Annotated in this window: 45 protein-coding genes (1 of these 45 running past the window's edge); 23 read left to right on the forward strand and 22 right to left on the reverse strand. The window is 51.3% G+C overall.

The window, feature by feature from the left end:
• Window positions 1-235: 235 nt before the first annotated feature.
• From leuS to ACN0YR_RS20705, 3 genes are all read right to left on the reverse strand, one after another.
• Window positions 236-2,944 (reverse strand): leucine--tRNA ligase, encoded by a 2,709-nt coding sequence (leuS, locus tag ACN0YR_RS20695; protein ID WP_417851121.1) that lies wholly within the window; start codon window positions 2,942-2,944, stop codon window positions 236-238.
• Window positions 2,945-3,323: 379 nt separating this feature from the next.
• Window positions 3,324-4,115 (reverse strand): cyclase family protein, encoded by a 792-nt coding sequence (locus ACN0YR_RS20700; RefSeq protein WP_417851122.1) that lies wholly within the window; start codon window positions 4,113-4,115, stop codon window positions 3,324-3,326.
• Window positions 4,116-4,434: 319 nt separating this feature from the next.
• Window positions 4,435-5,736, reverse strand: a complete 1,302-nt coding sequence (locus ACN0YR_RS20705) for an O-acetylhomoserine aminocarboxypropyltransferase/cysteine synthase family protein (RefSeq protein ID WP_417851123.1) — start codon at window positions 5,734-5,736, stop codon at window positions 4,435-4,437.
• 536 nt (window positions 5,737-6,272) lie between these two features.
• Between ACN0YR_RS20705 and ACN0YR_RS20710 the strand changes: the two genes are divergently transcribed.
• Together ACN0YR_RS20710 and ACN0YR_RS20715 are read left to right on the forward strand one after the other, a co-directional pair.
• Window positions 6,273-7,607 (forward strand): DUF1501 domain-containing protein, encoded by a 1,335-nt coding sequence (locus ACN0YR_RS20710; protein WP_417851124.1) that lies wholly within the window; start codon window positions 6,273-6,275, stop codon window positions 7,605-7,607.
• Between the two features lie 263 nt (window positions 7,608-7,870).
• Window positions 7,871-9,241, forward strand: coding sequence for a Gfo/Idh/MocA family oxidoreductase (locus ACN0YR_RS20715; protein WP_417851125.1), 1,371 nt, complete (start codon window positions 7,871-7,873; stop codon window positions 9,239-9,241).
• 85 nt (window positions 9,242-9,326) lie between these two features.
• Here ACN0YR_RS20715 and ACN0YR_RS20720 read toward each other — a convergent pair whose 3' ends face one another.
• From ACN0YR_RS20720 to xylB, 6 genes are all read right to left on the reverse strand, one after another.
• Window positions 9,327-10,250: a metallophosphoesterase family protein gene (locus tag ACN0YR_RS20720; RefSeq protein ID WP_417851126.1), complete on the reverse strand. Its 924-nt coding sequence runs from the start codon at window positions 10,248-10,250 to the stop codon at window positions 9,327-9,329.
• 226 nt (window positions 10,251-10,476) lie between these two features.
• Window positions 10,477-11,859, reverse strand: a complete 1,383-nt coding sequence (locus ACN0YR_RS20725; RefSeq protein ID WP_417851127.1) for a phytoene desaturase family protein — start codon at window positions 11,857-11,859, stop codon at window positions 10,477-10,479.
• Window positions 11,860-11,972: 113 nt separating this feature from the next.
• Window positions 11,973-13,190, reverse strand: a complete 1,218-nt coding sequence (locus ACN0YR_RS20730) for a beta-ketoacyl-[acyl-carrier-protein] synthase family protein (RefSeq protein ID WP_417851128.1) — start codon at window positions 13,188-13,190, stop codon at window positions 11,973-11,975.
• Window positions 13,191-13,393: 203 nt separating this feature from the next.
• Window positions 13,394-13,618 carry a hypothetical protein gene (locus ACN0YR_RS20735; protein ID WP_417851129.1) on the reverse strand — a complete coding sequence of 75 codons (225 nt, stop codon included), beginning with the start codon at window positions 13,616-13,618 and terminating at the stop codon, window positions 13,394-13,396.
• Window positions 13,619-13,732: 114 nt separating this feature from the next.
• Entirely contained in the window at window positions 13,733-14,230 is a 498-nt protein-coding gene (locus ACN0YR_RS20740; RefSeq protein WP_417851130.1) for an HYExAFE family protein, read from the reverse strand.
• Between the two features lie 77 nt (window positions 14,231-14,307).
• On the reverse strand, window positions 14,308-15,855 hold the full coding sequence (xylB, locus tag ACN0YR_RS20745) for a xylulokinase (RefSeq protein ID WP_417851131.1): 1,548 nt from the start codon (window positions 15,853-15,855) through the stop codon (window positions 14,308-14,310).
• A gap of 230 nt (window positions 15,856-16,085) precedes the next feature.
• On the opposite strand from xylB, the gene ACN0YR_RS20750 reads away from it, so the two are divergent.
• The 3 genes from ACN0YR_RS20750 (at window position 16,086) to ACN0YR_RS20760 (ending at window position 20,666) form a co-directional block, all read left to right on the forward strand.
• Window positions 16,086-17,219: a S1C family serine protease gene (locus ACN0YR_RS20750; protein ID WP_417851132.1), complete on the forward strand. Its 1,134-nt coding sequence runs from the start codon at window positions 16,086-16,088 to the stop codon at window positions 17,217-17,219.
• Window positions 17,220-17,476: 257 nt separating this feature from the next.
• Window positions 17,477-18,217: an RsmE family RNA methyltransferase gene (locus ACN0YR_RS20755; protein WP_417851133.1), complete on the forward strand. Its 741-nt coding sequence runs from the start codon at window positions 17,477-17,479 to the stop codon at window positions 18,215-18,217.
• A 508-nt stretch (window positions 18,218-18,725) separates the two neighbouring features.
• Window positions 18,726-20,666: a sigma 54-interacting transcriptional regulator gene (locus ACN0YR_RS20760; protein ID WP_417851134.1), complete on the forward strand. Its 1,941-nt coding sequence runs from the start codon at window positions 18,726-18,728 to the stop codon at window positions 20,664-20,666.
• Between the two features lie 304 nt (window positions 20,667-20,970).
• Here the strand turns inward: ACN0YR_RS20760 and ACN0YR_RS20765 are convergent, their stop codons facing one another.
• Window positions 20,971-22,293 (reverse strand): 3-keto-disaccharide hydrolase, encoded by a 1,323-nt coding sequence (locus tag ACN0YR_RS20765; RefSeq protein ID WP_417851135.1) that lies wholly within the window; start codon window positions 22,291-22,293, stop codon window positions 20,971-20,973.
• Between the two features lie 426 nt (window positions 22,294-22,719).
• Between ACN0YR_RS20765 and ACN0YR_RS20770 the strand changes: the two genes are divergently transcribed.
• The 10 genes from ACN0YR_RS20770 to ACN0YR_RS20815 all read left to right on the forward strand — a co-directional run bounded on the left by ACN0YR_RS20770 (window position 22,720) and on the right by ACN0YR_RS20815 (window position 30,588).
• Window positions 22,720-23,550 (forward strand): hypothetical protein, encoded by an 831-nt coding sequence (locus tag ACN0YR_RS20770; protein ID WP_417851136.1) that lies wholly within the window; start codon window positions 22,720-22,722, stop codon window positions 23,548-23,550.
• Between the two features lie 158 nt (window positions 23,551-23,708).
• Window positions 23,709-24,446: an SMC-Scp complex subunit ScpB gene (gene scpB, locus ACN0YR_RS20775; RefSeq protein ID WP_417851137.1), complete on the forward strand. Its 738-nt coding sequence runs from the start codon at window positions 23,709-23,711 to the stop codon at window positions 24,444-24,446.
• Between the two features lie 433 nt (window positions 24,447-24,879).
• Window positions 24,880-25,935 (forward strand): Ldh family oxidoreductase, encoded by a 1,056-nt coding sequence (locus tag ACN0YR_RS20780; protein ID WP_417851138.1) that lies wholly within the window; start codon window positions 24,880-24,882, stop codon window positions 25,933-25,935.
• Between the two features lie 488 nt (window positions 25,936-26,423).
• On the forward strand, window positions 26,424-26,780 hold the full coding sequence (locus ACN0YR_RS20785; protein ID WP_417851139.1) for a CsbD family protein: 357 nt from the start codon (window positions 26,424-26,426) through the stop codon (window positions 26,778-26,780).
• A 133-nt stretch (window positions 26,781-26,913) separates the two neighbouring features.
• Window positions 26,914-27,246 (forward strand): hypothetical protein, encoded by a 333-nt coding sequence (locus ACN0YR_RS20790; protein ID WP_417851140.1) that lies wholly within the window; start codon window positions 26,914-26,916, stop codon window positions 27,244-27,246.
• A gap of 268 nt (window positions 27,247-27,514) precedes the next feature.
• On the forward strand, window positions 27,515-27,964 hold the full coding sequence (locus ACN0YR_RS20795; RefSeq protein ID WP_417851141.1) for a hypothetical protein: 450 nt from the start codon (window positions 27,515-27,517) through the stop codon (window positions 27,962-27,964).
• Window positions 27,965-28,041: 77 nt separating this feature from the next.
• The gene (locus tag ACN0YR_RS20800) at window positions 28,042-28,212 is read left to right on the forward strand and encodes a hypothetical protein (protein ID WP_417851142.1); all 171 of its coding nucleotides are present in this window, start codon (window positions 28,042-28,044) and stop codon (window positions 28,210-28,212) included.
• Complete coding sequence (locus tag ACN0YR_RS20805) at window positions 28,209-28,625, forward strand: phage holin family protein (protein WP_417851143.1); 417 nt, start codon at window positions 28,209-28,211, stop codon at window positions 28,623-28,625. The genes ACN0YR_RS20800 and ACN0YR_RS20805 overlap by 4 nt, the downstream gene beginning before the upstream one ends.
• Before the next feature lie 168 nt (window positions 28,626-28,793).
• On the forward strand, window positions 28,794-28,997 hold the full coding sequence (locus ACN0YR_RS20810) for a hypothetical protein (RefSeq protein ID WP_417851144.1): 204 nt from the start codon (window positions 28,794-28,796) through the stop codon (window positions 28,995-28,997).
• 265 nt (window positions 28,998-29,262) lie between these two features.
• Window positions 29,263-30,588 carry an AI-2E family transporter gene (locus ACN0YR_RS20815; protein WP_417851145.1) on the forward strand — a complete coding sequence of 442 codons (1,326 nt, stop codon included), beginning with the start codon at window positions 29,263-29,265 and terminating at the stop codon, window positions 30,586-30,588.
• Window positions 30,589-30,659: 71 nt separating this feature from the next.
• Here ACN0YR_RS20815 and ACN0YR_RS20820 read toward each other — a convergent pair whose 3' ends face one another.
• Together ACN0YR_RS20820 and ACN0YR_RS20825 are read right to left on the reverse strand one after the other, a co-directional pair.
• On the reverse strand, window positions 30,660-31,418 hold the full coding sequence (locus tag ACN0YR_RS20820) for a hypothetical protein (protein WP_417851146.1): 759 nt from the start codon (window positions 31,416-31,418) through the stop codon (window positions 30,660-30,662).
• Between the two features lie 174 nt (window positions 31,419-31,592).
• Window positions 31,593-31,994 (reverse strand): hypothetical protein, encoded by a 402-nt coding sequence (locus tag ACN0YR_RS20825; RefSeq protein ID WP_417851147.1) that lies wholly within the window; start codon window positions 31,992-31,994, stop codon window positions 31,593-31,595.
• 1,140 nt (window positions 31,995-33,134) lie between these two features.
• Here ACN0YR_RS20825 and ACN0YR_RS20830 point away from each other — a divergent pair.
• Complete coding sequence (locus tag ACN0YR_RS20830) at window positions 33,135-33,635, forward strand: zf-TFIIB domain-containing protein (RefSeq protein ID WP_417851148.1); 501 nt, start codon at window positions 33,135-33,137, stop codon at window positions 33,633-33,635.
• A gap of 86 nt (window positions 33,636-33,721) precedes the next feature.
• Here the strand turns inward: ACN0YR_RS20830 and ACN0YR_RS20835 are convergent, their stop codons facing one another.
• The 6 genes from ACN0YR_RS20835 to ACN0YR_RS20860 form a co-directional block, all read right to left on the reverse strand.
• Window positions 33,722-34,459 carry an ABC transporter ATP-binding protein gene (locus ACN0YR_RS20835; protein ID WP_417851149.1) on the reverse strand — a complete coding sequence of 246 codons (738 nt, stop codon included), beginning with the start codon at window positions 34,457-34,459 and terminating at the stop codon, window positions 33,722-33,724.
• Window positions 34,460-34,534: 75 nt separating this feature from the next.
• Window positions 34,535-36,241 carry an ABC transporter permease gene (locus ACN0YR_RS20840; RefSeq protein WP_417851150.1) on the reverse strand — a complete coding sequence of 569 codons (1,707 nt, stop codon included), beginning with the start codon at window positions 36,239-36,241 and terminating at the stop codon, window positions 34,535-34,537.
• A gap of 163 nt (window positions 36,242-36,404) precedes the next feature.
• Window positions 36,405-37,715: a hypothetical protein gene (locus ACN0YR_RS20845; protein ID WP_417851151.1), complete on the reverse strand. Its 1,311-nt coding sequence runs from the start codon at window positions 37,713-37,715 to the stop codon at window positions 36,405-36,407.
• 241 nt (window positions 37,716-37,956) lie between these two features.
• A complete protein-coding gene (locus tag ACN0YR_RS20850) occupies window positions 37,957-39,105 on the reverse strand; it encodes a DegT/DnrJ/EryC1/StrS family aminotransferase (RefSeq protein ID WP_417851152.1) in 1,149 nt (382 codons plus the stop codon).
• Window positions 39,106-39,162: 57 nt separating this feature from the next.
• Window positions 39,163-43,149, reverse strand: a complete 3,987-nt coding sequence (locus ACN0YR_RS20855) for an FtsK/SpoIIIE domain-containing protein (protein ID WP_417851153.1) — start codon at window positions 43,147-43,149, stop codon at window positions 39,163-39,165.
• Window positions 43,150-43,587: 438 nt separating this feature from the next.
• A complete protein-coding gene (locus ACN0YR_RS20860) occupies window positions 43,588-43,977 on the reverse strand; it encodes a TraR/DksA family transcriptional regulator (RefSeq protein WP_417851154.1) in 390 nt (129 codons plus the stop codon).
• 253 nt (window positions 43,978-44,230) lie between these two features.
• Between ACN0YR_RS20860 and ACN0YR_RS20865 the strand changes: the two genes are divergently transcribed.
• From ACN0YR_RS20865 to ACN0YR_RS20875, 3 genes are all read left to right on the forward strand, one after another.
• Window positions 44,231-45,109, forward strand: coding sequence for a sigma-70 family RNA polymerase sigma factor (locus tag ACN0YR_RS20865; protein WP_417851155.1), 879 nt, complete (start codon window positions 44,231-44,233; stop codon window positions 45,107-45,109).
• Between the two features lie 251 nt (window positions 45,110-45,360).
• On the forward strand, window positions 45,361-47,205 hold the full coding sequence (locus ACN0YR_RS20870; protein ID WP_417851156.1) for a DUF1549 domain-containing protein: 1,845 nt from the start codon (window positions 45,361-45,363) through the stop codon (window positions 47,203-47,205).
• Window positions 47,206-47,268: 63 nt separating this feature from the next.
• Window positions 47,269-48,549: a DUF1501 domain-containing protein gene (locus ACN0YR_RS20875; protein WP_417851157.1), complete on the forward strand. Its 1,281-nt coding sequence runs from the start codon at window positions 47,269-47,271 to the stop codon at window positions 48,547-48,549.
• A 317-nt stretch (window positions 48,550-48,866) separates the two neighbouring features.
• Here ACN0YR_RS20875 and ACN0YR_RS20880 read toward each other — a convergent pair whose 3' ends face one another.
• Window positions 48,867-49,604, reverse strand: coding sequence for a hypothetical protein (locus ACN0YR_RS20880; protein ID WP_417851158.1), 738 nt, complete (start codon window positions 49,602-49,604; stop codon window positions 48,867-48,869).
• A gap of 408 nt (window positions 49,605-50,012) precedes the next feature.
• On the reverse strand, window positions 50,013-50,957 hold the full coding sequence (locus ACN0YR_RS20885; protein ID WP_417851159.1) for a sugar phosphate isomerase/epimerase family protein: 945 nt from the start codon (window positions 50,955-50,957) through the stop codon (window positions 50,013-50,015).
• 281 nt (window positions 50,958-51,238) lie between these two features.
• On the opposite strand from ACN0YR_RS20885, the gene ACN0YR_RS20890 reads away from it, so the two are divergent.
• The 4 genes from ACN0YR_RS20890 (at window position 51,239) to hisB (ending at window position 55,892) form a co-directional block, all read left to right on the forward strand.
• Window positions 51,239-52,447 (forward strand): 2,3-bisphosphoglycerate-independent phosphoglycerate mutase, encoded by a 1,209-nt coding sequence (locus ACN0YR_RS20890; RefSeq protein ID WP_417851180.1) that lies wholly within the window; start codon window positions 51,239-51,241, stop codon window positions 52,445-52,447.
• Between the two features lie 428 nt (window positions 52,448-52,875).
• Window positions 52,876-53,562 carry a hypothetical protein gene (locus tag ACN0YR_RS20895; protein ID WP_417851160.1) on the forward strand — a complete coding sequence of 229 codons (687 nt, stop codon included), beginning with the start codon at window positions 52,876-52,878 and terminating at the stop codon, window positions 53,560-53,562.
• Window positions 53,563-54,058: 496 nt separating this feature from the next.
• A complete protein-coding gene (locus ACN0YR_RS20900; protein WP_417851161.1) occupies window positions 54,059-55,042 on the forward strand; it encodes a Gfo/Idh/MocA family protein in 984 nt (327 codons plus the stop codon).
• Between the two features lie 256 nt (window positions 55,043-55,298).
• Complete coding sequence (gene hisB, locus ACN0YR_RS20905; RefSeq protein WP_417851162.1) at window positions 55,299-55,892, forward strand: imidazoleglycerol-phosphate dehydratase HisB; 594 nt, start codon at window positions 55,299-55,301, stop codon at window positions 55,890-55,892.
• 243 nt (window positions 55,893-56,135) lie between these two features.
• Here hisB and ACN0YR_RS20910 read toward each other — a convergent pair whose 3' ends face one another.
• On the reverse strand, window positions 56,136-56,444 hold the full coding sequence (locus ACN0YR_RS20910; RefSeq protein ID WP_417851163.1) for a hypothetical protein: 309 nt from the start codon (window positions 56,442-56,444) through the stop codon (window positions 56,136-56,138).
• Between the two features lie 371 nt (window positions 56,445-56,815).
• On the reverse strand, window positions 56,816-57,671 hold the 3' portion of the coding sequence (locus tag ACN0YR_RS20915) for a type I phosphomannose isomerase catalytic subunit (protein WP_417851164.1). The gene runs 107 nt beyond the window's last position; only the last 856 of its 963 coding nucleotides appear in the window; its start codon lies off the right edge, out of view; it ends in the stop codon at window positions 56,816-56,818.

Below are 57,671 nucleotides of genomic sequence, written 5' to 3' on the forward strand. Positions count from 1 at the left end.
GTTCAGTCCCCAAGAATGTTTGAATTACATTCACTCCTGCGGCTACACTGCAAACCAAACCTGAAGATGCTCTAGAGTCGCACAGAAGTGATTGCAGATGCCTTTCCAGCAACGAGTTTTAGCGTTCACAGCAACATGGCTGCGACGTTTTTTCGACTGGATCAACTCTGCAAATCACATCAGGATTCTTCAGTCTGCTGACTTACGATTCCTCAATTCTGCTGAGAATCGCTGACTACCCCTTCACGACAAAGTTGACCATGCGCTTTGGAACGCAGATGACTTTGACGATGGTTTTGCCTTCTAATTGTGGCTTGATGGCGTCGTTGTTTTCTGCGAGTGATTGCATCGTCGCTTGATCGGCATCAACCGGGATTTTGATCTTCGCTCGCATCTTGCCGTTCACCTGCACAGGGATTTCGATCTCAGCTTCGACGATTTTTGAGTCGTCGTAGCTTGGCCAGGGGGCGTAAGTGAGTGACTCGTTGTGTCCGAGCACTTGCCACAACTCCTCTGCGACGTGCGGAGCAAATGGAGCAAGTAGCAAGACGAATGATTCCATCGCCGACTTCGACCGTACCTGTTGTCCGGTGAAGAAGTTCGTGAACTCCATCATCTTACTAATGGCGGTGTTGAAGCTGAACTTCTCGATGTCATCAGTCACACCCTTGATCGTCTTGTGAAGAACGCGCTCCTGTTCCTCGTTCATTGATGCATCTTGCACAGCTGAGCAGAGAGCGATCTCTTCAGCCTGGTCATCAACGATCAATCGCCACGCCCGGCCCAAAAATCGATGGACTCCTTCGACGCCTTTTGTGCTCCACGGCTTCACTTGATCAAGTGGTCCCATGAACATTTCGTAGAGACGTAACGAGTCCGCTCCGTATTCCCGAACAACATCATCCGGGTTGACGACATTGCCGCGAGACTTGGACATCTTTTCGTTGTTCTCGCCAAGAATCATCCCCTGGTTGATCAACTTCTGAAACGGTTCTTCCGTTGAAACGTGACCACAGTCGAAGAGGACTTTGTGCCAGAAACGAGAGTAGAGCAGGTGCAAGACCGCGTGCTCGGCTCCGCCGATGTAGAGGTCGACGGGAAGCCAGTACTTCTCCATTTCAGGGTCGATGAACTTGTCGCTGTTTTTGTTGTCTGCGAATCGCAAGTAGTACCAGCAACTCCCCGCCCATTGCGGCATACTGTTGGTTTCTCGCTTTAAGCGTGTTCCATCTTCGGCGGTTTGATATAGCCATTCATCGGGAGCCCAGCTGAGCGGCGGATCGGGAGTCCCCTTCGGTTTGAAGTCTTCCATGTTCGGAAGTGTGACCGGAAGTTCATCCTCTGCAACGGGGCGAACATGACCGGTTGGTTTTCCTTCATCATCGAGTTCATGCCAGATCGGGAACGGTTCGCCCCAGTACCGTTGGCGTGAAAAGAGCCAGTCACGCAATCGGTAATTGGTGGCAGCTTTTCCAAGTCCGGATTCGTTGAGTTCGGCAGCGATCTGCTTCTTGAACTCAGCGGTCGGCGTTCCAGTATATTTTCCGGAGTTGATGGCTGTTCCGTTGCCGGTGAAGCCGATGTTGTCGACATCGTCACTTCCAGAATCAACAACTTCGATCACGTTGATGCTGAACGTTTGTGCGAATTCAAGATCCCGTTCATCATGTGCTGGAACCGCCATGATGGCACCGGTTCCGTAGCTGATGAGAACGTAATCTGCGATCCAGATCGGGATACGTTCTTCGTTGACCGGGTTGACCGCGTACGCCCCGGTGAAAACGCCCGACTTTCCTTTTGCCAGGTCGGTCCGGTCGAGGTCACTTTTGAGAGCCGCCTTGCGTCGGTATTCTTCGACTTCAGCTTTCTGTTCGTCTGTCGTAATGGAATCGACGATATCATGTTCGGGAGCGACGACCATGTAAGTCGCGCCGAACAAGGTGTCGGGACGAGTCGTGTAGACACGGAGTACGTTTGGTTCTGGCGAAGCAGGCAAGCCATTCGCCGCACGATCAGCTTTCCATTCTGCAAATTGCGTCGCGTTGTTCTCTGCGTCAACAAAGAAGTCGACTTCAGCACCGATGCTCTTGCCGATCCAGTTCCGCTGCAGGATTTTCACAGATTCGGGCCAGTCGACATCATCAAGTTCGGTCAAAAGCCGTTCTGCGTAGGATGTGATGCGCAACATCCATTGCCGGAGCGAACGGCGTTCCACCGGGAAGCCACCACGGTCGCTGAGCCCTTCCGCTGTCACTTCTTCGTTAGCGAGAACAGTCCCGAGTTCCGGACACCAGTTCACGGGCGCGTCGCTTTGATACGCAAGTCGATGTGCGTCTTGATAACGGCGTGTTGCGATGGCAACGTCCCCCGGCGGATCACCAGGAGCCAGGTGGGTTTCGACGACATTTTCCGGAATGGGGAGTTCGGAAATCGGACGCCCTTTGCCGATTCGTTTCTTTCCGTTGGCGTCGGTCCATTCGTAATCGGCGTCGTACCAGGTGTCATAAAGTTGAAGGAAGATCCATTGTGTCCAGCGGTAGTAATCTTCATCGGTCGTCGAGATTTCTCGAGTCCAGTCGTAACTGAAACCGAGCATTTTGAGCTGACGCCGGAAGTTATCGATGTTTTGGTACGTTGTGACGCGAGGGTGCGTGCCGGTGTTAATCGCATGTTGCTCCGCAGGCAATCCGAAGGCATCCCAACCCATCGGGTGCAGCACATGTTTCCCGCGCATCCGGTGATAACGTGCAATAATATCGGTCGCTGTGTACCCCTCGGGATGCCCGACATGGAGCCCTGACCCAGACGGATACGGAAACATATCAAGGATGTAAGATTTTCCGGTGGAGTCTTCGCGCGGCTCGTTGGACGTGGTAAACGTCTGGTTTGCATCCCAGAACTGCTGCCACTTCGGCTCGATCTGTTTCGGTTCGTATCGGGGCATTTTTTGGTCGAGGGACTAAGGTTGAGGTGTGAGTGTAATTTGACGAGGGAATTTCAATGCGTGTCAGCCGGTGAAGGACACTTTCATGATTTCATCGACTGCCCGTCACGAGGCTGAACGTAAAGATCAATATTGGATTTGCACTGAAACCAGTCCGAAAACCTCTGGAATCGTCGCTTTTCTCAATGTTTCAGTGAGCAAAATCAAGTTTCAGGATCAGTTCTGGAACTCGTGGATTCTTTGAGCGATGGGTTATTTTAGAGACTCAGAGATCAGAGGTCGACACATCGAATCGGGACAATGTTCGTGTTGAGATCTTGAGGGAATCAGCGATTCCAACCACGTAACTGTTCGGGAAAACTGAAATCTTTACGAACCGTTATTCATTCAGAATCGCCCAGATCCGGGCTGGGCCACCGGTTCCGCTCTGGATTTTGATGGGAGCTACGATGACGCTGAAGCCTTTGGGTGGCAGCTTGTCCAGGTGAGCGACGTTCTCTAATCCGAATTTTCCCGCCTTGTTCACGATATGATGAACTTCAAAGTCTTTGGAAATGCCGCGGTCGATGCTGAGGTTATCGACGCCGATTCCAATAGCTTTTCGCTTTTGAATTAAAAAGTCCGCTGCCGGTCCGGAGAAGGATGGAAAGTGGAGTTGAGAGCGCGCATCGCGATTTTGATAGCGAATCGGATTTCCCCAGAAGCGTCCCCAGCCGGTGTTCAAAAAGATGATCGAACCATCGGGGATGCGGCCATGTTCGGCTTCCCATTCTTTGATCTCATCGACAGTCAGCATTGCGTCGGCGTCGACTTCGGCCTTCATGGAGAGGTCAATCACAACTCCGGGGCCAGCGAGTTGTTTCAGAGTTAATTGATCGACACTTGGTTGGTTGGGCTCGAAGTGATTGGGGGCGTCGATGTGTGTGCCAAGATGCTCCGGCATACTGAACGCTTTGGAGAGCACACCATCCTTCTCCAGAGTGGCGATTGTGTGGAGTTCGAACGGTTTATACTTCTCTCCCGGCCAGTAAGCATTGTCGGCGTTCAAAGGGTACGTGAGGTCAACAATCTGACTCGTCGGTTTGATGACAATTTCTTCGCCAACACTCTCCGAGCAAATAGGGAAGAGAGAGGTGATCGCAATCAGAACAAGTGAGCGAAGAAGGTTCATGCTTGAGCATCTTTCGAATTGGTTTACAGGATCTGCCTCGTGGCGAACAGCATTTTTACAAGAGAAATGCGTTCTTTACGGGCACACGATAGAGCAAGCTGCTCTAGAATCCTCGGAACATGTTCAATGGTTTTTGTGCTCGGGAAGTAGACGTTTCATCAGTAAATATCGCAGCTCGACACGAGGCAGTGCACGCCTGCTCTCTCAGGGAATCATCGAAGACAATTTCCCGAAATCGTTGACGCGATCTGCCTCATGGTGAGTCAGCGATGTCGTTGTGAATGCGATTTTTTTCGCACACAGGCTCATTCAGAAACTGTTAAATGCTATCCAGTGCCTGCTTGAGGTCGGCGATGATGTCTTCCTTGTCTTCGGTTCCGATCGACAGGCGGACCAAGTCGGGACTCGCTCCCGCACTCATCTGCTCCTCAGGACTGAGCTGTTGGTGCGTTGTGCTCGCTGGATGAATGATCAGTGACTTGCTGTCGCCAACATTTGCCAGGTGTGAGAAGAGTTCGAGTTTGTTGATCAGCTTCACGCCATTGGCGATTTGCTCATCGGCATTCGCTCCGGTAATTCCAAATCCGAAGATCGCACCGCAACCATCGGGCATGTATTTTTTCATCGCTGCATGTGATGGATGCGATTCCAGTCCGGCATATTTGACCCACGAAACCTTCGGGTGTGAATCGAGGAACTCCGCGACAGCTTGTGCGTTCTCGCAATGCTTCGGCATTCGCAAGTGCAGTGTTTCTAAGCCTTGCAGGAATGAGAATGCGTTGAACGGGCTCATCGCTGGACCGAGGTCGCGAAGGAGTTGTGTTCGTAATTTGAGGATGTACGAAAGGTTCATCGGGCCGAAAGTCTCGTGGAATTTCAACCCATGATAGGAAGGATCAGGCTCGGTCAGTTCAGGAAACTTCCCGTTGTCCCAAGGGAAATCGCCCTTCTCGACCACGATTCCACCAATCGAAGTTCCGTGACCGCCGATGTACTTTGTACAGGAAGCCACAACAACATCGGCTCCATGTTCAAATGGACGAAACAGAACAGGTGAGGCGAGTGTGTTGTCGACAATCATCGGAATCCCGGCTTCGTGAGCGATTTCTGCAATCGCTTCGAAATCAGGAATATCGCAGCCAGGGTTTCCGATCGATTCGAGATACAAACAACGAGTGTTTTCATCGATCGCGTTCTTGAAGTTCTCCGGCTCCCTGGAGTCGACGAAGGTCGATTTGATCCCGAACTTGGGGAACGTGTAGTTGAACAGGTTGTAGGTTCCCCCATACAGGCTCGATGACGAGACAATGTTTTGCCCCGCCTGAGCGATGTTCATAATAGCCAGCGACTCTGCAGCCTGTCCGCTGGCAAGCGCCAATGCCCCGGAACCTCCTTCGAGCATCGCCAGACGTTTCTCCAGAACATCGCAGGTCGGATTCATGATCCGGGAATAAATGTTTCCAAATTCCTGCAAGCCAAACAGGCGTCCCGCATGGTCGGCATCGTTAAAGACAAATGATGTCGTCTGGTAGATGGGAACAGCCCGAGAATTTGTTGCTGGATCTGGTTCTTGTCCACCATGGACGCAAGTGGTTCCTCGTTTCATTGAAGCTTCTCCCATAATAAATCGACCTATGTAGTAATGGTTGGAATGTTCTGCTCGGTGGCAAGTAAAGAGTAAGATCCTGTTACGGATGTGCTCATTTCGGTGACGAAAAGTGGACGCTGGGCAGTCCCGCCCGGTGAGCAAGCGAGCTCTTGCTGAGCACGCAATCCGTTTCAAAATGCTGACAAAATACAGATGCCAGCTTGCTGCCGCTGTATGCTAACCGCACAAGTGCACAATCTCAAACTGTGTGGGCCGTTTCATCAACTGTAGATGGTCTCTTAGAAAAGTGGCTTGAGCGACCCTCAATTCAAGGGCGCATCATTTTCTGGTCTTCCCCCCTGCCTCGCACTGATCTGCGTAACGTCGTCTCCGTGATCTTCACAGGCTCAAAAACGACGAAGATGCTCTGTTTTGCAGAAAATGGAAAATAGATTTCGCACCAATTGCTGGGAATTCGTATCCTTGTGGAGTGGTCTCTCATGTGACACCTCAGTTTTTGAGGTGTTGCGTATCGGTCGAATTTCCTTGCTCGAATAGCTGGCAGACTCATGCTGACTCAACAACGCCGCGATTTCTTAAGGCTCATGGCAGCCGGATTTTCAGCCACTTCCCTGTCGGGATGGTTTCCGTTGTTGGCGAATCAACAGGAAGCGAAATCGCCCAAGTCCTGTATTTTGCTCTGGATGCCGGGTGGGCCAAGTCAGTTGGACACCTTCGATCCGAAGCCAGACCATGAGAATGGTGGCGAATTCAAAGCGATTCAGACCTCTGTTCCTGGAATCCAGATTGGTGAGCACTTGCCGCAAGTCGCTCAAATGGCTGAGCATCTGGCGATAATCCGTTCGATGAAAACTAAAGAGGGGGACCACGGTCGGGCCTCTTACCATTTGCGAACAGGTTATCTTCCAGCCGGGACGATTCAATATCCCACACTCGGGGCTCTGTTAGGGAATGAGTTCAAGCACAACCGTGCTGGTATCCCCAACTATGTCAGCATTCTCTCCAACAATTTCCTCAACCCGGCAGCTTTCGGTTCTGGATTCTTAGGCCCTCAGCGATCTCCGCTACTTGTTGGCGGGAACAATCCCGGTCCCGGTGGAGACGATGCTCCCGAATATGGAGCGCCACTGGAAGTCAGTAACGTTCGGCTGCGTGAGACAGTCACGGAATCACAAGCGAAGTCGCGAATGGAACTCCTGAAGTTTGTGGAGAACCAATTCGTCAAAGACCGCCCCGGCTTACCAACGGAAAGCCATCTCACAGCGTACGACCAAGCTGTGCAGATGATGAACTCCAGTGCGATGTCTGCCTTTGACCTCAGTGAAGAAGCTCCTGAAATCCGCGATGCTTATGGGAAGAATCGCTTTGGGCAAGGATGCCTGCTGGCCCGCCGACTCGTAGAACGTGGCGTCCCTTTTGTTGAAGTTGCACTGGGTGGACCGAACGGAGAAAACCAAATCGGCTGGGACACGCACCAGGACAATTTCTCTGCTGTTCAGGCTTTGTGCGAAACACTCGACCCCGCCTGGGCGATGCTCATGAAAGATCTTCAGGATCGTGGACTGTTGGAGTCGACGACGATCGTGTGGATGGGCGAATTCGGACGGACTCCGACCATCAACCCGCAAACCGGTCGTGACCATTTCCCGAACGCCTGGAGTACGGTTCTCGCCGGTGGTGGAATTCAGGGAGGACAAGTTTATGGTGCAACGAATGACGCAGGTATGGAAGTCGCAGAAAACCCGGTCGCTGTCAATCAATTGATCGCCACAGTGATGGGGGCAATGGGAATCGATCACACCAACCAAAATATGTCTGCCATCGGCCGCCCCATCCGCCTTGCCGAACCCGAAGTCGAACCGATTGCGGAACTCTTGGCATAGCTACGACTCTCTTCGTGACTGGCTGTCTCAACTTGCCTCTGCGTCTGTCGAACAGGTTTTACCAGTAAAATTACCAGTGAAGTCGCTTTTTCGCACAACTTGCTGTGAACCGGGGAGTTTGCTCTGCGGCTGGTCTGGCATTGCAGAAAACCTTCTCCGCTCGCTGTCGAATCGGTGATTGATTAAACTTATGTTAGAACAATCCCGAGATATGTTTTGACTATCAGCCTTCAGGCATTAACAGATTATACGAGGATATTGACATGTCAGGTTTTCAACAAACGTCACGTCGCCAGTTCCTTCAGGGAGTGGCAGCGACAGGAGTCGCCAGCTTGCTGCTTCCCGGATCTCAACGAGCATTCGGTTACCAAGCTGCGAATGACCGACCTGTGTTTGCGACGATCGGCCTGAGGAATCAAGGTTGGACGATCACCAATAAATCGTTCCAGTTTGCGGACTTCGCTGCCCTGGCAGATGTCGACTCAAATGTTTTAGGTGTGAATGTTGAGCGGGTCGAAAAGAAACAAGGCAAGAAGCCAGACGCTTACAAGGACTATCGAAAAGTTCTCGATCGCAAAGATATCGACGCTGTGATGATTGCGACGCCGGATCACTGGCATACCAAAATTGCTGTCGAAGCGATGTACGCAGGGAAGGATGTTTACTGCGAGAAACCGCTGACACTGACGATCGACGAAGGAAAGTTGATCGAAAAAGTCGTCAAAGAGACGGGGCAGGTTTTTCAAGTCGGAACAATGCAGCGAACCGAATCGAGTCAGCGGTTCTTGCAGGCGATTGCTCTAATTCGGGCGGGACGAATCGGGACTGTGAAAAAAGTGACGTGTGGAATTAACGGCATGGTGGCATCTCCGGTCATTCCGAAAACCAGTGTCCCCGAGGGACTCGATTGGGATTTCTGGCTGGGACCTGCTCCGAAAGTCGATTACCGGGCACTCCCCAAACTTCGCGAAGGTTACGGTGGCGGCGTTCCGCTTTACAGTAACTGTCATTACTCATTCCGAAACTGGCACGAATACTCCGGCGGAAAGCTGACTGACTGGGGCGCTCATCATGTTGATATCGCAAGCTGGGCCCTCGGCGCCAGCGACACCGGTCCCAGCAAAGTGACACCCCTCGAGTACTCATTGCCTGTCGAGTACAAAGATGGTCATCCCGTTGTAGATGATCAATACAACGCAGCGACCAGTTTCAAAATTCGGGTCGACATGCCCAATGACGTCGAAATGATCATCACCAGCGAGGGGGATAACGGGATTCTCTTCGAAGGGACAGAAGGCCGCTTCTTTGTGAATCGCGGCAAAATCGTCGGGAAACCTGTTGAAGACCTCAAAGAGAATCCACTTCCTGAAGGAGCGATTGAAGAGGTTTACGGTGGCAAAATCAGCAAGAACCACACCGCGAACTTCATCGAAGGGATGAACGCTCGCAAGCAGCCAATCTCCGATGTCTGGTCACACAACCGCATGCTGGAGATTTGTCACTTGTCGAACATCGCCATGCGTTTAGGCCGGGAACTCAAATGGGATGCCACCAAACGACAGATCATTGGCGACGATCAAGCGAACTCCTTCCTGTCGCGAGAAGATCGCAAAGGGTTCGAAATTAACATGTAGTCTTTCGCAGCCAAATCGCTGGGCCGCTCTTGAGAGGCCCAGCGATCCTTGTGCTGAAAAGAGAACCGCTCGGGTGAACCGCCGATTACGTCAACGCGAATTCAAATTGTTCGTTGTTTTGACGGTGAGCGGGGTCCATGGTGTGAAGCTGCAACTTCATGGACTTCTCGTCCAGGTGAGCTGAAACCCAGCCATTCGCCACCCCTTCCGAGAAGACATACGAAACGGCTGGCAAGTTCACGAGTTGCAGATTGCCGACCTTTTGTCTGTTCCATTGATGGCTGTGACCGTAAAAGAGAGCGCGGACGTTCGGACGAGCTTGTAAGATTTCGATGAGGGCATCGGTGTCCCACAGTCCGGTCCAGCGTCCACCTTTTGCAGGTTTTGTAAACTGGGGATTGTGGTGTCCCATCACGATTGCGGGCTTGTCGGGGCGGGCGTCAAGCTGTTTCGTCAACCATTGCAGTTGCTCAAACCCGACTTCACCGGCAACGTGTCCGGGTCGAATCAAGGTGTCGATGAGAAACCAGTTCGCGAACTGGCCTTCCAAAACACCAACGTGCTTTACGGGAACCGGATTTTCTGCCGGGCGGCTCTTTGCCATGTGTTCGTAGAGTGTCTCACGGTCGTCATGATTTCCCATTGTGAGATGAAGGTGAACGCCCATGTCATCCAGCGGTTTCACGCAATCGGCGAAGTTTTGATACTCAGCCGGGAGCCCTTTCGATAAGGCGCAATCACCATTGATCATGAGGTTGGCAGGACGCTTGGGGAGTTGACCAATCTGCGCGACGACAGCTTTCAGGTTGTCTGTCATGTTGATCCCGCGAGCTGTCCCGTCCGGACTTTCTGAGATGTGGGTGTCTGAAAGGAGAGCAAAGAAACGATCGTCGATGTTCGTCGCCTTCTCGTCAGCGCGAAGAGTTGTCGACATCACCACAGCAGCACTCGCTGCAGAAACGTTTTTCAGGAAGAGGCGTCGTGACTGCGACCCCAGATGAATCGGCATGTTGAGCTCCTGGATAAGGCGATAGCATTTTTCGAATTGGCATTCGCGTTCTGCCTCGTGGCGAACAGCAATTCCACTGGTAAAATGCGTTCTTCACGGGCATATGGTAGAGCAAACTGCTCTAATAAAAGGTGCTCTCATCTTAAGCCATCAAGTGATTTCTGTCACTGAATACAAAATTTGATGCAGGTTTTGTTGGACAGATTTCTTCAATCGGGACAGCGAGTCAGCGGAGCAGATGGTTGTTTGCCATTGTGATTCCCGAGAGCATTGAGCCGATGATGCCGAGGAATCCCTGGTCGGTTCCGCACAGGTACAAGTGCTCGATGGGGGTGGTGCCGTCAAGGACTTTGACCGGAGCGCCGTAGACCGCTCCTTTGAGATGACCGGTGAATTTCTTGATTGTGCGGGGGGTGAAGACGTCAACATCGACGATGTGGTCTTTGAATTCGGGGATGTGCTGCTGGGCCGATTCGACCATCTTGGCGGTCCAGAATTCTTTTGCTTTGTAGTACTCTTCGTCGGGCAGGTTCATCCAGTAGTCCGGGTTCGCCAGTGCGGTGATCCGGATGAAGCCATCTTCGAGTTGTTCGTCGTTGGCGTACCGAAAATTGTTTGGCGAACAGATAATTCCGCTGCGGACGTCACACGGATCTTGTGGAGGTTCGTAGTGAAATTTCTCTTCGTTGTTGTAAAAGACGATCGTCTCTTCGTGTCCCAGTTCTTTGGGTTGCTTGTCGAGAACAAAAATAGCTTCGTTGAAAGAGACCTCGCCATGTTGAATGTCTGCGGTAGGAATTTCGTTTCCACAGAGTTCATACGTTTCTGCCACGCCGGCAGAGGAGAGGACGTTCTCAGCTTCAATGTGTGTTCCATCATCGGTGATGACGCCGACAGCTTTACCGTTTTCGATGACGATTTCCCGAACACCCTGTCGGAGTTTCAATTCACCGCCGAGTGATTTGAAGTGCCGAGTCAGCGTTTTCAGGATTTGCCGGACTCCATCATATGGGCGACCGAAACCTTCTCGGAAAATACTTTTGAACATGATTACGAATTGGTTGAAATCCATATCATGCGGCAAGGCAGACCCGTAAAACATCAGTGGACAGAACAGCATGTCGATGAGCAGCGGATCACTGAGGGTTTCACTTAAGACCTTGCGAGCGGAAATCGGTTTCTGGTCGAGATCGAGTTCGTTGAACTCTTCGATCCGCTGCACGAGTTGGCGAAATCCATCGGCCTGCGAAGGAAACTCATCACAGACAGCGTCGAGGAACTGTTCGTAATTGTTGTCGAAGGCAATTCGATGGCCAGGAAAAACGACTGATGAGCCGTTTTGCGGTGAGAGGTCAAAATCGTCCCAGCGAAGACGCAACTGCTTGAGTAACTTCGCAAGTGGACCTTTACGCGTACCGGGGTCAGCGTAATTAGTGACAGCATGCAGACCGACATCATAATTACGACCCCGCAAACGGTAGAACGAGTTGAGTCCTCCGATTGTTGTGTGGCGTTCGAGAATGCAGACCGATTTTTCGTAGTAGGCCAAGCGAATCCCGGCTGCCAACCCGGACATTCCGGCTCCGATAATAAGAGTGTCGTATTTCACGTTTTTGCTTTCAATTTTCGCCGGCCACTTCAACTGTCAGGGCAAGTCTCAGGCTAACACTATCGTGTTTCTCGTGGGATGAAACGCGTTGAAAATGCTCAAAGCCGTGCTCCTCAATTTGTGACTCGTTTTAGCAGTCCGACTGCCAGATGTCCGCCGAATCCGAGTGATGTTTTGAGAAGATATTCGATTGGCTGACGAACTGCATGCCTGCCGGTGACTCGATTCGGGCATTCCGGATCGTGGTGATGGTGGTTTGCCGTGGGTGGGATGATCTGGTCCTTGATGGCACAAACGCTGGTCGCTGCTTCGACCGCCCCGGCAGCTCCCATGAGATGACCGATGGCCCCTTTGATTCCGAATCCAGTCGGTCTGTCTCCGAAGACCAGTTGGATTGCTCGTGCTTCGGTGAGATCGTTCATGCGGGTTGCTGTCCCGTGGTAGCAAATGGTCGAGACCTGCCGGGGATGGACCTGGTTCTGGTCGAGGAGTTTTTGGATCAGTTGCGCCAGGGTCTCACCGGTGGAGTCCACAGCTGTCAATCCTGTCGGATCACAACCAATCAGGCCGTCAACCCATTCCGCCAGCGGTGCGGCTCCCCGCTCATTCGCCTGATTCCAGTCTTCGAGTACCAGCGCGGCGGCTCCTTCGCCAACCACAAAGCCACCTCGGTGCTGGTCAAACGGTCGGCACGCCTGCGCGGGGGCGTCCTCCGGTTTCGCCAGCACTCCCAGCCGCCTGTATGAGGCGAGAAGCCCGGCATGTAATGAACAGTCGGTACTGCCAGTGATTACGGTCGATGCATCACCGTGTCGAATCAGTTCAGCGGCTCGAATGAGACTGACCATGCCAGTTGCACAAGCGGCGACCGGACAACTCGCTGGACCTTCCAGTTGAAACTCGTTCGCGACAGCAGTTGAGGGGCTGCTGGGGAAGAGAGCACTGATCTCCGGTTCTGTCTGGCCGGTCCTGTCCTCATGCAGTTTCGCGAAGAGATCATCGGTCGCTCGCAAGTCTGTCTTGCTTGTTCCGAAAACGCATCCGGCTGAGCGTTGAAACTCAGGAGAAAGCTGAGCCTGTGCAATCGCTTGCCTGGCAGCCATGAGGGCAAATATCGTACTTCGGGAATCGTGCAGTCCGGGATTCTTGAGTTCGACACGAGCCCCATAACCTCGAACCCGCGCTGGAATTTGGTTAGACCCGATTTCTTCCTCTGTGAGAAATCGTGCTGCGGAATCCCCCCGCTGAAGTGCCTCCCAAGTTGACTCGGTTTCTGTTCCGAGTGGAGTGACCAGTCCGATCCCGGTGACGGCGATACGAACCCGATTCACGTCAGCCTTTCGATGGGAGCGAGTCTTGTTTTCAGGAGCTTGAGACATGTAAGTGGGTGAAAACTTTCAGGGAAGGAATTCACCACAGATGTATGAAGGTGAGAATTCACGAGAATTTTTGAGAACTGATCCGCAAATTTGAAATTGACCTTTGCATTCTGCCTCGTGACGAGCAGGACGCGAACACTAATTCGAAAAATGCTCTAGCTGCGATTACTGCTGCGACCCACTGCGAAGAGTGCGAGTCCAAACATCGCGACCGTAATGGCAATTTCGACCCATAATGGACGTACGATGAATCCGCCGCCCGGGGAAGATTGCACCGGAGCGACAACAGGTGCGGGAGCTTGTGCAAAGAGCGACTGGCTCGCAATCATCACGAAGAAGATTGTGGACAGAGCCAGCATGATTTTTGTGTCTCGAGACATGGTTGTTTGACAGGTTGTTCTGGAATAGTTTTCAGCCTCAGCGAAACGGCGAATCAATACGGGATTCTCGTTGAACGGGCCTCTCTCAGGGGCTCTTCAAATTGCACCGAAGGTTTATAAGACCGAAAGTATTGGATGCCGCAGCTTTCGGTAATCGTGGGCTCCCAAGTTGACCGTTTGCCAGCTGGAGGAGCGGGTTTTCATGGCAGCAGCGTAGTCCTGGGTCCAGACTCCGTAAAATGCATATCGTCGCTGCCGGAACTCCCATGTGATGTCATGATACTCCATTTCCCGGGGCGTGAACACTTCGTAAGCAAAGACGAGCATGCTGCGAAAGTTCTCACCAAAGACCTGCTCCCACTCGAGCAGGCTGTGGATGTCGTCCTGCATGGTCCAGTTTTCCCAGAAGCCTGATTTTTGAGGAAATCGGCGTCCTTTCACATCAACGAGCAGGTTCGTGGAGGATTGTGAGTAAACGACAAAATCCATGGACTTCAGTGATGAGTCCTGATAGAGCGCCCGTTTTGACTCGTCGACAGCGACGTACGGTCTGCGCATGAGACGCAAAAAGTTCTCAAACGCAACATCATAATGATTCGACCGTTTTGCCATTTATTTAGAATCAGTCCGAAAACCTCTGGGATCGCTGTTTTTCGCAACGTTTGAGGGAGCAAATTCAAGCTTCAAGATCAGTTCTGGGATGTCCCCTGCACAAACTCTGCAATCGTCTGGTAGTCCGATTTCAGGGACTGGTACAGTTTTTGATAAATTGGATAGGCTCGATTGTAGGTCGCTTTGGCGGTCTCGCAAGGTTTTGTTTGCGTGACGACGCGAATTGTGGCCTGACAGGCTTCAACAACATCGTTGTAGGCTCCGGTCCCAGCGGTTGCCAGAAGTGCAGCTCCGTAAGCCGGGCCTTCTTCAGCGTTGATGGTGACAACCTCTTGTCCATAGATATCAGCCTGGAGCTGCTTCCAGAATTGGCTCCGCGATCCGCCTCCTGATACCCGGATTTCTTCAACGGGAATCTGCATTTCGCGAATCAACTCAAGGCAGTCCCGCATGGCGAACGTCGCCCCTTCCATGACCGAACGTCCAAGGTGTGATTTTCCGTGGCGCAGGCTCATACCGACCCAGGCTCCGCGTGCATTGGGATCGGCATGTGGTGTTCGTTCACCCGTGAGGTAAGGGAGGAAGAAGAGCCCTTCTGAGCCAGCGGGAGCTTGAGCAGCTTGAGTGGTGAGGAGTTCATAAGGGTCAACGCCCATGTCGCGAGCGACTGCAACTTCTGGCTGTCCGAACTGATTACGATACCATTGGAAACTGCCGCCAGCTGAAAGGACGCAGCCCATCACGTGCCATTTGTCTCGGACCGCGTGGCAGAACGTGTGAATCCGGCCAGCGGCGTCGATTTGGACTTCATCACTATGTGCGAAGACAACACCGCTGGTCCCCATCGTTGCGGAGACAGCACCTCGGCTGACGATTCCGTTCCCGATGGCACTGGCTGCTTGATCTCCTCCACCTCCAACGACCGGGACACCTGCGGGAAGCCCAAGCTTCGTGGCGGCTGTCGACGTTAACGTTCCGCTGACTTCTTCGGACTCATAAACTTTCGGGAGGAGTGCAGAATCGATCTCAAGCTTTGACAGGAGTTCGCTGGACCATTGTCTCGCTTTAACATCAAGGAGAAGCGTTCCGGAAGCGTCGCTCACCTCAGAGGCAAACTCACCGGTGAGGCGGTAGCGGATGTAATCTTTCGGCAGCAGGATCTGTTGAACCTGCTCATAGTGCTGCGGTTCGTGATTGCGTAACCACAAAATTTTGGGAGCTGTGAATCCCGTCAGAGCCGGATTCGCAACCAGCTTGATCAGAGATTCTCGCCCGCCAGCACGTTCTTCAATTTCAGCACATTCGCGAGCGGTCCGCTGGTCGTTCCATAACAGGGCTCGCCGGATCACTTTTCCTTCTTTGTCGAGAAAGACGGAACCATGCATCTGCCCGCTCAGCCCGATCCCTTTGACCTCCTCGGGGGCGATGTTCCCTCGTTTCAGCACGAGTTGTACTGATTCCACTGAGCCCTTCCACCAGTCTTCCGGATCTTGCTCGGACCATCCCGGTTGTGGGCTGTAAAGTGGGTATTCGACAGTCGCTGAGGCGAGAATCTCTCCATCCTCACGGACAGCGAGAGTTTTTGTCCCACTGGTGCCGATGTCAATTCCGAGGTAAACGCTCATGTTTTTTTGCCGGGATGCAGGAAAGGCGCGTATAATTCAACAAATTCTCCACACTGAGCCGTACGCTCACGTAGTTCACTCTCAGAGTGGAGGAATGAAGTTTAGCGATGAACAACCTGTTCAGCCAAGCAATTCAGCTGATCTCTTGACGATGCTCTCTTGACTGGGCTCTCAGCAAAGATCATTCTGGTTTTTGATTGATACGTCTTCACTCTTTAGTGTGGTGACTCATGAAACAACTGATTCCGTCCCGCCGCGCCTCGCTCGCTGGTCTTTCTTTCTTGCTCATGCTGCTCTTGAGTGTCGTTCCTTCGGCCTTGGCAGAAGGTCAGGCGGAGCAGTTGCGTCGACCGTTTTGGCTGCAAGGACAGCAAATGCGGAAAGCGTTCGCTCAAGCGGTGAAGGATCAGCGTCAACGTGTTGTGACACTCTACTCTGAAGATGAGGAAGTCGCGCTCGGGGCAATTGTTGAATCTGACGGTTGGATCGTGACGAAGGCGAGTCAAATTCAAAAAGCAACGCTGTGCGAACTCTCGGACGGACGTCGAATCCCGTTTGAATACGTCGGCTTTGACATCAATCTTGATCTCGCATTATTGAAGATTGATGCCAAAGATCTGGAGCCGGTGGACTGGCAAACGGAAGAACCCAAAGTCGGAGAATGGTTGATCACCACCGATTCCCGTGAACTCCCTGTGGGAGGAGGCGTCATGAGTGTCTCTCGACGGGAAATCCCTAAGTCCGAAGCACGTGGGGTGTTGGGGATTCAGTTGGAGATGGTGGAAGAGGCGATTGTCGAACAGGTCTTTCCGAACAGTGGAGCAGAGAACGCTGGGCTGATCCCCGGAGATTTAATCGAAGAAGTTGGTGAAACCGTGATTAGCGGGCGGCGACATTTGGTCGAAACGATTGCAACATTTCGCCCTGGTGACACGATTCTGTTGCGGATTATTCGAGAAGACAAACCGCTCTCGATCTCAGCAACATTGACTCATCCCTTTGGAGGCTTTCTCTCCAGAATTGCATTTCAGGAACAGATGGGAGGACCGCTCAGTTTTCGCCGTGACGACTTCGAAGCTGTCTATCAACACGATACCGTGCTTCGACCCGAAGAGTGTGGCGGCCCGGTTGTGACCCTCGCAGGCAAGACTGTCGGAATCAACATCGCCCGTGCGGGACGAACATCTACGTATGTTCTTCCAGCTGATCTGATAGTGAATCGAATTGCAGACCTGAAAACAGGCAAGTTTCCTCCCCCGCTCGCCAAGCAGCCTGACAGTGCAGAAACCAGTAGCGATGAACCTGCAAGCGATGACTCGACCGGAAACGTTGATTCAGGAAACGATAATTCTGATGAAGAATAAGCGAAGTCAAAGTGCCAGGTTGAGTCACTACGGAGAGGCTGAATACAAATTCTTCACGAGAAACCTGAATCTGCTTTCATGCCAAGCAGGTTCATATCTGAATCCCATCTCGAAATTTTGTCTCCTTTGAGCTCTTTCCGAAACTGTTTTATTCTAGGGCAAATCCAAAATTCGTCTTAACAGTGCTGTCTCGTGGCGTCAGCGTATGGACTTGTGAAAACGTACTTCGCGGACAAGAGAAACATTGGAAATGTTTTATGGCTGACCGCTTTTACTTTGATGGCGACTGGGGACACGCGACAGCCAAGGGTGTCGTCAACTTGACAGGCTCAGAAGCACACCATCTTTCCAAAGTGCTCCGCAAGAAAGTCGATGATCTGGTCGAACTTTTCGACGGTCGAGGCCAGCGGGCGGAAGCGAAGTTGATTCGGGTTGGGAAACGTGATGCCGATCTTGAGCTATTGAATGCCCCACAACCCTGCGTAAAAAAGTTGCCTCGGGTGACTTTGGCAGTCGCTCCACCGAAAGGAGATCGCTTTCGCTGGCTGATCGAGAAAGCGACTGAAATTGGTGTCGCTCAATTCATTCCCCTGCGAACGGAACATTCGGTTGTTCTTCCGGGAGGGACGAAACTGGAGAAGTTGCATCAGACAATGATCGCTGCCTGTAAACAATCGGGGCGAGACGAATTCATGGAGATCGCAGCGCCGATTGACTTGCAGCAATTGCCTGAGTCTCTCTCTGGAAATGATCAGCTGCTTTATGGAGACGTTCCCCGGGAAGACGTCGTAACATCATTAAGTTTCAAAAGTTGTAATGAAAATGGAGTCGTCGTTGTCATTGGTCCAGAGGGAGGTTTGACGGAGGCGGAAATCGATCAACTTCGTGAATGGGGCGGGCAGCCTCTCTCGGTTTCTCCGCACGTTTTGCGTATTGAGACAGCTGCCATCGCGGTTGCGAGCCTGCTCGTCTCAAACTTTTCGCTGCGATCTGACTGAATCAGATCTGTTCAGGGCGTCTCCAATGCTTCTCTTGTCCGCGAAGTACATTTTCACAAGTCCATACGCTGATGTCATACGCTGATGCCGCGAGACAGATCGCGAACACCAATTCGAAAGACGCGCTGGAAATCCTGACAACACTCTGGAATCAGGTTGGGTGACAGGGACTCCGGGAGCTTGTCCATTTTTTGTTCGAGCTAGAGCAGTTTGCTCTACCGTTTGCCCGTGAAGAACGCATTTCTCTAGTAAAAATGCTGTTCGCCACGAGGCAGAACCTGCAAACCAATCCGAAAGATGCTCTAAATAATGTCGTCGCCTTGACTACGCGTCTCTGTCGCGAAATAATGCCCAGCCATAAATTGGCGCAGTCAATTTAATGCGGTCTTCATTTCGGCGAAGAGATCCGGTCTCGTGATCGTACATGATCGATGCATGAAGACGGCTCATCGCAGTCACACAGAGTCGAGTACGCTGCTCTTTGAGCAGGGAAGCGGGAGCAGTTTCAATGGAGGATACTCAATGGATGTCGTGGGTCGAGGCCCCTTGGTTGCAACGAACAGCGACCTACTCTTCCCTGATTCGCTTTTGTGAGCGACTCGTTCAAGTCGATCTCCTTCCTGAAATCGTCACCGAGATTGCAGCGGAGTTCGGTGTCCCTCGCTGTTCGTTGGTCGTCCGAAACCGGAATTGGGAAACAATCGTCTCTCGTGGAGAGCCTTTGGCGTCGTTACCCGGAGCTTTGCTCGCCGAAGTGGTCGACAAAGATGCTGCTGTTTGGACAAGGTCTGCGGACGACAGCCCTGTGATGCTCTTGCCGACCGCTTCATCGGCTCAGCATGTCCTCGTTCTTTCGGGACCGCGCCTCGATGCTTCTCAACTGACTGAAGGTTTGGGAGTGGGGCGAGTGGTCGGTCAGCGACTGAACCAGCTCAATCGAGTCGCCAAAGCGGAGCGTCATGTCGACCGAATGAGAACGATGATCGGCTTGGCGCACTCCTTCGCTGGGGAGAAGGATACGCAAACTCTTCTGGAACGGATCGCTGAAGAGGCGTGCCGGCTCTTAAAAACAGACCGTGCAAGTATCTTCATCTGGGACAAGGAACAAAAACTTCTCATCGCCTGTCCGGCGTTGGGTGTCGAAGGAGGGAAGCTCTTTCTGCCTGACAACAAAGGGATTGTCGGCGATACCATTCATGGTGCGAAACCGATCGTTGTTGATGATGCCTACACCGATACACGCTTCGATCAGACTGTCGATAAAAAAAGTGGCTACACCACACGAAATCTGCTTTGTGTTCCACTCTTTGATGCGGATGGCGAATGCATCGGAGCCTTCGAGCTCATCAATAAGCTGGATGGGGATTTCAACGATGATGACCTGAATTCGCTGCAGGATTTTGGTGTGCAAACTTCGATTGCCATCAAGAATACCCTGGAGTTGGAAAACCTGGTTCGCAGCAATCAGAACCTCTCTGAGAGGGTCTCGACTGGCGTTGCGATCATCGGTGAGAGTGAGTCGATCAACGCTCTCCGTGGAACAATTGAACGGCTCGCTGCGACCGATTTGCCAGTTTTGGTACTTGGTGAAAGTGGAACAGGAAAAGAAGTTGCTGCTCAGGCTCTGCATCATCAGGGACCGCGCGCGTCGCGACCTTTCGTAGCTGTCAACTGTGCAGCTTTGACAGAAACGCTTCTCGAAAGTGAGCTGTTCGGTCATGAAAAGGGGGCCTTTACCGATGCTCAGGCGACTCATATTGGAAAGTTTGAACTCGCTGAGGGGGGGACGCTCTTTCTTGACGAAATCGGAGACATGAGTGTTGGCGGGCAAGCGAAGTTGCTGCGAGTTCTGGAGCAGAAAGTAATCACTCGCGTTGGGGGGACGCAGTCGATTCCTGTCAATGTTCGTGTTTTGGCGGCCACAAATGCGAATCTGGTGGAAAGTGTTCGTGAGAAACGATTTCGACAGGATTTGTACTATCGCCTAAGTGTTGTGACGATCGAACTCCCCGCACTGCGTGATCGTCCAGAAGATATCGTTCCGCTGGCGAGTTTCTTTCTCAAACGATTCTGTGCAGACGCGAATCGTAAACCGCTGCCGATCTCTTCCGATGCTGAGAAGCGACTGCAGATGCACGGCTGGCCAGGAAATGTGCGCGAGCTTCGGAACCTGATGGAGCGTGTCGCTTTCTTATCCAATGGTGACCGCGTCGAGGTTGAAGACCTTGCGTTTATTCTCAGCCCACAACGTGATGCGTTTGACGATCTTTCGGATGGGATCGGGCTTGCTGAGGCGACAAACAAATTCCAGCGTGAGTACATTAAGCGAGCCGTTAAACGGATGCAGGGGAACATGAGCGACGCTGCGGAATTCCTCGACCTGCATCGCTCGAACCTGTACCGGAAAATGCGTCAGCTCGGAATGGAAGTTGATGACGTCAAACCGTAAGACTTCTCTTGGGTGTTTGGCAGCTTGAGTTCTGGACGACACAAGCAACTCTAGAGCAGTTTGCTCTACCGTGTGCCCGTGAAGAACGCATTTCTCTAGGTAATGTTGTTCGCCACGAGGCAGAACCTGCAAACCAATTCGAAAGATGCTCTATTCCACAAATTTCGGACTGGTTTCACGAAAAAAGCGTTGAAGAAACCTTGTGGTTCCTCCAACGCTTATCGTTCAGGCAGGTTAGAGAGATCTTTTCAAAAATGCTCTCGTGGAGTCCGCTCTTCACGAACACGAGAAACTCGAATCTGTTCTACTTGAGTTCTTTGATCATAACTTCGCGGAACTGGACGGCGTCGTTGTGCCCAGCGAATCCGAAGTAACCTTCTTTCAGGTTTTTGCCTGGATGTGTATCGACCTTTGGGTCTTTATTTTTGTGCATGTAGTCCGTGATTTTACTCAGGTCGGTCTTCAGGATGATGTTTCCGTTCAACTCGACTGTGATTTCTGGGCCAACAACTGTCACTTCCTGATAGTTCCATTCACCAGGCTCGTACAGGTAGCCACGAAACGCAGCTGCCATTCCGTATGCAGATCCGTGGTATTGTCGTGGATCGAGCTTGGCGTACTTGGGGTGTTCTGAGTCGAGAACCTGAAGCTCTGTCATGCCATCGAAGGCTGGGTTCCCTTTGCCCGGGTAGCGAATGGCGAGTCCATTGTTGCCTCCGGGTGGAACTTTGAACTGGACGCTCGCTACGAAGTCGGCGTACTTCTTGTCGGTATGCAGTGTTCCGCCTTTGCCTTCCTTACAGCGAATGCTGCCTTCGACAACTTCATAGTTCTCGGTTGGGCCGCTCCAGCCTTTCAGGTCTTTTCCGTTGAAGATGCTCTCGAAACCTTCTCCACGTTCTTCTGCGAGAATCTTCACAGCTTCCTTGGGAGTGAACTCTTTGATGGCAATGTTTTGCCACTGAATTTCACCACCGTGTGTTTGCAATTGAATCTGTCCGCTCGCTCGCAATGGAACTTTGCGTTCTTTATCCCAGTAGTTTTCCATGATGGCGTTGTCGACAACTTTTTCGCCGTTGAGCCAAACTGTTGTGCGGGCACCGATTTGACGAATTTTGAACTGGTTCCATTCTCCGAATGGTTTGTCCATCACTTTTGTGGGGAATTTTCCAGGTGCTCCGGCGCTGTTGTTCCACAGAGCTCCTGAGCCTTTGTCAGATCCGTGTTTAAATGCGGGCTCATGTGTATGGTCCCAAATCTGAACTTGCGGAGTATTTTTCAGATAGATTCCACTGTCTGCGGTCGGGACAGTTTTGTAATCGATGAGTAATTCGTAGTCCCGGAAGGAATCGTCGGTTGTCAGGTAAGCTCCATGGCCATCGTTGACGATGGCTCCATCTGCCACTTTCCAGTGTTCGGAAATTGACTGATTCCACTCTTTCATCTTGGCAGCTCTGTCTTCTTCAGACATGGCAGCCAGTTGATCTGGATTGAAGTGTGGCATTCCGTGCCAACCTGTGAGGTCTTTCCCATTGAAAAGAGAACGGTAGCCTTCCGGAGCTTCGTTCTCTGCCGCTGCAAATGAGCAAAGGCAGGTCAGTGTGAGTAAACAGGCAGTAACGCGCAAGGTTCTTCCCCTTCAGGTCTTGATAGTTGTCGCAATCCGATCGATCACAACGAAACAGGTATTGGTGTCTGTGACGGAACGGTCTCTGTCATCGTACTCTGGTCGAAGTGAACAGACTTTGTCGACTTCGAAATAGTTCAGCACGGCATCGGAAAATCATGATGAGAATCGAGCCACTAAAAAGCGTATCGAACTGTTTCACGGTTTGCGAACCAAATTGAGGCAGATTGCTATTGTCCTAATTCCAGAAACTGGCATATTCTGCCGATTCAACATATTGAGGTGGCGTTTTGCGAACGATCGCAATCGAGAGGAGTCAAACCCGTTGCTCCTTCCACTTCATAATCCGTGACGAAAATCAACGAATTCTCGGTGATGGAAGTCACAGCCCCGAAACGGGAGTGTCCTGCCGGATGACAGGGATGGATGGCAGAACACGTGCACCGCATGGAGGTTACGCACATGGGCAAATTAGGTAGCTCGCTTTTAACATTTCTGTTTTCCGTACCGGTGACAGCCGTCGGATTCATGGCGATTTTCGGAGTCCCGCAAATGACTCCGTTAAGTGCATCGCCAAGCGATGATATTGTGATTCGCGATCCATACGATCAAAATCCGTGGGAAAATCAACAATCTGCCGGGCAGCAAACGCCTCAAGGTCAACTTCAGGATGCGCCTCCCCATCATTCTATGCCAGCACATGGAAATGCATCTGCTCCGTCTTGGGGACAACAGAATGGGATGCAACAACAGCAACATATCCAGACCCCAGATTCCGCTCCTCAGAGAGCGCTTCCCCCAGCACATTCACTGGGAAATCGCATAGTCGATAACGCAGCTCCCCCGGCCTCGATGGGGATTCCTCAACAGTTTCCAGCTCAACCAGCCACCGCCGGGAATCTCCGTACATCGAACACCCAGGCAGGTTCGGTTACGCATAACCCGTTCAACGAAATGAACTCGAGCCGTCCAAGTAACACGACTGAGACTTCAGTCCAATTGCTGACATGGCATCAGGCCTCTGCTCGTTTAGCGGAACTCGGAATTCAAAAGTATCACCTTGAACGAGGTGGGCAAGAAGGCAACTTTTTGTTTGTGTGCCTGTATCGCCCCGCCGATTCTCCACAGGTGACTCACCGCTTTGAAGCAGAAGGAAACGATCCGCTCGTCGCCACGAATCAGGTGATCAGCCAGATCGACAACTGGATTCGAAAGAATTACCAAGCCAATAATTCCATTTCCGGTGCACGTTTTTAAAAGCGGTGATTTCGTGAAATGACCACGATGATTCACCCGATAGATATCGAAAGTCTCTAACAGCCCTGTTTCACCATCATGTTGAAACCGTTGTGATTCACTCGGTTTAAACACTGATTTAAAAACTGAGTCAGGTTTTGTTAGCGTGAATGATTCCAATGTTGACGAAGCAAACAACGCAATTTGGCAATCCCTCAGGAACGTGCCAAGTTGCGTTGTCGCGTTTGGGGCAAGCTGAATCTGGCTGGAAATGGTGCTTCCGAATTCGACGTGCCGCTGAACTGATCGAGAATACTTCTCAAGAAACAGCCACCACACGTTCCCCGAAAATGGCTCGCCTGGAAGCTGCGCTTTTCGTCGCAGAGCGGGCTCTCTCGCTCCGCAAGTTGATGCAAGTGGCAACCTTGGCAGATGTGAAAGAAGCAGCCTCACTGATCGAGCAGCTCAATGCCAACTACGATGCCGATGGCTCAGCCTTTCGCATTGAGCGCGTCGCGGTGGGGTATAAAATGTTTACGCTTCCGAGGCTCTCAAAATGGTTGGACCGTATCCACGACCGCCAGTCATACATGAAACTCTCAGCCCCGGCGATGGAAACTCTTTCGATTATTGCTTATCGACAACCATGTACCCGTGCAGATGTCGAATCGATTCGAGGTGTTCAGGCTTCCGAAATGATCAAACAGCTGATGGAAAAAAGTCTCGTCCGGATCGTTGGTGAAGACGACTCCTTGGGCCGACCCTATCTGTACGGAACAACAAAGCTGTTCCTGGAAACCTTCGGCTTAACCAATTTGAATCAACTTCCAATGGCAGACCAGTTGAGCAAACAACCGGACCCAGAGCAGGACGCCGAACTCACAGAAGGCGAAGAGCCGGACCAACTGGCAGCCTGACAACGGGCATTCCGCATACTATCCGAGCCTGAACATCATCATGAAGATTGAATAGGGATGAGGCGGATGGCTGCAGTTCAGTACTTCAGTTTCCCCCTATCTCTTTAGCCACCGGTGAGTCACCGCGATGAAATGGCCGCCAAAGATGTAGCGATATTACTGCAGGCCAAACCTGAACATGCTCTGTGAGATCGCTTTTCTCTAAGCACTCGTCCCACTTTCAGAAGTTTCTGCTTAGCAAAACGCCTCTGCCGACCAGACAATCTCCGTTGCCAAAGTGAGAAATAAACCCTTGGCACGCATCGGCGATTTCTTCTCATCTTGGTTGCGGTCAACTATACTAAATGACGAGTGATGAATCGGGGCATCACAATGCGCTTTGATTCAGCCTGTTCCACATTCGTAGTCAATTCAGTTAAGAAAAACGTCCTCTATGCCTGTTCTTAATCAAAGCCAGTTATTCGAGCTCGCAAATCGGATTCTTTGTGGTGCAGGGATTCCACCAGAAGACGCGAAAATTGTGGCTCAGGAACTTTCCGATGCCAATATTGTTGGTCACGACAGCCACGGTGTGATGCGTTTGATGCAATACATCGACTTTGTGCGCGATGGGCATGTGAAACCGAACGGAGAGTTCGAAATCGTTAAACAGGGTGGAGCGTTTGCGATTATCGATGGGCACTTCAACTTCGGACAGGTGACAGCTCGCAAAGGTCTGGCGCTGGGAATTGAAATCGCCCGGACCGCTGGGACAGCGACTGTGATGATGCGGAATTGCAATCATATTGGTCGGTTAGGAGCGTATACTCACGATGCTGCCGAGGAAGGCTTCGCCGCGATGATGTCCGTGAATGCTCCCGGACCTGGAGGTGTCGCCCCCTTTGGAGGGATGGAACGCCGCCTCGGGACGAACCCGATCAGCATGGCTGCACCATCGCTCAATGGACATTTGGTTCTGGACATGACGACCAGTGCGACAGCCGAAGGAAAGTTGCGCGTCGCAAAACAATCTGGACAATCGGTTCCAGAAGGAATGATCATCGACGGACATGGAAATCCTTCAACCGATCCGAATGCATACTACGACAAACCTTTTGGTTCGATCCTGCCATTGGGTGGACCGCTCCTCGGGCACAAAGGTTCGGGATTGTCGGTCATGGTCGATGTCTTCTGCGGGATGCTCTCTGGAAGCGGCGTCTGCCGAACGGATCTTCCTCGTGGTGCGAATGGTGTTTGGATGTACTTGATCGATGTGGAACAGTTCCTGTCGCAAGATGAGTACGATCAATGGATGAGCAAATATGTCAGCCACATTAAAGATTGCCCCAGACTCCCCGGCGTGGATGAAATTTTACTTCCCGGAGAAATCGAAGAGCGTCGCAAAGTCGAACGTCAGGCGAATGGAGTCAATATCCCGGATGAAACGTGGCGTCAATTGAAAGAACTTGCAGCAAGCTTGAACGTGTCGCTCGCGGCATTTCCTGACTGAGCAACCTGCTGACTTCGACGATCCGGAAACAGGCTGCGATCTACGTTGTTGGCGAAAAGTCGTTTGTGTTGTTCCAGTGAGATTCTTGCGCCTGCAGATCTCTGAGATCTCACTGTTTGTTCTGATGACTGCTCGGACCGATCGGATGATCGGGCCGGCAGTCTAATCGTGTCGGTCTCTTTCTCGCTGCAAGCTTGCAGCTGACTGAACGTTTTTGCAGGTCTCTCTTTTTCACCCGGCGGGTCTCGATCGTCAGGGCCTTGGACATTTCGAAAATCCACCGCCTCGTTGAGCTTTCTTTCTGATTCCGTTGGTGGAAGGTTGCAAAGCAGCTTGATTGCGAGCCGCTCAACTTTCGGGAAGAATTACCTCGAAACCCGCGTTTCTTTAGGGTTTTGGGTGCTTTTTGGGGATTGGCACGCAGTTCGCTCTAGCCATGACTACGGCTAACGATGAATCAATCAACATCAAAGATAAGGGGAATCACAATGGTGACTCGCGAAGAACTGACAGGGAAATGGGAACAGGTCCAGGGACAGTTGATCGAAAAATGGGGCGAGTTGTCTGGAGATACGCTCGACCAATTCCGTGGAAACACCGAACAGCTGGTGGGGCTGATTCATGAAAAGACCGGCGCCGCCAAGGAAGAAATTCAGAAGTACGTGGACAGCACGATTCAGAACATCTATGGCGCTTATGAAGGTGTGAGCGAGCAGATGGAAGTGCAGCTCGACCATGCCAAAGAATTGGTGAGACGCAAGCCCATGGAATCGCTGGGAGTGGCCCTCGGAGCTGGAGTCGTCACCGGACTTCTTGTTGGTTTGATTCTCTATCCTCGCCGGTAGTGTTTCACCAAGGTTCTCAGGTCTGCCCAGAACAGGCATTGTAATGGCCTCTCGTATTGAGAGCTAAATTCAAGTTTTGGGACAGGTCTGAATCACTCTTCACGTGACAATTTCTAAGGCTGGAGAAATCAAGATGAATGGCTTTGACAAACAAACGAATCCCACAGGCGTTCCGTTTCGCGGGACAGGGAAGGCAACCGATTTTCACGATGTTCGAGACTACCATGAAGAGCCGAACGTGGGCGGTTACGTTACAGATTTTTCCAAAGAGCATCCGCTGACTGCAGTCTTGTCGGTTTTTGGATTTGGTCTGATCGTGGGAGCCGGTGTCGCGGCAGCGATGATCACTTCGAAAGAAAAACAGGTCTCAACTCACCATTCGTTTGGTGACATCAGCAGCATGCTTGGTGATTCGATGGCGAAAGTTGTCCCTGAAAAAATGCGAGGAGCATTTTACAGAAGCTAGCATTTTCAATGCTTGTCGTGCCCGTGAAGTTCACTTTTATGACTTCACAGGCTGCTCGCCACGAGGCATGTCACGAATACGATGCCGGAAAATGATTCTGGCTGCTGCTGGGCATGAGTGAACCACCAAGACCCTGCTGATGTCTCGCTCGGCCCAGTTCATCGATTCAGCTCATCTGTTCGGAACAGATCTTGTTCGTCAAACGATGCGATGGTTGCTATTCAAATTTTGTTAGAGCTCAAAAACAATTCTGTGTTTGACTGGAGTGATGATGCCTAGGAATGAAATTCAATGTGCGGAGGATGCTTGCCGAATTCGTGATCGAATGGGCCGCATTCGAAATCAAATGGACCGCGAGGTTAAGGGACTGAAAAAAGGAGCAGGGAATCTGCTCAGCATCCATCACCAGATGAGATCACATCCCTGGGTTGGCGTCGGAGCTGCAGCGCTGATTGGATTTTTTATCGTTCCTGCGCGGAAGAAGCGACAAGAGATTCAGCTCGATGAGCAAACAGTTCAAAACCTCATTGAACGGGGTGACATAAAGGTTCACGCACAACGAAAACAAAAGAAGTCCTGGGTTCGTTCGGCAACCACGTTGGCAACGAATGCTGCTCTTCGGGCAGCCCTGGCCTACGCTGGGCAACAATTTGGAAAAGTCTCCGGCACAATGGCTGCGGACGATAAAGCGTCTGTGAACGAAGTTGAAGTTAATTGATTGAACGTTGCAAAGAGCACCCGATGATCGAACGCAAGATGAGATGAAACATGATTGGGAACGGAAGAACAAATTCGTTGACTTCACCTGAGATGCGAGAAGCTTCAGGCGAGAAAGGCTCGAAGACATCCTTAAAGCAAGAGGTGAATCGATGGAAAACGTGGGTACAAGACAATCCAGTGATCGCCCTGAGCGGAGCGATCGTGTGTGGAATGGCTCTCGGATGGGTCGTCAAGAGAAAAGCGTGAAGTCAGAGGAGGGACATGCCCCTCGGGAGCACGTGAGCAAAAATCTGAGAGGCTTGGTTGGCGATGCTATCAAGCTCGTCGATCTTCAATTGCAACTGTTTACGGTTGATGTTCAGGACTTTTGGAGTCAGGCCAAGATCGGACTTGCCCTCGTCGTTTTCGCGAGTCTCACGCTGGTGTGTGGTCTGATCGTTTTGTTTTTCGGGCTCAGTGCCTTCCTGGAAAGTCAGCTCAACTGGTCTGAGCATGCAGCCTTTTTCACTGTTGGAATTGCGGGGATCGCGGTTGCTGGAGGATTGCTGTATTGGGCAGCGAGACGGATTACTTACTCAGCAGAAAAACTGACCCGTTCAAAAGAAGAACTTTCAAACAACCTGAACTGGTTTCGAGACGCATTCTCAGATGACGATTAAGGTCTTCGTTTTATGAACGCAGCAATCCGAATCAGCGAAGATTCACGACCAATTCACTGATACTTAAAGTCGCAAGCGAGGCTGGTTTTCAAAACTTTTAGCACTCATCTCTGCGTATGAGACAGTGCAAATGTTTTACACAACATATTTCAAACAGGGATCAAACCAATGAATCAATCTGAATCTCAAACTGCCCCACTCGAACAGTACATGCCACCAAGATCAGCCGGCAAAGTATCCTCACAGCAACTCAACCCTGTTGAGGATGTGCAAAAGTATGTGGTTGAATTTGCGAAGCAACAGCCTCAGACAGCCGCTCTGTGGTGCTTCGGGATTGGTTTTCTTGTGGGTTGGAAGCTGAAGCCCTGGTAAGGGTTGGGCTCAAATTTTTCCAATGAAGCCCTGGCAGGACTTTTGGAGTCGTCGAGGTTGATTCGACCTTCGATGAGACATTCAATGTTTGTCAGGGCTGAATTATGAACTTCGTTTTGGTGTTCGACCGTGGATCATGGTAAGTAGCCAGCGAAGTCACAAAGGTGATCGTCACGGACGCGATGGACACGAAAGCGTGCGAATGGCATCCTCTCCGTTTTCCGTGAGCATGATTATTGATCCTGTTCTCACTTGAATGAATTCCATGAACACCTCAATTAAGGTTGTTGACCCCACTGGCAAGCCTCTCGCGGGGGAGCCAGAGAGCGGATCGGATAATTCGGATTCGCGGTCCTCTCCAGCTGAAAAGCTCTCCTCGCACGTCGATGCAACTGCGAGCGAAATTGCGAGTGACCAGCATGAGGAGCCAGCGACACTGAGTTCGTCGAGTCAAACTGCCAAAGATGATTCAAAGGAGAGCGAAGAAGATCAGTCCCAGAAAATGTTACGGAGGTTTGTCCGCTTCGAACAACGGGAATCTGTGGCACTGATGATTCTGGCCGGACTGGCAGTGCTTTATACACTCTTTCTGACGCGAGCCATTGCTCTTCCGATTACATTTGCATTGCTCATCGCATTTACGTTGCGTCCCATTGTCCGGGTGCTGAAGCGAAGGCATATTCCCAACACTGTTGGGGCGCTGATTATTGTTTTTGTCTTAGTGCTGTTCAGCCTGGTCGCGATCTTTCGGGTACTTGAACCTGCTCAGCAATGGTCTGCGGATGCGCCTCAAAACATTAAGCTACTCAAAGAGAAGCTTCAGCCGTTGCGAGAAAAGTTCGGCGGGATCTCCAAATCTTCTGAAGTCATTCAAGACGCGACAAATGGCGGGGCCGTCGAGCCGATCTCCGTTCAAATCAAGCAGTCGTCGCTTTCGAGTAATCTGGCGATCATGAGTACAACAGGAAACATCATCGGCAGTATGGTGTTGGTCCTCACGTTGTCGTTCTTTTTTCTCGCCTACGGGGATGACCTGACTAACAGCGCGCTCCATCTTATGTCGACATATTCAGAGAAAAAAAGGGCGGTTGAGCTGATTCACGGTGTCGAGCGGGGCATCGCTTCTTATCTGCTCACGGTCACTGTCATAAACTTTCTGTTGGGTGTTGCAGTGGCTGGTTCGATGTATCTTTGTGGTGTCCCTAATCCGATGCTGTGGGGGTTTATGGCATTCAGTTTTAATTATATTCCGATTCTGGGAGCTCTCGCCGGTGGAGCGATCCTGCTTGCGGTCAGCTTCCTGGCCTTCGATTCCCTGCTCTATGCGTGTGTTCCACCAATGGTCTTTCTTACATTGACCACCATCGAGGGGAACTTTATCACCCCATCGATTTTGGGACGGAGAATGAACTTAAACCCGATCCTTGTCTTTATTGCTCTGATTTTTTGGGGCTGGGCCTGGGGACTTGGCGGAGCCATTCTAGCAGTCCCGTTACTCGCAATTACGAAAATCGCCTGTGAAGGTTTCGAAAGGACACTCCCGATCGCGATCATGATTGGAGATACTCGCGAACGTGGTGATCCTTCGTAATCGATTTCAGAACGAGTCGCGTTTCGACAGCAGCCAAGAGCGCGAAGACTTGAAAAGTCTGGCATGTCGGGTCACGCAGCTGAGCGGCTTGGTTGAGCGGAGACCAGCACGATTGTGAGTTCGATTGTGCGTTCGTCTAAGCTGCGAAGCCCGCGACGAGCACTCACGCGGACACCGTACGTTTGAAGCAAACTGAATTCGACCTGAACGTCTGCGTCTGAGCTTTCGCACCAACCTTCCGGGAGAGACTGGAAAGCGGGAGAGACCGGAAGGTGACAATGGCGGATACGTTCCCCCGATAGAAAGTGCACGGAGAGGGTTCCCTCAAGCCGTTCGGTGCCGTCGAATAGACGAAACCGCCGCCAGGACTGGAGGATTTCCTCCGCTTCCATTTCGCTTTCCTCGTCGCTCTCTTGAATGTCCACAGACGCCTCAGAAACCGTAGGAGAAGCCAGCGCAGGCTCTGCTGACTCCTGCGGCTCAGAGTTCTTCGCAAGGGCCGCTGTCACAGGAATCGCGCATAACACGATTCCAAACATGGCTGCACTGATGCCCATGCTGAGCGGAGTTTCAAAGGAAATCAAACTGGCCGTGAACAGGCAGGCCAGAATGCTCCCCAGGATCAGTGATGCGATTGCCCCGGAATTTAGCTTTCGACAACAAGTGATTCCATACACCGCTAGAACCAGAAACGGAACCGTTCCCAGGAAACTGACCGGCACTGACGAGTCGACAATTTTGAGGAAGACATCTACTAAGACGCACGCGATGAGTAGGCCCAACAGCCAGCCAGGCCAGGCAGTGAGCACTTTTTTTTCTTGAATTCGCAAGGGAGTCCCTTCCCAGAAGTATTTATGTATCCCCGGAATATGTCGAAAATCCGAGAATAGGACAATGTCTGTTCTGGAAAGCACTAAAAACGAACACAGCCGGTCACTTTTGCGTGACCGGCTGTGTTCGTTTTGTGTAAGTCAAACTCTTGAGTTTGAGTTCATTCGCTCTGTTTACTTGACTCGTGCAGGTGCAGGTGTTGGGGAATGATGTTTTTCAATGATGACTGATCCGGTCCGATTTTGCTTGCTGACTTCCTGAGTTGGAGGATCACAGCTGATTGAGCATTGATTCCAATCACATTCATCCTGTGTGTCAACAAAAATGGACCCGGTCGTGATCGACTTGAAGCCACAGTATCCTCCGAACCTTTTACGGGCACTGAATCCGGAGTAGCAATAACTTTGATTTAAGGACCCAAACGCGTCTCCAACATCATTCAATTCTTGAGTCACAGCATGTTGCACTTCGCTGAGGCCAACAATCATCCCCAGGACCAGCAAGGTGCCTATGAGAATGAGTTCTGCGGAGACAATAAAACCGGTTTCATCGTTGAAAAGTGTCAGTAAAAGCATGGCATGTTTCCCTATATTATCTTTGAAGTGAGACAGTCAATTCAGCACGAATCGCCAGGCTCTGTGGTTGAGACCATCCTGAAGCGGATTCGTCAGCTTGTTGGCAAGTCGGTCAGACGCTCGACCTGTCAAAGCGCTTCCAGTGCTTTTTGTGCCCGTCAAAAACGCAGTCGCGACTTCACAGGCTGTTCGTCACGAGGCAGAGAGCGAAAGCAACTTTTTGGAACGTCTCTCTTGCCTTATTTGATACGGTATTCGCGTTCTGTCTCGTGGAGTTCCGTCTTTCTTTGATGAACGATCAGCTTCACGGACTTGAAAAGCACGAATGTACTCTGGGTGTTTCAGAGATGAGAGATTCAGTCAGTCAGGTTGCGTGTCCGACTGACTGAATCAACTCATCACAGGGAACTGAAGAGAGCGGGCGACCTGGGATCAGCAGGTCAGGGAACAGTGCTCTCTCAGTTGCGTTGTATTTGATGCGACCTTGGCGACCGCGATTATTGCTACTGCTTGTGTAATCAGGGCAATACGCACAGGCCGTGCCAGCTGTAGAATTCATATAATCGTTGCGACCGAACCTTTGCTGTAAGAGGCATTGTGTAATGGACTTACGTATTCAAGAGCCTGTTGGGAGCGATCATTTGCACAACGGGGATGATTGAATACCGCCTGAGAGTTGAACGAAATGTCTTTGTCGATGTTCAAAAAATTGAACGTCCCTGAAGCGTCAAAGTTCCCTGATCTAGAGCATCTTTCGAATTGGTTTGCAGGTTCTGCCTCGTGGCGAACAGCATTTTTACTGGAGAAATACGTTCTTCACGGGCACACGGTAGAGCAAACTGCTCTAGGGCATCTTTCGAATTGGTTTGCAGGATCTGCCTCGTTGAGTACCACGTTTCTTGAGAGGACCGTTTCATTACGTGCACAAACAAGCATGAATCTGCTCTCGGGGAGGCTGAAGAAGAAAAGAGTCACTTCCTGGTGACTCAACGCGACCTATAGTTTTTCGAGAGAGTGTTCACGTCAGAGCAGATGGCTCGACCGTCTCCCGGAAACGATGCGTTTCGTTCTATGAATGGCGTCTTTCCATCGGACAGAACGCCTACATCATTTTCGAAAATGCACGAGAAAGCGAATGCGATGAAGTGTCAGAGTTGTGGTGGTCCCCTGAACGAAACAGCTGGCCGTGGAAGGTTGGTCTGCACATATTGTGGAACTCTGAACGTTCCGAAAGCGGGCAGACTCTCTGCGGATCGCATCACCCTGCTCGAAGAGTTCAGCGACCATCGATGTCCCGGTTGCGAGCAGCAACTCTCCAGAGCGATGGCTGATGAGGCATTCGTTGAGAGCTGTTCGAGTTGTCAGGGGATTCTTTTCGAGAGAGACGTTTTTATGTCTGTCGCCTGGGATCGGCGAGGCCAGTTTCAGGGAGCCGAAGAGACACCGATTCCGATCGATCCAGCAGAACTTAAAGAACGTCGTAACTGCCCGAAGTGCCAGCAGTTGATGGAAACGCACCCCTATTACGGCCCGGGCAATGCAGTCATCGATTCGTGCCACCGCTGCCAACTCGTCTGGCTCGATACTGGCGAGCTCACCGCTATTGAACGTGCCCCCGGCCAGCGTCAGCTTCGGAGCTGATTGATTCGCTTCCAGCCTGCCGGACTTTTCTTGGCATCCGAAATCAAATAGGAAAACGCCCCTGCGAAAGTGGAAAGCGGGGCTCGTTATGCCGCTTCGTTGAGAGCCTGGATTCGGCCTTCGCTTAGGCGGACGATGCGTTGTGCCTGCTGTGCGATGTTGTCGTCGTGAGTCACCATGACAATAGTCAGCTTCCGCTCATCATTGAGTTTGTGAAGCAGTGTCATGATTTCCCCACCCGTGTGAGTGTCGAGGTTGCCGGTTGGTTCATCTGCCAGCAGGATACTGGGATCACCGATCAGAGCACGAGCGATGGCGGCTCGCTGCATTTCTCCCCCGGAAAGCTCAGAGGGTTTGTGGCTGAGTCGATGGTCGAGTCCCACCTGTTTGGTGATTTCGAACGCCTTCTCTTTGAATTCGTTTTTCCGCTTCCAGTACTCCCAGGCAGAGTGGCGAATCATCAGCGGTGAGAGAACATTTTCAAGCAGCGTCAATTCTGGCAACAGGTGATAGAACTGAAATACGAAGCCGAAAACGTGGTTGCGAAGTTGATCACGAGTTGTCGCGGGGAGATTGTCGATGCGGTTTCCGTCCAGCCAGACTTCCCCGACGTCCGGTTCATCGAGCAGGCCGAGCAGGTGCATGAGAGTGCTCTTTCCCGATCCGGACTGCCCGACGATGGACAGGAACTCGCCACGTCCGACATTTGCGTCCACACCTCGTAAGACAGGAACTTTGTGCTCACCTTTCAGGTAAGCTTTGTCGAGAGCTTTCGCACGCAAGTGAAGTGGTGGGGTCATGGGAAGTGTCGGCGGTTGAGACATTAGGAACTCGTCTTGAGGGCCTCGCTGTCAAGGATCCTTTTGACAGCAAATGCGACAGTGCTATTTGTATCGAAACTATTCGTATCGAAGTGCCTGAACAGGATGTAAACGGGCAGCACGCCGAGCGGGGAGGACACTTGCCAGCACAGCGATCACGATTGCCCCGATCGCCACCCAGACAACAGTGGCAGGGTGCACGACGGTGGGAATTTCACGGAAGTAGTAGATGGCTTCGTCGAAGACTTTTCGGCCGGTGATCATCGAGAGGAGTTTCTCGATTTCATTGATATACCGCACGAACAGCAGTCCAAGAATCACACCCACTCCACTTCCGACGACTCCCAATGAAAGACCGTACGAAAGGAAAATCATCATGACACCTCTCGAACTGGCTCCGAGTGCCTTCAGGATGCCGATGTCACGTGTTTTCTCAACGACGATCATGTAGAAGATCGCCAGAATTCCAAAGCCGGCAACGGTGATGATCAAGAATAACAGGACATTCAGAATCGCAGATTCCATCGCGACTGCTTCGAGCAACGGTCCCTGTTTTTCTTCCCAGGTCCGCACCTGAAAGGTTCCCGGTTCGAGTCCGGAACGGAGACGACGAACAACTTCGCTGGCGTCGTTGTAGTCCTTCAATTTGATTTGCAGCGACGTGACCGCGCCATTCTTCCAGTCAAGATTTTCTTCCGGTTTCGTCGGATCGGGTGAGAACAACATCCCGCGAGCCATTTGCAATTGTTCGAGATTGCAATAGACGAGGTTCGAGTCGTACTCACTCATTCCACTTTTGAAGACGTCACAGACTGTCGCTTTGAAGTTGGCAGGTTCTGGCTTACCGGTTTTGATTGTGGTCAAGTTGACGTCCTGGCCCGGTTTGACCATATACATCACGTGCGTGATCCCGGTCGCTTTATCCTTGTAAGGAAAACTGACCAGACCAGCCCCAATGTAAATGCGTCCGAACAAGGGAGCAGTTGGGTCGATTTTCTCTTTGGTGGCATTAGAGAGAAACGGATCGTCATGATTGAAAACCGGTGGAGCGTCCTGACTTGGAGTCAGAGTTTTGATTTCCTGGTCCGTTCCTGAAACCTGGACGAACGGATCTTCCCAGTTTTCCAGACTCGGTGGTTCGCTCGCGACTGCAAGTTCTACGCCCTGTTCTTGAGGAGCGGGCGCTTGCTGCGGCGTATTCCCGACGAGAGGGACGCCAGAGGTGACTCGCTCGCTGTACTGGTGATCGAACTGTTCTTTGAACTGTTCCCATTCCACCCATTCTTTGCGAGTTTCCTGAGCCTCTTTGGTCAGGTCCCAATTGAGTGGTTCATCGAGCGAACGCTGAGCTCTTCGAACGATTTCATCCCCCTCGGTGATGTCCTGCCGACTTAGCATATAGCCAGCAAATGGACTGACACGGTTTTTTCCTGCGGGGTCAATTCCGACAAGCGTCACCGGTCGATAAACAGTTTGGCCAGCCCAATCGAAACTGACCATTCCGTAGATTTCTACGGTCGGAGTCATCGCTTCGATGTAACTGCCGGCCAGTCTTTCGACCTCAGCCATGAGATGTCTGGGATCGTCGGTCCCATCCGTGCTGGTGGTTTCGATCATCACGTCGGAAAGAATGGCGTGAATCCGATCCTTCATCTGGCTACTAAAGCCAGACATGACACTATTGACGACAATCATTGTGGCGACACCCAATGTCACACTAATGATGCTCGCCAGAGCAATATAGCGGGTCCGCAGGTATCGATTCGCTAATAAAAACTTGTACATTCGCACTCCTTTGCGATCGGCGACTGGCCGATTTCGCCGGAGTGTAGCGCAGATCACGACTTGAGTCGAGGCGAGATTTTAGAGCTTGTTCAGTCAGTCTCTGTTTTTTGTAAGTTTCTTTTATGAAAGTGCTTACGCAATCTGTCTCGTACCCGGGGCACCGTCAGAATCCGATTACGGCATAGATCAAAATCGCAAAACTGCTCGAAATTGCGATCCCGCTCCAGGCTGCCAGCAGGGGGAGACCGAACTTCTGGAGGTCAGCCTTTTCTGTTTGCTCGGTTGGCGGCTCTGCTTTTTGTAAAAATCGCAGCAGTCCGGTGATCGAGATCAGTAGCGACAATGCAAACAGCACCAGCCTGGATGCGCCCGTGGGGCTTTCTGTCGAAAGCGGCAGGCTTGCTTGCCAGAGAAGAAAGTTTCCGATTCCGCCTGATGTGATCGCGAGCATCGACACGCCGATCAAACCGTAAGCCAAATGGTTTTCCATCAACTTCCCTGAACGGATCAGCTCTTCGCGGAGAGACAATAGGATGAGCGCTGCGAATTGTGTGAGTGATGAGAGCAGGAGAATGATCATTCCAAGCTCTGGAGTAGTCACCAATAAAAATAACGTGACATGCTGCGACCAGACGACAAGTCGAGCCAACCTCAGCGACGAACTCGAATTCGCCATCAGTAAGAACGATGTGTAAACCAACCCCAGCAATGCCGGAATCTCTAAGACTTCGCAGACTCCAAGCCAGCTTCCTGGATCAGGTTGGATCAAAATTTTATAAGCCAGCAGAAGTGCGACTTTCGAGACGATGATGAGTCCCACCCGAAGTTGCAGCGAGCCATCTTCGAACAGTTGCACAATTTGAGTGTGAAACGGTACGAGTCCCGATAAAAAGCCGATGCCGAGCAAAATCGAAAGGGCTGGCAAAAGCTGGTACTGCTTCCAGAGAAAATCGGCAGCTGGGTGCTGATCGGTCGATCTTTGAATCAGACTCGTCAGATCCGAGAGAATCGTGGTACTGGCTCCCGGAAGACCGTGAGGGGCTGAGCGAACAAACGCAGCACAGGCGACCAGCCATGCCAGTCCGGCAAAGAGCCAGAACCACCCGATGGTTTGCTGTCGCAGGACGGGTCCGCCCTGCTTCGCCGCCAAGGGGATCAGTGAGAGTGAGACAAACGCAGCCCCAGCCATGAGCGTGAGCACATCGTTCGAGACGATCAGCACTGTCGCTCCCAGCATCAGAAACGAGAGTGAAGAAGCTGCCGGATGCGAACTTTGGTTCTGCCAGCAGCAGGTGATTGTCGCCAGCGGTAAGATCACAAGGAACGGCCAGCTGACGAAATCGAATCGAAATGAAATGGAATTCAGAATCCCGCTGGCAGATTCGGGAGTGGATGTGGGGATTCGCCATTCAATGAATGCTTCGGCACTCCCATCTTGCGACCATAGCAGAACGCCGAGGATGAGCCACGTCATTGAGTGGAAGAGAGAGCAGATCGTGAGGAAGGGCCTTCCTGTCCCCTCTCTCGAGCGAGAGCGAAGTTGCACAAGCGTAAGTGTGCTCAACACGTGTAGTAACACGCAGTTGGCCAACATTTCAGAAGAAAATTGAAACACGCTGACAGCTTGTCTGAGGCATGAACGCAAAGCATCTTCGGTTGGAACCGAAAACGAAACGCGGATCATAGAATGAGAACCTGTGCTCTTCTATGTCAAATCAAAGGCGAATTGGGTGTGCTTTGATTTTCTCAAGAGCCTGTGCGAGTTGCTGTGCGGCGATGGCTCCCTGCAGGAGAAATGGGTGATGCAGGATCACGAGCGACTCATGAGCTGCATCTGCATGTTCGAGAATGCCGACTTGTCGGAATCGTCGACGCGAGTGAATGCGGTGGAGTGCCGCAAATCCCGGATCGAATGGGATTCCCTCAGCTCGCATCGCCCGGCAAAACGTTTCTCTCGACAGACCGGCAAAGGAATCGACGTCGTACCAGAAGCCGAGTTTGTAGTAATCAGCTGTGGTCTTCGGTCCTGATAAGAAAGGACGAAGACCCTGTGAATGGTCCGACAAGTTGCGAATTGCAGTCACCGCTTCCAAGCGTCGTTGGTGTCGGTCTTTGAGTTGGTCAAGTTGTGGTTCGAGAATCGCAGCTTGCATTTCTGACAGCGGATAAGCTTCATTCCCGCGTTGAGTATAGAGTCGAATTCGCTGAGCGATGTCATCTCGACAAGTCAGTACGGCTCCGCCTCTTCCCGCTGAGAGAAGTTTGGAACCGCCAAAGCTGAGGACAGCGACATCTCCGAAACTGCTAACGCTTTGCTTATCAATGCTTGCCTGGCTTGATGTCTGGCAGCAGTCTTCAATGATGCTCAATCCATGCGTCTGGGCAACTTCGCGGAGTTTCGGCATGTCGACCATTCCCCCGTGTAAATGGGAAGTCAGGATCGCTTTTGTTCGAGGAGAAATAGCCTGTTCGATCTCTGCGACATCAAGTTGCCCGTCATCTTTAGAAATATCGACCAGAACCGGTGTCGCTCCGAGCAGGGTCACATTAATGAAGTTCGCTTTGAAGTCGTAAGCAGCGAGGATGACTTCACCACCATTGCTGATTTTCAGTCCACGCAATGCCAGTTCAACGGCTGCGGTTCCGCTGGATGTGAGTAAAACATGCTCTGCCTGATACTCAGTTTTCAGCAGCTCGACTAGCTGAGTTGTATGCTCTGCATGATACTTTCCCCAAGCTCCGGAAGCTTGTAAGTCTGCGAAGGCCTGTTGAATGGCAGCGTCTGAGATGGGCCAGGCGGGTGGACCATTCGGAATCACAGGCTCGCCGCCTGAGAAAGCAGGGATATTAGATAGAGTAGACACGCAGAGGTTGTAAGCTGATCTTGCCTTCGACTTCAAGTGCGAGTCGAGAGCTTGTTGTTACAGAATGCTGAACTCATCCAGATCGGTAGCGAATCCACCAATGGAGCCGTGCTTCATTGTTTGGGTGAATTGATCCACCCATTCTTGCGGTGGAACTCCGTAAGGTCGGAATTTTTCTGACAACCCGGTCTCTTCGCGATGCAGGAAAGCCCGATGCGTTCCCAGCCGGGATGCGATTGGTGATTCGATCAAGTTACTGGAGTCGGCCTGATTCATTTGCATGGCGACACGAAGTTCGAACTCTTTCATTGTGTGCCGACTGAAGCAGCGCTCGACATTGTTGTACGAATCGCACCAGATCACGAAATGAATCCCGAAGATCGGTCCCTCTGTGAGCAGGTTCGAGAAAAGTTTTCCCGGGTCCGCCGGTTTCTCCTCCGCGGAACTTCCGAATCCTCCCAGTCCGTAGTCGTCTTCAACTTTGCGCAGGTCACGAAACTTGGCGATGTTGTGAATGAGTACGAAAACTGGCGGGTGTTGGTCGTCTGGATTTTCCGTTCTGCGTTCCAGTTCTGCCGTCAGAGATTCCAATGACTCTGCTGCCTCTCGAGGAGTGACATACTGAGTGGCAGTGGGCAGGCTGTTCAAGATTGTTTTCCACCGCTTCGCTTCCTCCGTTTCGGGGGGATTTCCATCAAAGAGGTGGAGCGTTGGGAATGCTGGTTCGGCACAACTGGAGGCTGCGAACGTCATTGCCGCAGAGGTTAAAATTCCGGTGGCTGTGAGGGAATCCTGTCCGACGACGAGAAGATGGCTTCCGCTTTGGCGGTGGAATTGAATCGCAGTGGGTGGTTGAATTTCAACGGCATCGCCCAACCAGATCGTGGGGGCGGGCAGAGGTTTTTCTCTTGTCGAGAAGGACTCTCCCAGCTTCTGGAGTTCTTGGTTGATGCGCAGATCGGACGGAATGTTTCCTTCAAAGACGATTGGTGGATCGCTTTCGATTCCGAGGCGTTCAGCTTTCTTGTTCAAGGTCTCCAGGTATTCGCGTCGCTCCTGGTCACCCAGCCAGCCAATTTGAAAAGGATGGTTCCCTTGCATCATTCCGTTGGCATCGTTGTAGATCGCTTCTCCCGGACGCGTGAGGAGTCGGGCCGCAGTGTTTTCTTCGCTGAGAATCAAATGAGCATCGGCTTCGCTGCACTGCAAAGCGACGCGCACCGCGACTTGCCCCAACGTTGTCCGCGCCAAAGAGTATGCCCCTCCGAGGGTTTGTGATCCGAGAATCACATGCACGCCAAATGCACGCCCTTGCCGAACCAAACGGTCCAACAATTTCGCTGCGGTGTCGCTGAGTTTGTCGTCTTCAATGAAGAATTCCTGGAATTCATCGACAATGAGCAAGATGCGAGGGAGAGGAGTGTTCGGGTTCGCATCCCGAAACCCAGCCACATCCTGTACGCCATGCCGGCGAAACAGTTCACCACGTTCTTCGAGGACTTGATCGAGTCGTTGTAACGCACTCACACCGAATTCGCGGTCACTTTCAATCGCGATCACTTTTGCGTGCGGCAAATGGTTTGTTGCATAATCTTTGAATTCGACTCCTTTCTTGAAGTCGATTAGAAAGAAATTCACTTCATCGGGACCGTAGTGCAGCGCCAGGTTGGTAATCATGATGTGCAAAAAGGTCGACTTTCCGGAACCGGTTTTTCCGGCGACCAACATATGTTGAGAAGTTCCTTTACCCAGACGCATCGATTGCAACTTCGTTGCTCCCGCCCGGCCTAACGGGATTTCGAGTTCGTGTCGCGAATCCCGACTCCAGATTTCACTCGGTTGAGGAGCGATCCGGTCAAAGGAGACTTCCACTCGCCGTGCGTCCTTGGATGCCTCGCCCACCATCTTGACGATGGACGTAAACTGAGCCGGTTCAGGAGGAGGATCGATAGAAATCGGCCAGGGAGCCAAAGCAGGTTCCGTGGCATGAAAATTCTTATCCTTCCACTCGTAGCCTGTCATGTGGGGTTCAAGGTCGGTCAGTTCAAAATTGTTCGGCAGCGGCTTCGTAGGGTCCATGTTCATCAAGGTGTAAACCCCGCACCGTGGTCCGCTGTTGACGATGCTGACCAGTCGTCGTGCAGCGATTTCGCTGAATTTCGCAGGGAAATCACTGATGACAAGAATGTGATACGGCTCTGCCACTTCTCCGGCAGACTCGTTGTATTCTTCGATCGTTTGAAATTCGTTTCGCAGGTAGGTTTGAAACACGTTCTCCATGTGCTCTGTTAAATCCGCCAGACGAGCTTCAATTTGCCCGGTCTCCGTCCAGATTCGGTTGGTCACCATCAACTCATCGTAGTCTGCAAGGTGCATGAAGCCGCCAAAACTTTCGCCCAGTCCAATGGGGTCGATCAGCGTGAAGCGGAGTTTGCCAGGAGGGATCAGTAAGAGCATCCGCAGCATCATCGTTTGCAGTGCATCGATGGCTTGGGTTCGGGCCGTGTGATTCGGAGACTTGAACAAGGTGGAGGTGGTTCCGGGAAATTCAACTTGTCCGGGAAGTGAAAACGTTGTTGTTCGAGGAGCGAGTCTCATCTCTTCGGGAATGGCGTCCGGCCAGTTGTGAAGATCGATGTTCACGCGACCATGTCGGATTCCGCGCGGCATTGCTTTGCGCGGATACCAGTTCTCCTCCGTGATATCGTTCCAGTTCTGGTTCGTTTCCTGATCTGCCTGATTGATCGTGTTGATGGTTTCAAGAAATTGATTGCATGATGTTTCCCAGAAACTTTTCAACGAGATCCAGAGTTCTGTGTTCTGGCGACTCTGCTCGCTCTGGATTTGATTTAACCGGGATTCGAGATTCTCAATCATCTCGCCCCAGCGTGTTTTGGCTTCGTCTAACCCTCTTTGATGTCCCGAGTCAATTTGCTGAAGCTGTTGATCTCGCTGAGCGATTGTTTGAGCACGTTCTTCATTATATTTGGCTTCTTCCTGTTTCAGATTCTCCTGACGTTCGGTTTCGATTCCTCGGACGATCTCAGCGTGAGTCGCTTCGTAGCGATTCAGTGCGAGATCACGCTCACGTTCAATGCGTCGTTGCTTAGCATCTCGTATCTTTTCCTGTTTTTTGAGGTCTTCCTGAACGAGGGTCATCCATTGTGCGTGCGACCATTGTGCGTCGTTGTGAAGTTGTTCAAGCTGTCGAAACAGGTCCGATTGACGCATTGCGCCCAGCGAATACAGGATTGTCGTCATCAGCAAGCCAGCAACCATGCCCCCGCCGGAGGCAATGCCGACCCAACTCGGCTGGAACCTGACTCCCTGAACGCCGACGAGTAAGGGGGCGACAAACATGTAGATCGGGACCGTGGCAATCAAAGTGAAGACTGCGAAGACGATCAAGCCGCGAAACCCGGAGAACAGACGTGGGATGATTAAGGAGCGGAGTGTTTGGAAGACGGATTCGGAAGCTTCGATCGTTTTTTTGAATTGCTCAAGAGCTCCGGCTGCTTTCTTGTAGGCTCTCCCGTGTGGCGGTGTGTCATCGATCGTCCAGTTTCTTTCTTCAGCCAGACTCTTCAACTGCGTCTCAAAAGCGAGCAGGAAACTCTCCTGCTCCTCCTGTGTTTTCAGTTGAATCGACTCGAACTTTTGGTACTCACGCAGCGGGCTGTCTTCTGCAGAGTCGTCCAGCACCGACGAGACAACCCATTCACTATCTTCGCGTTTTTGTTCAAGTTGCAAAGAGGCCTGGTCTGCTTGTGCGTTTAAGCTGCGCACGAGCATCTCGTAGGCGTTCTGATGTTGTTCGAGTTCCTTTTCGAAGTGACCGCTGACATCGTTGCGAACAGAGAGATATTCCTCTTCTAGCTGTTCGATTTCTTGAGCGTACCGCTCTTTGGCAGTCTCCAGCTGAGTTCGAAGGGCGACTTGCTCTGGATTGGGACCAGCTTTCAATTCGGACAATCGCTCTTCCTGTCGCCGACGTTCAGCGACGTCAACTGCAAAGCGTGTGAGCAATGATCCGTAGTCAGACATTCGGTCCTCAACCAGTTTTATGTTCTTCTTCCGATTAGAAATGATCGGGGATTGAGAAGGTGAGGGCAACTCTGATTGGTTTCGATGGGGATGGTCTGGCCATTGATGCTCCCTGTTCGACGTTTCGGCGATCGGTTTGCCGTTGCTGAGTAAAGAAATTGGCTGCATCTCAATACCTTCTATTTTAGGCGTAGAGCATTTTCAATGCATGTCGTCCGTGTGAAACTCACTTTCATGGCTTCAGACAGCTTGCCACGAGGCAGAACCTGTGCACCAATTCGAAAGATGCTCTAAGGACGTCCAGTCAAGACAATCCCTGAGAGGTAGAAACGTTCAGCCAGCTGGTTTCTCAACGCGCATAAAAAAACGACCGAATGAAAATCTCATTCGGTCGTTCTTTTTACAGCCTGTTCGGAGAGTATCAGTCCGGAGAGCAAATCAGTAACTGAATTGTCTCTCAAGTTTTTCCGCACAAGAAACGCAGTAACGTGCGTGAGGAATCGCCTTGAGCCGCGTTTTGGGAATCCATCGTTTGGATGGCGGCTTGCCAGCATCTTCACACCCTTCACAGATCCCGTAGGTTCCGTCTTCGATGCGTTTCAGTGCGACTTTAATTTCTTGAAGCACTTCCTGGTCACTTTCCATGACTCGGAGCGAAAAGTCTTGTTCGTATGTTTCGGTTCCAATGTCAGCCATGTGCGTCGGTGTCCGAGAAGTTGAGCTCGTTCCGAGAGCTCCCGAGGACAGCGTTTTAACATCACCACGGAGCCGAGATTCTAGAACATTCAAAAGCCCTTTGAACTGTTCCAGATCTTTCTTCTTAAGCATCAGCATCATCCTAATAGTTAGGGTTGTGATCTCATCAGATGTTGTTGAATTATTCCGATCCCCACGTCCAATTTCAACTTGGAGGAGCGATTTCAATCAAATCTTGAGTGAAATCTTCGTTTCCCATGAAAAAATAAATTTTAATAAATGAACGAATTGAACGATATTAAGATTGTTTTATTTCTTTAATATTCTACAGTGAACGATATGAACGTTATCAGTTTGTGTTAGTCGTCAGTGCAGGAAAATTACAATGAGAGCTATCCTCCCTCAAAGTGCCGCTCAAGAGAGCCTGCAGACTCTCAAGTCTATGGAAATCCCCTATATTCCATCCGCAGATCCGGGGGCTCAAGACTTCACAGATGCGTTAAATTCACCACCTGAAGTGGTGTACAAAAAGACTGAAGGGGCCGGAAACTCAGCTACTCAGCCTCAATTCGCGGGGCAGTTGTTGACGGTTGAGGGAGAACAATGGCTGTTCCGGAGGATGAATGCCCTCAAGCAAAGAGCCATCGAGCAACAGAACAGCCTCACTGAGGAAGCATGTTCCGTGGCCGAATTTCAGCAGACGCTGCACCAGATTGATCAGGCACGAAACGCCATTGTTGAAGCTAATCTCCGTCTTGTTGCTTCTCTCGCAGGCAAGTTTTCACATTCAGGATCTGAGTTTGATGAATTGGTCAGCGAAGGGAATTTAATTCTTCTCAATGCGGTCGACAAATTCGACGTTGGTCGTGGCTTCCGGTTCAGTACATACGCCACGCATGCAATTCAGCGTCACTTCTTTCGATTCTTGCAAAGGAAGCAGAAACGCAAGAAACGAGAAACCTCAGTCAATTCGGGCGTTCTTTCCGAAACAACCCCCGAGATCCAAAAGGATAAGCCGTTGGACTGTCATCAGGTCGCTGAAACTTTGCTCTCGCGTTTCGAAGAGTGCCTCGACGAGCGAGAAGTCGCAATCCTGCGTGATCGATTCGGACTGAATGACGAAGAGTCGCCAGCGACCTTGAAGGTCGTTTCTGAACGAGTCGGGCTCAGCAAAGAGCGAGTACGTCAACTGCAGATGCGTGCGATCGAGAAATTGCAGGATCTTGCCATTCAGCTGAAATTACGCTTGGAACCGACCTTCTAGAGCATCGTACGAATTGGTTTGCAGGATCTGCCTCGTGAAGAACGCGTATCATCAGCAATTTGTCGTTTGCTATGAGGTTTATGAGGTTAATGTTCAGGCCAGATGTTGCTGTGCTGAATGGGCTCGACGTGGAAGAAAAGGAGAATCCGCGAACTTCACCGAAACAAATCTGGTCGCTCCGGGGTTTGATGAGAAAGGTGTGAAACTTTTCATTGAGTTTCGACGCTTTGTTCATTTGCCGGAGATCTGTGATGCAAAACTCGATAACGACAAGCCTCTTTGCTGTTCTGGTCGTTCTGATTCAGTCCTCGCAAGTCTCCCAGGCACAAACTGCGACGGTTCAAGCGTCCTCGCAAGAGACGGCCGCTGAGGTTGATCGTCTGCTGACTGAGCTTTTGCAGGCGGAGGGAGCAAAGATTGCCCCTGTTGCGAATGATGAAGATTTCTTGCGGCGAGTGACTCTCGATCTTGCAGGTGTTGTTCCATCTCCTAAAGATGTGACCCTTTTCGGACTGAACGCTCAAGAATCGAAACGTTCTCAGATGATCGATTCTCTCCTTGCGTCCGACGACTTTGGAACTCTCTGGGGAAGCTATTGGAGGGATGTTGTTTTCTCTCGGGCCACAGAGCAGCGTGCTCGTCTTGTTCAGGGGAAATTTGAAGCTTGGCTCGTCGAACAATTTAATGAAAATCGTCCCTGGGATGAGATCACACGTGCCCTCATCACTGCCACCGGAGTCGTTCAGGAGACCGGCGAAACGGGATTGATTTTCGCACATACCGGTCAGCCTGAAGAGTTGGCTGCCGAAATCTCGCGTATTTTCATGGGCATTCAGATGAGTTGTGCCAACTGCCATGACCATCCGACGGACTCATGGAAGCGAGTAGATTTTCATCAACTGGCAGCTTTCCTCCCCAGAATCACTGTCCGTCGTGAAGAACCGAACGTCCCGACAAGTTTTGCCGTCCGTTCTCTCGATTCAAATTCGCGTCGAGGTCGTCGTCAGTTTGATGCTGATCGGTTGCTCGAAATGTTTGATCGCAATCGCGATGGAGCGTTGGTGAAAAATGAAGTGCGTGGACCACTTGCGGAACGTTTCGACCAACTTCTGCAAAATCTGGATGCTGACAAAAACAAAAAGCTCTCGAAGACGGAACTCTCATCGATAGGGCAAATGGCGAACAACAATCCGGGTGCGGGGGCCATGGAATATTACATGCCCAATTTGAACGATCCTGCTTCGAAAGGAACGTTGACGCAACCAGTCTTTTTCGTTCCCGAAGTGCGCGGTCCGGAGCTTCGCGAAGATGCCGACGACCTCACACGGCGTCACGCGTTAGTTGACTATATTACATCCCCTTCCAATCCCTGGTTTGCGAAAGCATTCGTGAATCGCATTTGGGCGGAGATGCTCGGCGAAGGATTCTATATGCCGATTGACGACATGGGGCCAGAACGAGTTGCCATGTTTGAAGAGGTTCTCGACGTTCTCGCAGCTGGTTTTGTTGAAAATGACTACAACGTGAAGTGGGTCTTCAGAACCATTGCGAACACGCAAGCATATCAGCGAAGTCTTCAACTTCAGGATGAAGCGGATTATGTCCCTCCGTTTGCTTCAGCTTCTCCGACTCGATTGCGTGCCGACCAGATCTACCAATCGCTCGGTCAGGTTCTTGGAACTCCGGGAGGACTTCAGGAATCCGCCGGACGATTTCGCCAGGCTGGCATGGCTCGTCGCGGTGGACTTGATCGGCGAAAACAGCTCTTCGATCAAACCTTCGGAGTTGATCCTTCGACTCCCAAGGAAGACATCTTGGGGAACGTGCCTCAGGGATTATTCATGATGAACAGCCCGCTTCTCGAACAAATGATTCGCGGAACCGGTGACACCAAGCTAGCCAGAATCCTGCAGGATCAGCCTGATAATCAAGATGCTTTAAGTGAACTCTACCTGTTGGTCCTTTCGCGAGAACCGACAGAGAAAGAATTGAAAATCAATACGGATTACGTCTCCGGTGTTGGGGATCGAACCGAAGCTTTTGAAGACATCATGTGGAGCTTGTTGAACTCCACGGAATTTCTCTCGAAGCGATAACTCGCTCTTCAGGACACCAGCGTGCCTGTCCATCCCAACGTGTCTTTAACCACATGAGCCATCATGGCGACTTCACTCCACGAATCGATTGCTCTGACAAGGAACCGGCTTAGCCGTCGACGTTTCCTGCATCATGTTTCCGCTGCCGGGGTTGCAACTGGAATGCTTGGGTTTCGAGATATGATCTCGTTGCAAGCTGAAGAACTTCGTCGACAAGGCAAGTCGATGATTCTGCTCTGGATGGCGGGTGGTCCCAGTCAGATGGAGACCTTTGATCCCAAACCGAAACACGCCAACGGCGGGGAGACTCGTGTCATCAGCACGTCGATTCCCGGAGTGCAAATTTCCGAGCACTGGCCGAGTATGGCGAAGATGATGAAGGAGGTCTCTCTGATTCGTTCGATGACGAACAAGGAAGGCAATCATCAGCGTGCCACTTATCAGATGCACACCGGTTACATTCCTTCGGGAAGTGTGAAACATCCAGGCATTGGAAGCTGCATCGCTCAACAACTCGCTGACCCGGAAACCGATTTGCCGAGCGTCGTTTCGATTGGACAGACGCAAGGTGCAGGATTTTTGGGGGTCGACTATGAACCGTTTAACGTCAACAGTCCGGGTGAAATGCCACTGAATCTGGCGACTTCGAAATCGGATCAACGGTTTTCGCGTCGACTGGGTCTGCTTGGGAAACTCGATGGAGAATTCGCTGCTCGTGGTGCTCAGGCAGAAGTAAGAAGCCATCAGCAACTTTACAACAAAGCCTCAAAACTTGTTCTCAGCCCGCGCACAGAAACATTCGATCTCAGTAAAGAGTCTGAAGAATTGACACGAGCATACGGAGACTCCGATTTCGGTCGCAGTTGCCTGCTCGCTCGCAGACTGGTCGAGTCAGGAGTGACGTTTGTCGAGATTCGCTCAAACGGCTGGGACACTCACCAGGATAACTTCACGGCTGTCGCGAACAAAGCCAATGAGGTTGACCCAGCGGCAGCGACTCTTCTTCAAGATTTGAAAGACCGTGGAATGCTGGACGACACACTCGTCGTCTGGACTGGCGAGTTTGGGCGCTCACCAAGAGTGAACGCCCGTGGTGGGCGAGACCACTTCCCGGTTGCGTTCAATTCCTGGATGGCGGGCAGCGGGGTGAAACGTGGGCAAGTGATTGGAAGCACATCAAAAGATGGAACCAGCATCGAGGATCGACCTGTTCCAGTTGCTGACTTCCTACAATCTGTTTGCCACAGCTTGAACGTTGATGCCAATCACGAAAATATCAGTCCACTCGGGCGACCAATGAAAGTCGTCGATGGTGGAGAAGTCGTCGACGAATTGTTCACTTGACTGCTAGCTTGAATCCCATTTTTCGGGAACCGTTCTAAATAATACCCAAACATTTCCTCCGCGCGACTGCACCTCGTTGGTGCAGTGGTGGCCTCGATGACTTCGGTCGTCGAGGCTTTTTTCATTCGATTCGGCTAGAGCATCTTTCGAATTGGTTTGCAGGATCTGCCTCGTGGCGAACAGCATTATTACGAGAGAAATGCGTTCTTCACGGGCACACGGTAGAGCAAACTGCTCTAGAAGACCTGAGTCGTTCTTCGCACGGATTTGAAACAATGCCGTAGAAAGTCCGGAGCTCGTCGAAGCACAACAATGCTCTAATCTGGTTCTACAACATTTGGGAGTGAACGGACTCGCAGCGATTTGACTCGGATTGGTTTTGGGCCGTAGTCGGTATCGTAGACGCCCAGGACGACCATGCCCGGTTTGTAGTTGTCCAATGGAGTCTTAAAAACTTCGATACGTCCGACCACTAACTTTAGTTCGTTCTCTGCTACGGTCAGCTTGAAAGGTTGCTCTCCCTTCCACTTGAAGTGATCGAATTCCACGGTTTGGTCTTCCAGAGATTTCGCTCCTCGCATCTCTGAAACAAACCAAGGGCTGCCACTTGTTTTAAAGTTGATGTTACTGATCGAGTAGCCATGTCCTTGATCCCAACCAACAAGAAAAAACCAACCGCCGAATTCAGCGTGTTCAATGATTCCTTCCAGCTCAAACTGATCAGCCCAGCAGAGTTGCAAGGCTGCGTTTTTTCCCTTTGATTTTTGAATGTAGCCATTCGTCAATCCCCATTCGCCGTCAATTGCGAAATGACCGAGGACGAACTGATGCCCCGGCCTCGGGCCGGTGAAACTGAGTTCGCTGAGTGTTTTCACTTTTGACTTTGCAGGCAGCGGTTGATTGCCGCGCAGTCGACGGTTCTGCAAATGCAGCACCGTCCACTTGGGCTCAGCTGTCACCCCTTCAAAACTCTCGGATTCCGCAGAAGCAGAAGGTGCGAAAGTCCCGAACAGGCTGACCAACAAAAACAGAACGAAAACCGAACTTCGCATCATTAAAGTCCTTTCAGAGGAGGTGGGTCTTCCTCTGTATTAAGCTCTCTGGGCTGCAGTCTCTCCATTCACATCTTCTGTGAGCAGTTGCTTTCGAAAGACCACGCTGAGCAATTTACAATTCCAGGCTTTGCATCCTGTGCAAATTTTCGAGGGCCGCAATTGAGCCACGTACTTCGAGCCGGGCATGCTGAGAGCTGAGCCTGAAAGCTGATTTTGCACTCTCAATCACCAGGGAAACGCCCGTTCCAATAGTTTCCGGACTGACCGGTTGTCGATCTCTAGAAGCAGTTTGTTTTACTTGCTCTACCGTGTGCGCGTGAAGAACGCGTTCCATCAATAGATTTGCTGTTCGCCACGAAGAAGATCGTAATGACGAATTCTGGATCGGCTCTAGAGTTTCAAGCTGTATCAGGCAATCAATTCTCGTAGTTCATCGAGGTACTTAGGAATCTCGACTTTGGGGTCGTCCTTTTCTTCGTATTCGAGAACGACGTATCCGCGATAGTTCGCCTGCTTGAGGATACTGATGATCCGTTTGAAGTCGGCCGGTTTCTTCCCTTTGTTGTTCGGATTGATGGCGACTTTCACTTGTGCATTCACTGCGTACGCTGCGATTTTTTCGAGGTCTCCATAAGGGTCCGCGGTGTGGAAGTTTCCACTGTCGAAGTTCACTCCAAAGAACGGAGAGTCATCGACGTTGCTGACGATCGACAGGAGTTGTTCCGGTGTCGATGTGATTCCTCCGTGGTTTTCTAATGCCAGGACGACACCTTTCTTGGCAGCATAGGCAACCGACTCGTTGATCCCGGCGGTGCAGCGTTCCAAGGCTGCCTCTTCAGTGTCTCCCTTGGGAATTTTTCCGGCGAAGATGCGAATGACGGGCGCTCCCATCGTTGCTGAGTAGTCAATCCAGTGACGAGTCATTTCGAGTTGAGCGTCACGTGCTGGCCCTTCTGGCAAACAGAAGTCATTTCCGATGGCAGTGCCAGAAATGTCGAGACCCAGCCGGAATGTCTGTGCCTTGATCGCCATGAGGTATTCTTGAGTGACCTTCTCCGGGAAGTAGTAACTGGTGAGTTCTGTTCCATCGAGGTTCATTTCGGCACAAAAATCGATGAAGTCGGTGAGCTCCATCGATGATTCGGAATCTCGCGGCGTTGGCCAGTTTCGTGGGAGGTAGCGATTGAAGGAATAGGCTGCCAATGACAGCTTCATATAGGGCTTGCCTGTTCGCTGGATTGGTTGAGCGGCCAAGCTGGTGCCTGCCATTCCGAGCATCGCAACTGAAGCGGACGACGCGGCGAGGAATTCCCGGCGAGAAAACTGCGGAGAGCGGGGTTTGAGGTGTGACATGGCGGGAGATATTTCTTTCACAGGTCTTACTGTCGAAAATGGTATTGGGAACGTCGAAAACTCTTTCAGAACTGACCCTGAAACCTGATTTCGCTCTCTCAATCGCTGAGGAAAGCACCTATTCCAAAAGTTTCATGCCCAGTTGTAGGATATCTCACTCGAATCAGCAATTACCAGTCTGTGTACGGGTTACTGTCCGATTGCCATTCGAGATGCTAAATTTCGAGACTTGAACCGATCCCCGAATTCAATCACTGATAGCGAACAACGCGAGAGAGATGATGCCAGACGTTCACGCACTGACCCGTGCTCTTCAAAAGAAAAATGATTCCAAAATTGTGCTCCTGGTTGCCGATGGGCTAGGTGGGGCTCCGCTTTCTCCAGGTGGGAAAACCGAGTTAGAAACAGCACAGACACCGAACCTGGACAAGGTGTGCCAGAACGGAACTTCTGGACTCAGCCATCCGATTATGCCCGGAATTACGGTCGGCAGCGGACCCGGACACCTTGGGTTGTTCGGTTACGACCCTTGGGAATACCAAATCGGGCGCGGTGTTCTGGAAGCTTTGGGGATCGATTTTGATCTCGGTCCGAAGGATGTCGCGATTCGCGGGAATTTCTGTACTCTCGACGAAGCAGGCAATATTAGCGACCGTCGTGCGGGTCGAATCCCGAATGAAGTGGGCGCACCACTCTGCGAGAAACTCGACAAAATTGAGATTCCCGGCGTCGAAGTTTTCGTGCGACACGTCAAAGAGTACCGGCTTGTCATTGTGTTTCGTGGTGACGGACTTGGTGGAGATGTTTATGACACCGATCCACAAGCGACCGGTGTGCCACCTCTTGATCCTCAGCCTAAGAAAGAAGGTTCCGAGCGGACGATCGAAGTTGCCAAGGAGTTCCTGCGACAGGCTCGCGAGATCCTCAAAGATGATGCGCCTGCCAACTTCCTGACGCTTCGCGGCATCGCCAACATGCCACCGATTCCGACCTTTGAAGAAGCCTACGGGACAAAAGCAGCTGCGATTGCGGTCTACCCGATGTATCGCGGCTTGGCTCGTCTGGTGAGCATGGACGTTCTCGATGCGGGTCAAACTCTCGAAGATCAGTGCGGTCGTCTCGAACAGGCTTGGGATGACTACGACTTCTTCTTCATGCACTACAAATACACCGATTCCACTGGTGAAGATGGGAACTTCGATGCCAAAGTGAAGCGGATCGAAGAACTTGACGCTGCTATTCCGCGTATCACCGGTCTGGACCCAACAGTCCTCGTTGTCACCGGAGATCACAGTACTCCGAGTTTGTTGAAGTCGCACAGCTGGCATCCGGTTCCGACTGTTATTTCGGCAAAATCATGTCGAACTGATGGGGTCTCCACCTTCGGAGAACAGCAGTGCATTCAGGGTGGATTGGGGCAGTTTGAGTCGAAGTATCTGATGCCAATGGCCCTTGCACATGCCGGTCGGTTGGAAAAATATGGTGCCTAAGTCACAATCTCATCACTCATGGAGACTTATGACGTCTTTATGAAGTAGAGATTGTAAGAGAGGCGGACTTAGAAATCTGATGTTTTTGAATTCGATGCAGATTTTGTGAACCGATCACAAAATATTTACGTCTAGTGCTTTGTCAGGTAGGGGTGTCATGCGGTTTGAGTTGAGTCATTTGGCACGTCCGATGGCGTGCAACTTGATGAGAGCAGCGTGACATCGACATAGAGATGAGCTACTAGTGTAAATCCAGTATTGGTTTTTACGTTCTGCCTCATGGCGAGCAGTCTGTTGAGTCATGGAAGTGCTCTGTCGGATTTTGAATGTCACGCTGCCACACCTTTCATCGAGATAACACTCTCACATGGATTGACTACTAGTAGGGAGAAGAGATGACTGAAGAGCCTGTTTCCGAGGAGACACCCGTGACCAAATTAGAACCCGCACCACCAAACGGTGTGATTCTGATCTCGTATCCCAAAATCGTGTTCATGTGGCCCTCGTGGGTTGCTGCCATGATTTGCTGGTTTTGCATGTGGATGAAGCCTGATTTAACTTCAGCTTTCGCTCACAATATCTGCTGGGTCTTCATGATCACCTTCACGTTGAATCTCATCGTGTTGGCCTTCGACTTCCCTCGCACCACGTCGTTCCTGCTGTTTGCGATCATTTCAACTGTTGTTCTGGGGGCAGTTTTGATCTTTAAGCAAATGCCCGATCTCGTGCCGGCTTTGGGGGATTTCATTCGCAGTATCAGACCGGTTGCGAATGCGACGTTCTATTTTCTTTATTCGATTGTGTTTCTGGTGATTTACATTTTTGTGTGGATTATGTCCCGGTTTGATTACTGGGAAGTTCGCCCGAACGAGCTTTTGCATCATCACGGAATGCTTAGTGACCTGGAACGATTTTCAGCTCCTCACCTGCGGATCGATAAAGAAATTAATGACATCTTCGAATATCTGCTGCTTGGTTCCGGTCGGTTGATTTTGCAGCCAAGTGGTGAAAAACGCGCGATCATTCTCGACAACGTTTTCTTCATCAGTTCAAAAGAAAAGAAGATCACGAAACTGCTTGGAGCGTTGCAGGTCCAGGTGCGAGAAAGCTCCTAGAGCAGTTTGCTCTACCGTTTGCCCGTGAAGAACGCATTTCTCTAGTAAAAATGCTGTTCGCCACGAGGCAGATCCTGCAAACCAATTCGAAAGATGCTCTAGGCAAATCCAATATTTGTCTTTCCGTTCTGACAGGCCCGGTCAAAATGTTGGCCGGGCTTTTTCACGCGCAGCTTTCGACGTTGTATTCGCGATCTGCTTGTGAATAGCAGCTATTTCATTGGCGAAAATTTTGATTAGCGAGCAGAGAGAAGAGCCAATGCGGTATTTGTCTTTCCGTTCAGCCCTTTACAGCATCTTTCGAATTGGTGGACAGGTTCTGCATCGTGGCGAACAGCAATGTTATGGATCAAACGCGTTCTTCACAGGCCCACGGTTGAGCAAACTACTCTGGTGAGCACTCGATGAAGTCATAAAAGAGAGCTTCACGGGGACGACAAGCATTGAAAATGCTTTATGCTACGAATGACGGTTTCACAAAAATGGGATGTCAAACATGGCAAAGATCAAGATCGGGCAAATCGGAGTCGGGCACGCACACGCCAGTGGGAAGGCTCGGGCGATCAAAGGCTCGAAGGATTTTGAGTTCGTCGGCGTTGCAGAAGCGGACAGTCGTCTTCGCTCAATGTGGGAAGGGGACGAGACGTACGCCGGGCTCAACTGGCTGACGCAGGAGGAACTCATCAACGATGACTCGATTCAGGCGATCGCCATCGAGACGAACGTTCCCGATTTACTCGATGTCGCGGAAGCGTGCATCGATGCTGGTAAGCATATTCATCTCGATAAGCCTGCTGGTTTTTCGCTGCCGCAGTTCAAGCGAATTCTCGACCAGGCTGCCAAGAAGCATCTGGTTGTTCAGATGGGCTACATGTACCGGACACATCCCGGTGTTCAGCTTCTCGAAAACCTGTTGGAAAAAGGTTGGTTGGGAGAAATTTTTGCTGTCAACGCTGTGATCGGCAAGCTGATGAACGAATCGAGTCGCCGCGGTATGCTCGGTCAGCCGGGAGGAATCATGTTTGAACTCGGTGGTCATATGCTGGACATTGTGCTGCACTTGCTGGGCAAGCCAGAGTCGATCCACACAATCAATCAGCACAGTTCACCCATTGATGATGGCTATCTGGACAATATGCTGGCAGTCTTTGAGTATGCAACGGCACACGCCACGCTACATTGCAGTTGCGACGAAGTTGATGGATTCGCCCGGCGACAACTCGTCGTCTGTGGAACGGAAGGGACGCTTGAGATCCGGCCCATGCCCAACCCCTCAGCGAAACTTGCTCTCACCCAGGAGCGAGGTCGATTCCGCAAAGGTTGGCAGGAGGTCGAACTCCCCAAGTATATTCGCTATGTTGATGACATCGCCGAACTCGCCCGCCAGATTCGACACGAAGAAGACCCACGCTACAAGTACGAGCACGATCTTCTTGTGCAGGAAACACTCCTGAAGATTTCCGACATGCCGGTGAGCTAATCGTTTATAAGTCGTTTACGATTCAGGAATTGAGCTGATTCGTGTGATCTTAGCTGCAGATTTCAGTGTTGAACGCCTCCAGCCAATCCAAATTTGGTCTGTTGGCCTGCTTTCGTAATCTGGAAAAACGGAATGAACCGCATCGAAATCTGCTGAGTAGATCGAGTTTCAGAGAGACTCGTCGACTTCCGGCTCGTGGTTGAGTAACTTTGATTTGAGCGACATACACAAAACACAGATGTGAGAGCAGACTAAGATGAGTCAGGACAGAACCGCCACGATCAAGCGGACCACGGGTGAGACCCAAATCGAATTGAGCCTGAATCTGGATGGGACCGGGCAGGCGAATATCGATACCGGGGTCGGTTTCTTCAATCACATGCTTGAGTTATTCACCAAGCATGGCCAGTTTGACCTGACCGTGAAAACCGTCGGCGATACCGATGTCGACGACCATCACACTGTTGAAGATACAGGGATCTGTCTCGGGCAGGCAATTCGTGAAGCGGTCGGTGACAAGTGCGGCATCGTTCGCTATGGATCGATGACTTTGCCCATGGACGAAACCCTCGTCACCTCGGCTCTCGATCTCAGTGGCCGGTTCTGGTTTATCGATGCGTATGAAATTCCGACCGAGAAAATTGGGACATTCGATTCTCAACTGGTCGAAGTCTTCTGGCAGGCTGTCGCAGCGAACGCATTGATGAACTTGCATCTCGTGCTGCATCACGGGAAGAATAGCCACCACATCTCTGAAGGTTTCTTCAAGGCGACTGCCCGGGCTTTGCGAGCCGCTATCACAATCGATCCACGCCAGCAGGGTGTTCCCTCCTCGAAAGGCGTTTTGTAGGGCTGACTCACTCAAATGATGAGTCTGTGCTGCGACGCAGGCACTGAGAGCGCGTAAAAAAACTTCGCGACGATCCATCGTTGCGAAGTGAGAGACGCGACCTTGACACGTGCGGTCGACCAACCTGCTCCAGAGCAGTTTGCTCTACCGTGTGCCCGTGAAGAACGCATTTCTCTAATAAAAATGCTGTTCACATCTCCGGCACAGAGAAAGGTTGCAATTCTATAGGTTTTGAGACTGCTTCTAGCGGATATAAAGTCCAAAGCCGCGGGTTTGAATTCCGAAGCCTGATCCATAGTACCCGTAGTGTCGCCTGCCGTAATAACCGGGGTAACCATAATGGTGATGGCCATGATAGTGTCCGTAGTGTCCACCATAATGCCTGTAGGGTCGCCCGTGATAACCGTGATGGTGGCCTCTGTGGTGGTAGGAACGGGAATGTCCGTGTCCATGATGACCATGATGGCCGCGATGAGACGCTTCAGCGTTTCCACTCATAGCGAATAAAGAGACACCAGCGACAGCTGCAATCATTAACATGTACTTCTTCATAGCAAGACTCCTGGGGAGAGAGGATCATTTTGCAAGACGGTGTTGTCCAAACGCAGGTGAGCGCTCGGGCAGACTTTGAACCTGTGTCCCGTCTTGGGCTGATGGCAATGATCAGCAAATCCCTGACCCGAAGCAGCACTTCCTGCCGGTTCGCGTCGTAAGTACTTCGCGATAAACGTTTTGCGGAAAACTGAAGGTAAGGTTTTTGAATGAAATTCTGTATCAGCCCTGCACCTGATGTCGTCGATGTGATAACGCAATCAGTGTTTGCTAAAGTCTCTCTCGAATTGGTGCACAGGTTTTGCTTTGTGGCGAACAGCAATTTTATTGATGAAACGCGTTCTTCACGGGCACACGGTAGAGCAACTGCTCTAATTGAGAAATGCATCAAGCAAATGTGCATCCGGGCTCAGTTGAAGAGAGAAGCGATCCCGGTCTGCAGGGAGTACCAGTGTCTCTCCCTTGGTGAGTGACCCTATAGTTGAGTTGGTGGTGCTGGCGGTCCCGCTGAGGAGCATGAGTACGTGGGCCCGTCGATCATCGTCGGGCTCGTAAGTCATTTCGCCCTGATGTTGATGGACGACGAAGTATTCGTTGTTCACCAGTTCTGTCGAGCGGGTCTCATTCCCTAACGGTTTCGGTTGCAGGGGAGCGATTGGGCCGGTTGAGAAATCGGTTGCTTCCAGGCCGAGTTCAAGATGCAGTTCACGGGTTTTGCCGTCGGGCCCTTTGCGTCCCCAGTCATCAATTCGGTAAGTGACATTGTTCGGCTGTTGGATTTCCGCCACCAGCAATCCGGTTCCGAGACTGTGAACGGTCCCCGGTTTCAGAAAGAAGCAGTCGCCGGCTTTCGTTTCAATGATGTGCATGCAGTCGGGGACAGTGCTGTTTTTAATCGCATCCGAAAACTGCTCTCGGCTGACTCCTTCTTTGAGGCCTGCGTAAATCCGGCTTCCGGGTTGTGCATCAAGAATAACCCACATCTCCGCTTTTCCAGTGGTTACCTCGGGGTATCGCTGAGCCATTTCCTGACCAGGATGAACCTGTATGGAAAGATCACGATTGGCATCCAGGAATTTGATTAGCAGCGGAAATCGGATTCGATCTGCATGGATACCCAGCAGTTCCTCACGATGTGTGTTGAGTAACTGACGGATCGACTGTCCGGCAAACTTGCCGGAAGCAACGACACTTTCATCTCCGGGGAGATCGGCAACTTCCCAGCTT

Origin of the sequence: Thalassoglobus sp. (assembly GCF_048270125.1) — a bacterium.
GTDB lineage: Bacteria > Planctomycetota > Planctomycetia > Planctomycetales > Planctomycetaceae > Thalassoglobus.

Coding starts and splice junctions, on each gene's coding strand:
- leuS (WP_417851121.1), bottom strand. CDS start 2,944: ATGCCCCGATACGAACCGAAACAGATCGAGCCGAAGTGGCAGCAGTTC.
- ACN0YR_RS20700 (WP_417851122.1), bottom strand. CDS start 4,115: ATGAACCTTCTTCGCTCACTTGTTCTGATTGCGATCACCTCTCTCTTC.
- ACN0YR_RS20705 (WP_417851123.1), bottom strand. CDS start 5,736: ATGGGAGAAGCTTCAATGAAACGAGGAACCACTTGCGTCCATGGTGGA.
- ACN0YR_RS20710 (WP_417851124.1), top strand. CDS start 6,273: ATGCTGACTCAACAACGCCGCGATTTCTTAAGGCTCATGGCAGCCGGA.
- ACN0YR_RS20715 (WP_417851125.1), top strand. CDS start 7,871: ATGTCAGGTTTTCAACAAACGTCACGTCGCCAGTTCCTTCAGGGAGTG.
- ACN0YR_RS20720 (WP_417851126.1), bottom strand. CDS start 10,250: ATGCCGATTCATCTGGGGTCGCAGTCACGACGCCTCTTCCTGAAAAAC.
- ACN0YR_RS20735 (WP_417851129.1), bottom strand. CDS start 13,618: ATGTCTCGAGACACAAAAATCATGCTGGCTCTGTCCACAATCTTCTTC.
- ACN0YR_RS20740 (WP_417851130.1), bottom strand. CDS start 14,230: ATGGCAAAACGGTCGAATCATTATGATGTTGCGTTTGAGAACTTTTTG.
- xylB (WP_417851131.1), bottom strand. CDS start 15,855: ATGAGCGTTTACCTCGGAATTGACATCGGCACCAGTGGGACAAAAACT.
- ACN0YR_RS20750 (WP_417851132.1), top strand. CDS start 16,086: ATGAAACAACTGATTCCGTCCCGCCGCGCCTCGCTCGCTGGTCTTTCT.
- ACN0YR_RS20755 (WP_417851133.1), top strand. CDS start 17,477: ATGGCTGACCGCTTTTACTTTGATGGCGACTGGGGACACGCGACAGCC.
- ACN0YR_RS20760 (WP_417851134.1), top strand. CDS start 18,726: ATGGAGGATACTCAATGGATGTCGTGGGTCGAGGCCCCTTGGTTGCAA.
- ACN0YR_RS20770 (WP_417851136.1), top strand. CDS start 22,720: ATGGCAGAACACGTGCACCGCATGGAGGTTACGCACATGGGCAAATTA.
- scpB (WP_417851137.1), top strand. CDS start 23,709: ATGTTGACGAAGCAAACAACGCAATTTGGCAATCCCTCAGGAACGTGC.
- ACN0YR_RS20780 (WP_417851138.1), top strand. CDS start 24,880: ATGCCTGTTCTTAATCAAAGCCAGTTATTCGAGCTCGCAAATCGGATT.
- ACN0YR_RS20785 (WP_417851139.1), top strand. CDS start 26,424: ATGGTGACTCGCGAAGAACTGACAGGGAAATGGGAACAGGTCCAGGGA.
- ACN0YR_RS20790 (WP_417851140.1), top strand. CDS start 26,914: ATGAATGGCTTTGACAAACAAACGAATCCCACAGGCGTTCCGTTTCGC.
- ACN0YR_RS20795 (WP_417851141.1), top strand. CDS start 27,515: ATGATGCCTAGGAATGAAATTCAATGTGCGGAGGATGCTTGCCGAATT.
- ACN0YR_RS20810 (WP_417851144.1), top strand. CDS start 28,794: ATGAATCAATCTGAATCTCAAACTGCCCCACTCGAACAGTACATGCCA.
- ACN0YR_RS20815 (WP_417851145.1), top strand. CDS start 29,263: ATGAACACCTCAATTAAGGTTGTTGACCCCACTGGCAAGCCTCTCGCG.
- ACN0YR_RS20825 (WP_417851147.1), bottom strand. CDS start 31,994: ATGCTTTTACTGACACTTTTCAACGATGAAACCGGTTTTATTGTCTCC.
- ACN0YR_RS20830 (WP_417851148.1), top strand. CDS start 33,135: ATGAAGTGTCAGAGTTGTGGTGGTCCCCTGAACGAAACAGCTGGCCGT.
- ACN0YR_RS20835 (WP_417851149.1), bottom strand. CDS start 34,459: ATGTCTCAACCGCCGACACTTCCCATGACCCCACCACTTCACTTGCGT.
- ACN0YR_RS20840 (WP_417851150.1), bottom strand. CDS start 36,241: ATGTACAAGTTTTTATTAGCGAATCGATACCTGCGGACCCGCTATATT.
- ACN0YR_RS20845 (WP_417851151.1), bottom strand. CDS start 37,715: ATGACGTGGCTCATCCTCGGCGTTCTGCTATGGTCGCAAGATGGGAGT.
- ACN0YR_RS20855 (WP_417851153.1), bottom strand. CDS start 43,149: ATGTCTGACTACGGATCATTGCTCACACGCTTTGCAGTTGACGTCGCT.
- ACN0YR_RS20860 (WP_417851154.1), bottom strand. CDS start 43,977: ATGCTTAAGAAGAAAGATCTGGAACAGTTCAAAGGGCTTTTGAATGTT.
- ACN0YR_RS20865 (WP_417851155.1), top strand. CDS start 44,231: ATGAGAGCTATCCTCCCTCAAAGTGCCGCTCAAGAGAGCCTGCAGACT.
- ACN0YR_RS20870 (WP_417851156.1), top strand. CDS start 45,361: ATGCAAAACTCGATAACGACAAGCCTCTTTGCTGTTCTGGTCGTTCTG.
- ACN0YR_RS20875 (WP_417851157.1), top strand. CDS start 47,269: ATGGCGACTTCACTCCACGAATCGATTGCTCTGACAAGGAACCGGCTT.
- ACN0YR_RS20880 (WP_417851158.1), bottom strand. CDS start 49,604: ATGATGCGAAGTTCGGTTTTCGTTCTGTTTTTGTTGGTCAGCCTGTTC.
- ACN0YR_RS20885 (WP_417851159.1), bottom strand. CDS start 50,957: ATGTCACACCTCAAACCCCGCTCTCCGCAGTTTTCTCGCCGGGAATTC.
- ACN0YR_RS20890 (WP_417851180.1), top strand. CDS start 51,239: ATGCCAGACGTTCACGCACTGACCCGTGCTCTTCAAAAGAAAAATGAT.
- ACN0YR_RS20900 (WP_417851161.1), top strand. CDS start 54,059: ATGGCAAAGATCAAGATCGGGCAAATCGGAGTCGGGCACGCACACGCC.
- hisB (WP_417851162.1), top strand. CDS start 55,299: ATGAGTCAGGACAGAACCGCCACGATCAAGCGGACCACGGGTGAGACC.
- ACN0YR_RS20910 (WP_417851163.1), bottom strand. CDS start 56,444: ATGAAGAAGTACATGTTAATGATTGCAGCTGTCGCTGGTGTCTCTTTA.